The sequence below is a fragment of the Bacillus sp. SORGH_AS_0510 genome (assembly GCF_030818775.1).
In the GTDB taxonomy this organism is placed as follows: Bacteria; Bacillota; Bacilli; order Bacillales; family Cytobacillaceae; genus Neobacillus.
This window is the reverse complement of the sequence record NZ_JAUTAU010000001.1, coordinates 1,052,821-1,110,491: the sequence shown is the minus strand read 5'-3', so window position 1 is coordinate 1,110,491 and position 57,671 is coordinate 1,052,821. Positions and strand designations below refer to the sequence as shown.

Genomic DNA, 57,671 nt, shown 5'->3' with positions numbered 1-57,671 from the left:
GGTTGTCCAACATAGAAAGGGCGATAAATGGGGAGTTGCCCATGAAAACGGGGACAGTCCCCCAGTGCGTTAAAGCGCTGGGGGACTGTCCCCGTTATTTAAAGCCATCCTTTTTTTTCGGCGATGGCGGCTGCTTCGGTTCGGTTTTTGGCGTCTAGTTTGTGGATGATTTCGGAGATGTAGTTCCGGACGGTACCGGAGGATAGATATAATTCGGCCGTGATTTCTTTTGTGGTTTTTCCTAACGCTGCTAATCTTAGAATCTCTTGTTCTTTCGATGTAAGCGGGTTTTCCTCACGTATGACTGTAAAGGCTAGCTCTGGACTAAATACGCGTTTTCCCGTGATTACCTTCCTTATAGCATCTGCTAATTCATCTATCTCCCCGTCTTTCAGCAAATAACCGTGGACACCACTCTTCACCGCTCGCTCAAAATAACCAGGCCGGGCAAACGTCGTTAAGATAATTACCTTACTGGAAGCACCTCTTTGCATAAGCTCTTCCGCCACTTCCAAACCGTTCATGGCTGGCATTTCAATGTCCATCAAGCACACATCGGGTTTCAGCTCCAAAATCGCAGAAAGAGCGTCAACTCCATTCATCGCCTGCCCGACTACCTCCATATCAGCCTCCAAGTCCAAAAGGGAACCCAGCGCTCCCAGTAACATTCGTTGATCTTCTGCAATAAATAAGCGGATCATCCCGCTGCCCCCTCTGCTTTTTTAATAATTGGCACCGTCAGTTCCAAGACTGCACCATTATGGTTTGTTAACGTGACTCCGCCGTCAACGAGGGCTAGTCTCTCTTCCATCCCCCGCAAACCATTCCCAAACGCTCGACTTTTACTTACACCCATCCCGTCATCCCGGATGACTATGTTCATTTTTTCAGAAAAAAACTTAATAGAAACGGAGCAATGCGTGGCGCGGCTATGTTTCACGACATTCGTTGCAGCCTCCCGCACACACATGGAAATAATGTTTTGTGTGAACGGAGATATCGTTGAAAAATCTACCTCACCCTCGTACTGATAGGTAATCCCTGCCGCTCGTAAAATTTGCTGCACCTGGATGAGTTCCTCTGCAATAGTTGCAGCTCTCATATCTGACACCAGTTCACGGACCTGCTTGAGTGCAGCACGGGAGGTGACTTCCATTTCTTTTGCCTCGAGACGCGCTCGTTCAGGGTCAACCACTGTGAGCCGTTGCACAAGCTGGCTCTTTAGCGTCAGAAGTGATAATGTATGGCCGAGTGTATCATGGAGATCGCGGGCAATCCGTACCCGCTCCTCTCGTTTGACCAATTCTTCGATTTTTTGATTGGCTTGGTCGAGCGCTTTTTCGAGCTCCATCCGGCGGTTCATTGAGCGAATACCAAAGGGAGAGATTAGCATGATGATAAGGAATGGAACATAATAAATCAGTTCTTTAGGGGTTAAAAAAGTTCCCGTTTTCAATATCTCGATCGCAAACGGCAGTAGTTGTACACATACTAAACTAATGAATCCTCTTTTAAACAATCGCTTATCCTGATACCAGCCAAGAAAATTCGCCGGAAAAAATCCTAAAAACATGTAGTTTAAGTGATAAAGCACACTAAAGGAAAATACGATGGCAAGCTGAACTGCGAGCCAAACCGAAAAGCTTTTTTTCCCTATTGAGAAATAGAGTTGGCGGTACGTCACTAAGAAAAGCAGCACCATCAGATAGCCAATGAGCTGCTTCATTCCTACTTCTTTTGTTAGGTAAAAGATAGGAAAGCCTATATATATGAGAAAGATATAAGGAAAGAATCCGAATCGTCTTGGAAAAAGTGACCACTTCACACCACATCACACCGCTTCTTGTTTTCTTCTAATATATTTCGATAGTAGCATGAATACAGCTAAGTAGGCGACTAAAATAAGAATATTTTTCCAATGAGGCATATTGCCGCGGACGATTTCCCAGGCGCCATTTCCGAAGTTGTAGGAAGGCAGCCATTGAGCGATTGATCGCACCAGTTTCGGCATCACTTCCAACGGCATCCATAAACCGCCGGCTACCGCAAGGACCATGTAGATGACATTGCTGATACCAGCCGCGGTTTCTACTTTTTTCATCATGCCAATAAGAGTACCGATGGCAAGGAATGGCAGAGAGCCTAGTAAAATCCAGATGCCGCTCATCACCCATTCGGCAGCTGTTAATGACACATGATTAATCAGAGCACCTGCGATAAAAATAATCGTAATGGAAAGAAGGTGAATCACGCTTTGCCCGATCATTTGGGCGGCAAAGTAGACCGTGTCAGACAGAGGTGTGATGCGAATGAATGTGGACCAGCCCTGCGAGCGTTCCTGCACCAAGCGAATACCAAGCGTCATCATGGATGATCCCATTACGCTGAATACGGTCATCGACATTAAATAGTGAGCCTGCCATTCGGCTTTGTTCGGCACATCTGAATTCACTAGATTGGTAAAAATATAGTAGAAGGCTATCGGCATGACGAGCGACCAGAAAACAAAATACCGATTCCTTAAAACCCTGATGATTTCTATTTTGCATTGCATTTGAAGTGTTTTCATTTAAATAGCCTCCTTCTTTGCTTCGCTAGTGAGTTGCTCAAATGCTTCCTCTAGCTTTCCACGTTCTATTTGAATGTCGTGCGCGCCTAATTTCTCTTGAAAAATCAACTCTAACACTTGATCCGTGTTTGATGTTTGTACGTATACGCGGTTATTTTTCCGATAGATATTATTAATTTCTTGATGCTGATATAACGTCTCCAAGGACTGTTCCGGATCGACGATAAAGGAAACGGATTGCTTGGAGATTCTCGCTTTGATTTGATCCGGCGTTCCGTCAGCGACGATGCTACCGTCTTTAAATAGGAGAATCCGACCTGCTGCGTCATCGGCTTCCTGAAGGTAATGGGTGGAAAAAATAATTGTTTTTCCTTGTGACGCCAGCATGCGGACCGTCTGCCAAAAGCGGTTTCTCGCTGATATATCCATGCCGACAGTAGGTTCATCAAATATGATTAGTTCGGGGTTTCCTGCAAGTGCGAGCGCAAAGCTTAAGCGGCGCTTTTGTCCTCCTGACAATTTTTCGGCACGGGTTTTTAAATCCTGCTCGGTTAGACCCGTTAGTTGGATAAGTTCACTCATCAGTAGTGGATGCGGGTAATAGCTCTGGATCAGTTCGAGGATTTCACGCACCTTCAGTCCCGGCATAACACTGACTTCTTGAAGCATGGTCCCGATTTTTTCTCGGACCTGCTTTTCATGTGGCTGGTGATTAAATAGGGTTACATCTCCAGAGGTCGGCTTGAGCAAGCCTAAGATCATGGAGATGGTAGTTGTTTTCCCTGCGCCATTTGGACCAAGGATCGCCACCACTTCTCCTTTTCCAATCGTAAAACTCACATCATTGACTGCCTTTTTATGTTGAAATGACTTTGTCACGTTCGTTAAGCGTAAAATTTCATCCATTTTCGAACACCTCCTGCTTTCTTGATTTCATTTTACGATTTGAAGTCGAGGGTTTTTAGTAAGCAATGTCACCAAAATGAGATGACAAATGTCATTTAAGAACAAAAAGAGGGACAGTCCCCCGCTGCGCTAAAGCGCCGGGGGACTGTCCCTCTTTTTAATGTTTTTAATAATTCAGTCCATGGCCGTAGCCGTATAATACGCTTCCGTCTTGGTTGTAGATGGTTACTGGCAGCTTGCCTGTTGGCTGGTTTTCACCGAAGATGGTGTTTGCTGCTGCTTCGAAGCTGGCTGGTTTGAAGCCATACTGGACAAGATAGGCTCCAACTGTTGGATAGGACATTATGTCGTATGGATTTCTTGCACTTACTGCCACAACAGGAATGCCTGTTGCAATCAGCTGGTTGGTCATTACCATTTGATCAGCTGTAGGTGCCCTGCCACCTACTGATGAAGTATACGTTCCGGCAATGATATATTTAGCATCATTCACTTGATTGAGCTGCGCTGCTGTGAGTTGCTTCGAAGTATTGATATAGATTACATTTCCATGATGCTTTTTCACTTCGTCAGCGAGTAAATTCATATAGAAGTTAGAACCTCCGACAACTGCAATCTTATCTCCATTTGTTGTCTTAAGCGGAAGCACGCCATCATTTTTCACCAGGGTGATTGATTGGGCGGCTGCTTCCTTTTCTATTGCCTTATGTTCAGCAGAACCGACTATTTTCATCGCGTTTTCTACCTTCTCATCCAGGCTCGTTTCTTCCTCGGCCTTCACAATTCCTCGATTTAGTTTCAATGTTAAAATGCGCTCGACTGATTGATCCAGTCTGTCCGTTGAAATATCGCCCTTCTCCACTGCTTTATATATTCCATTCGCGACTTCAGACACTCCAACTGGCATCAGAAGAATGTCCGCACCCGCTTGAACCGCACGGATTGCAGCGTCTACAGGACCGAAGTGCTTTGAAATGGCTCCCATGTTCATGGCGTCGGTCACAATAACTCCTTTATAGCCCATATCCTCCCGCATTAACCCAGTTAACACTTTTTTAGATAATGTGGCGGGAATCGCAATTTCCGTGCCATCAGCTTTAGAAATGGCTTTTGAATCATCAATTTTCGGAAACGTTACGTGAGCCGTCATGATGGCATCAATTCCGGCATCCATTGCCTGCTGGAACGGATACAGCTCTACTTTTTTCAAACGGTCGATGTCATGCGGCACCTCTGGAAGCCCGACATGTGAATCCACAGCCGTATCACCATGACCTGGGAAGTGCTTAGCTGTGGAAGCCGTTCCCGTTTCTTGCAGTCCTTTTATATAAGCCTTGCCCAATTGAGCGACGAGCTCTGGGTTTTCTCCAAATGATCGAACGCCAATCACTGGATTATCAGGATTTAAGTTGACATCCATGACAGGTCCAAAGTTCATATTGATACCTAGCGCGTTCAGTTCTTCCCCAATCGCTTTGCCGACCTTTTCAGCTAGCTCGTCTGAACGTGCAGCGCCGAGCGCCATGTTCCCAGGAAAATCCGTTCCTGTTTGCAGACGTGTGACGATCCCGCCTTCTTGGTCAATGGAAATCAGCATTCCGTATTTTTCTGATGCCTCCTGATAAGCATGAACCAGCTTGGTGGTTTGGTCGGCCGCTACTGTATTTTCTCGGAATAAAATGACGCCGCCGAGATGATAATCTTTTACAAGTTGAGCAATTTCCGGCTGCATTTCAGTAACATTCTTGCCATTCCATGTCCGGAAATCCGGCATTAGCATTTGCCCCACTTTTTCTTCCATCGTCATCTGCTTTAATGCCTGACCGATGAGATCATAGCGGGAATCTTCTTGTTTTTTCACAAGGACCTGATCTTCCTTAAATTGAATAGAAATTCGATCACTGTACTGTCCATCGCTCACCGAAATAAAGGTTTTTCCCTTATGTCCTTTTAACGTAACCAGTCCATCTTTTGTAACTGATGCTACATTTTTATTAGATGACTTCCAGGCGAGGTTGGAGGCTATCATAAAATGGCCATCCTTATACACGTGTAAGGGATTCAATTGGATTTGATTATTTCTGACCTCTCTTGTTACCTGAGGAACATTGAGATCGATGACTAAATTTTTCACATTTGTCTCTTGTGCCTCTGCGTTTCTAGCTCCCATCAGAGGAATACTTGATAAAAAGACTACGATGAGGATCAATGCAAAAAGATACTTTTTTCTAAAAAACACACTCATGAAACCTCTCCCTTTTTATTTTTATAGTATAGAAAGTGTGTCTGCTCTTTGATGTGGGTAAATAAAGGTATTATGGTTGAAGATCTAGGATGTGGTGAAAAAATAGAGGTGAAAACGTTATAAGAAAAGCATATAAAAAATGTTTTTAGCCGTCCATGCCGCTTTTGACCTAATAAGAAAGCCGCTTCCTGAAATTGTAATCCACAGCGTTATGCACAGTTTTTCACATGTTATCCACAAGTGTGTTTAGGTTATTCACATTTACCAACAATTTTATCCACATACGTCTAATAACTTTAGTGAATATTTAAACTTATTAGACTTATATCCACAGAACTATTGGAGGATATCCACAAAAATTCTGAATTATTCACAAATTATTCTTACTTACCCACAATTTCATAAAATATAGCCAAAGGACCTAGTTTTCAATCACTAGATCCTTTTCTTGTTATTCTTCTAGTTCCTTTTTATCATTAATGGTTGAATCTGAGTTTTCAAGGATTTCCTTAATCTCACCTTCATCCCCTTTAGCATTGATAATTTCAAAAATTTGATTTAGTCCTTCACTTGTTTTGTCGCCTTTGTTTTTCATTAAATATTCCTCCTTTTATGAATAGAGTATCCACATTTTCGTGGCATTATTTAGCATTAACACCATGTAAATATAGGTTTGCTCACTAATTCACAAATCGTTCACTATCATGAGGCTATTGAGTGAAAAATATCACTAGTGGTTTTTTTCCAATGGGTAAAATGAAAGCGTAAACAAAACAATTAGGGGATAAATGGAGGAGATTTCATTGGGTAAAATCGCAAAAGTTGCTGCCATTCTCGTTTCTTCTGTTCTATTAGTAAGTGCTTGTGGAAAAACCACTTCTACAAGTGAAAAAGTGGTGAAAGCCGAAGCCAACAAAAAAGCCGCTACACAAGTTTTCGGACCCCATGAGAATTTGAATCAGAAACCTACTCCTATGAAAATAACTCGCATCGGTGAACATGAGGTTAATATTGAAATGACCGCCCAGATTACAGACATAGAAATTTCTAAAGGTGATATGTATAAGGCATGGACATTTAATGGTGAAGCACCTGGCCCTGTCATTGTTGTTAACCAAGGGGATAACATTAATTTCACGCTAAAAAACATGGATCCGTCCATTCCACATAGCATGGATATGCATGCTGTCCATGCAGCACCATCCTCGGATTTTGCGAATGTTATGCCAAATCATACGGGGACATTTAGTTACCCAGCTGATAACCCTGGTGTGTTCATGTATCATTGTGGAACCAAACCTGTTCTCTCTCATATCGCCAATGGAATGCATGGTACGATCATTGTCAAACCGAAAACAGGCTATCCGACAGATGCAGATGTCGATCGTGAATTCGTTATTGTTCAAAATGAATGGTACAAATACAATGATCTAAACGATTTTACAAATGGAACTCCTAAATATGTTGTTTTCTCAACGAAGGCTTTAAAAGAGGGTGATTTGAATACAAATGGTACGGTTGGCTCTCTTGTTGACAAGCCGCTCCTTGCAAAAGTCGGGGATAAGGTTCGGTTCTATGTAATGAATGTGGGGCCAAATGAAGTGAGCAGTTTCCATGTTGTCGGTACCCTTTTTGACGATGTGTATATGGATGGGAATCCATTTAACCGATTGAAAGGTATGCAAACTGTCCTGCTGGCAGCAAGCGGCGGCGCGGTCGTCGAGTTTACCGTTACAAAGGAAGGTAGCTATCCCTTTGTTACCCATCAGTTCAATCATGCAACCAAAGGTGCCGTAGGGGTGTTGAAGGTAACTAAAGACGGTCATGACGACGGCAGTGAAACAATGTCCCATTAAAAATAATTAAAGCCTAGGCTATAGAAGCCTAGGCTTTGTTGTTTAATCACAGTGGCAGTGCTTGCATCTTTGAAACAAGCTCCAATGCCTTACTATAATGATACGTTGCTTTTACCTTAAGTTTCATTTTTAACTCTGCACATAGACAATCTTGTTGCAGAAGTTCGTTGTGACGGTGTTGGAATAAATGATAATAGTACTTACCCTTCATCAACAATTTTAACACATGCAAACCTCCTCAATTGTAATTTACATAAATCGACGGAGTATGTCGTGTTCGGTAACTGGCTGGCATTGTCAAAAAAAACAGTAGCCCCTTTAGTTTTGCGTCCCCATTTTTCAATGAGTTTGCCGTTTCGTACGATTTATGTGTTTATAAAAAGCATAAGCAAGAAAATTACATTAAAAAAGAGTCTTTCGACCTATATATTGGTACAAGTTTCTAATTATAACCTTTTTAACTCGTAATAGGACAAAGCGAAAGTGATTCATCCATTGGTTCAAAATTGAAAGGACCGGGTACAGATGTTTTAAAGTCTTTAATCGTGTCCATGCTGATGAATAAGATGAATCATTAAAGAAAAGTGGAAGCGCCTTGGTCAGCCCCGACAGGCAAATGTTCTTCGGCAAAAAAAGTCCGCATTTTGACTTTTATTGCCGAAGGTTATTTGACCCGAGCTGTAACAATCATCGCTTTAGCAAGCCATGATTGTTGCAAGATACTCAAGGAAGATTAATCAGGATGAAAACTGGCTAGGCGCTGGAGCTGGGCAATTCTCGAAGTCGAATTTTATTCTCTCTAATAATGTAAAGGGTGGGTGTCATGTTTAAACTACGTGTTGCTGTTTTATTTCTGATCCTATCAGTTGTCACTATTACGGGTTGTTCATTGAAAAAACATTTTATGCAAAATGAAGAAGAAAATTCAAGCAAAACGTCTACAATTAGCGGAGAAAAGAATACCATCGCTAATAAGAGCGGAAATGATATTGTTGACTATTCTATACAAGTCGTTTCTGCTCCTGAAGCAATTCCTGTTCTCGTCAATAAGGTGAATAAACTGCCGGATAGTTATACACCGACAGATTTGGTGAATCCCAACATTCCTTTTACATTTACACAGAAATCAGAGAAACGAAAAATGCGTGCCAAAGCGGCGGCAGCAATTGAAAAGTTATTCGCTGGTGCAAAGCAGGATGGAATCGATCTTCTTGGTGTTTCTGCCTATAGATCACATGCTGCTCAAACGGTTTTGTTCAATTATTATGTGAGTCTGGATGGATATGACACAGCAAGAACCTATAGTGCGATTCCTGGTACAAGCGAACATGAAACCGGCCTTGCCATTGATGTAACCGGCGGGGATGGAAAATGTGCAGCAGAAGATTGCTTTGCAGGGACTCCAGAAGCAAGTTGGCTGGAGGAGCATGCGTCCGACTACGGTTTCATTATTCGCTATCCACAAGGAAAAGACTCGGTTACAGGCTACAAATATGAGCCCTGGCACCTTCGCTACGTCGGAAAATCCATCGCCAAAAAAATCATGAACCGCGGCATCACCCTTGAAGAATACCTAGAAACCACTCCTGTTAATAACTAGGGGGTCAGGCACCAAGAAAAGCGCAAGCGCCTTGGTCAGCCCCGACAGGCAAATGTTCTTCGGCAAGAAAAGTCGCTCTTTGACTTTACTTGCCGAAGGTTATTTGACCCGAGGGGCTAGGCGCTGGAGCTGGACATTTGTCTTTATTCAGTGGAAAGCACTCAAATAAAGGAACCCCGCTGGCCTGCAACGGGGTTCCTTTTATTTGCCTTTGATTTCAAGTAGTTTGAGGCGAAGGTCATTCTCCATATTGGCGAGATCTTGTTCCGCTAAGCGGCGCTTTTGCCGTCCTTCTTCCTGTATTCTCATCGTTTCTTCAAGTGTCGAGATTAGGTTTTCTTGTGTTTTCTTTAATGTTTCGATGTCCACAAGGCCGCGCTCATTTTCCTTTGCCGTCTCAATAGTGTTAGTTTTAAGCATTTCTGCATTTTTTAACAGTAACTCATTAGTCGTTTTCGAGACCTGCTTCTGAGCCTCGACTGCATGGCGTTGACGGATTAATGTCAAGGCAATCGCCACTTGGTTCTTCCATAATGGGATCGCCGTCATAATGGACGATTGAATTTTCTCCACAAGGGCTTGGTTGGTATTTTGAATCAACCGGATTTGAGGTGCACTTTGAATCGTGATTTCCCGGCTTAATTTCAGATCATACAGACGCTTATCCAAACGGTCTGCGAACTGAATCATATCGTTCACTTCTTGAAACTTCATTTGGTCATTGGTGGCTTCTGCTGCTCTCTTCAACTGCGGGATGGTCTTTGTCTGCATCTCCTCAAGCTTAATCTCTCCTGCAGCAATATACACATTTAGTGCATGAAAATATTCTTTATTTGTCTCGTACAGCTGTTCAAGCAGCTTAATATCCGATAAAAGAACGTTTTTACTGCGGTCCAACTTCACACTAATCCGATCAATTTGCGCCCCTGTTTTCTGGTACTTGGATAGTACCTCCTGCAAGGAACCGGAAATTCTACCAAACATCCGAGCAAACAAGGATGGCTTCCCATCCTTTAGTTCATCCGGATTTACTTCATTCAATCGTTTCATTAAATCATTGATGATGTCCCCAATCTCACCCACATCCTTTTTCTGAACATGCTCAAGCATGGTATGGGAGAAAGACAACAGCTTTCCTTGGGCCTGGGTTCCGTATTGAATCATGGCCTGGTGATTGGTCGGATCGATTTGCTCCGCAATTTGATAGGCCTTGGCCCGGTGCTCCTCTGGGATCACATCTATTAGCTTAACTGGCTTGGCCTCGCTTGAACTTGACTGTTGGACTGATTGTTTAGCAGGCTCAAGTTGATCACCAAACGGGTCTGCTAGAATATCATCTAGTAGATTGCCACTTTTATTTAATTCAATTGGATTATTTTCACTCATTTAGTCCACCTATTTTCTTCAGGGAATTTGGAATCCTTTTGCTTATTGATCGAATGCTTTGCGACGTCAATTTCAAAGTTTAATGTATCAATATCATCGGAAATCACATGGTATAAGTCCTCTTCCAACACCTTTGTCAGCTCGTTTAAGGTTCTGCGCGTTTCGTTTAAAGACTGTCCCATTTCCATGTTCTGTTTTGGTTGGGAGGAAAGGAAGCTATATTTTTCCGTAAGTTCGACGACGGAATCTAAGTGTGAGAAGTAGAATTGTTCGGCTTGGTAAAAACGCTTTGGTTCTTTCATCGTCATTTTTTGTATCTTTTTAGTAATACGTAAAATATCGATTCTTTGTTTGACAGAGGATAGGTCTCGAATGGAAAAAAGGTTTTTATTCAAACGGTTAATTTTCCGTTTCGCCTCTGATAAATTTTTCTGAATGTAGCGATATTCTTTTCTCGACAATTGATGCTTCTTTAAAAAGTGAACGTTCTGAATATACGCTAGGATCACATGGGTAAGGATTCCTCCTAGAATGGCAAAGAACGTGGAGGCCCAGAATCCCTGACCAAAAGGGAAAAATAATAGCAGCCATGTAAGAACAGTAACAGGGACAGCTACAAACGATCGTACAATCAACGATAAAATTGGATTCATCAAACATCGACTCCTGACTAATATCCTTTTTATACATACGATTAAAGGCAGTGAATGATTCACTTCCTTTATAAAAAACATTTTCAAAAGAAAGATATTTCCATTTACTACTTCCACAATACACGAAAAAAATCCTGCCTGCCATGGACCCCGAACGGAAAGCGTTCTAAGACTTAAGACGTATTTTTCGTTGATTGGGAGAGGCTGATAGAGGATTGGGTTCTAAAATCCATCTGACGGGATAAGCCCATTTCTGACGGATTCGCCATTATTGGGCTTTTACCCAAGAAAGATAGAAAAAGAAACATAGGCTATTGGATAAAGAAAAAGAGGAGAGAGAGAAATGATGTATCATCCTTATCAACTGCCCACTCTACAACACCCCCCTTTGCTAAGACAACACAGTAACCACCACCATTCTGGCACTCCGTCACATCAAAGCAATAAGCAGCATTATCATAGCGGTGGTGGACAATCCTATCACGACAATCCATCACCTAGCCATGGAGGACAATCTCATCACGGAAATCCGTCGCAACATTGGTTCCCTTCCCAACATGGAAGTCAGGCTCATTCCGGAGGCTCATCCTATCATGGGAACAATCCTCAACATGGCTACTCATCTCATCACGGAGACCACCACAATCATGGAAATCCATCAGATTCCGGATTTGGACTGGGACAATTAGGTGCAGGGCTCTTAGGTCTCGGGCTAGGCTATTTAGGATCAGGACTTCTTGGTGGTGGTGCTCCAGGTTTTGGTGGATATGGGCCTAATCCGGGTTACTATGGATATAATCCGGGAACTGGAGCGTTGGGTGGTATAGGTATTCCACCTCTAGGAGGATTGGGCTCTACGGCACCCATTGGAGGATATCCTGGGTTAGGTACCCCAGGTTATCCAGGAGCAGGAACCGGACCATTAAATCCCTATGGCGCTTATCCCCCAAACCCAAATATCGGCGGATACGGTTCTTGGTCACCACATGAATATGGGATTCCAGGTATAAGGCACCCACTGAGTTAATGGTGTCAGGCACCCTTTGTGGACAGTTGTCCACCCCTAACGGTCACTCATTTAAAAAGGCTCATTTCTAAGACATTGTTACTTTTGTTTATCTTTTTTAAGGTTCGTTCTAATAAATAGAGGGAAAAATTCCGCTTAATTGGGACTGGATGTAAATTAGATCAAATCGACGGAGATATTCCGCTTATTTGACTTTAAAACGCAAAAATGAGGCTTCAGTCTTTGAATAACCGGAAAATCTCCGCTTATCTATTCCTAAATGAGCTCGATTTCGCAAATAACCGGAAAAACTCCGTATATTGATTACTCTTCTAAGAGGGCAATCTAATTAGCCAACTTTTCCTTAGTGTAGCTCTGATTCTAAATGAATAAAGCAGCGCTTTTCTTCCATATCAACAATGTTTACGTAAATAGCCTTTAAAAACAAAGCAGGAGATCCACTAAGATCCCCTGCTTCGTTTTTCGTTATTTATTTTTATCGCTCGTATAGTTCAATGGGCAGGCCGTCTGGGTCTGCGAAGAAGGTGAATTTCTTGTTGGTTAAAGGGTCCACGCGAATGGGCTCCACTGTGATTTGATGACTCTCCAAATAGGATAATTCCGCTTCGATATCCTCCACTTCAAACGCGAGATGCCGTAATCCAGCCGCTTCTGGATAACTTGGTCTCGGTGGTGGATCGGGAAAAGAAAACAGCTCGATTTGATACTCTCCGTTAACAGCCAAATCAAGCTTATAGGAATCTCGTTCCTCACGATACACTTCGCTTACAGGAGTCAGCCCCAAAATCCGAACATAGAAATCCTTTGACCGTTCATAATTTGAACAAATCACTGCGATATGATGGATTTTCATTAATTTCATCAATTACACAACCTCTTACTTGGTTGGATCAAAATCAGCTGGCTTCTCTTCGTTTTTGCCAAAATGATACAGAATAGCTTCTACAATTCGCCTAGAAGCAAGACCGTCTCCATACGGATTAGATGCTTTCGCCATTTTATCATGCGCAGTATTGTCCGATAATAGCTCATCTGCTAAACCAAAGATGGTCTCTTCATCCGTACCGGCTAACTTTAATGTACCTGCTTCGATTCCCTCCGGACGCTCTGTTGTATCACGCAACACAAGCACAGGAACACCTAGCGATGGAGCCTCTTCCTGAACACCGCCCGAATCCGTCAAAATCAGATACGCTCTGGATGCAAAGTTGTGGAAATCAATCACATCTAACGGCTCGATCAAATGAATACGGTCATTCTGCCCTAGCACCCGGTTCGCAATTTCACGTACCACAGGGTTCATGTGAACAGGATATACCACTTGCACGTCCTCGTGTTTTTCCACGACACGGCGGATGGCACGGAACATGTTTTCCATTGGTTCCCCGGTATTTTCACGGCGATGTGCAGTCATGAGGACCAAACGGTCATTGCCAAGCTTCTCAAGAACCGGATGAGAATATGACTCCTTGACTGTCGTCTTTAATGCATCAATTGCTGTGTTTCCAGTAATAAAGATGCTCTCTTCCTTTTTATTTTCCACAACCAGGTTTTGCTTCGATTGAACCGTTGGAGAAAAATGAAGGTCCGCCAACACCCCAGTTAATTGACGGTTCATCTCCTCTGGGTATGGCGAATATTTATTATGCGTCCGTAAGCCTGCTTCCACATGTCCAATTGGAATCTGGTGATAAAAAGCAGCCAGGCTTGCCACAAACGTAGTCGTTGTGTCTCCATGCACCAAAACGATATCTGGCTTTACTTCCGCTAATACTTGATTAAGTCCTTCTAAGCTTCGAGTAGTTACATCGATCAAGGATTGTCTTGCCTTCATGATATTTAAGTCATAGTCAGGTGTTATGTCAAAAATATTCAACACCTGGTCAAGCATTTCACGGTGCTGTGCAGTAACTGTGACAATCGATTTGATTTGATCAGGATATTTTTCAAGCTCCTTTACTAGTGGAGCCATTTTAATAGCTTCGGGTCTTGTTCCGAACACTGTCATTACCTTTAATTGATTCTCCATACTGACCTCCAAGTTGATATCTATAGCCATTATACATCTCTCTAGTCTTTTTGAAAAATTCTTGTCGAAAAATGAGGATTTCTTAATACCCTATCTAATTAATTTCAATTTACTTTCTTCCTAGTGAATCTTCATAAAGAATTCTTATTTTCCTTTGTCATCCCCGAATTTTCATAAAATTTTAATGTACAAAATTACCTTTCTTCCAAACCGGAATATATTGCAGAGTGCATAGTAAATATTCCATTTAAGAGGTGAATTGTATTTTGAAAAGAGCCCTTTTTACCATACCTTTAAGCTTACTCCTTATCGCAGTAATTGTTACCTCCTTTGTTCTCATAAACATCAAACCAGCGACGGGCAACATTGCTCAAGCTCAAAAGCTAGCAGAATATACAAAGCCGGCGGTTGTTCGGATACTCGACTACGCGGTTGTAGAATGGCAATTTAATAACCCAAATGACCCTGAAGTAATGGCCATTATGGAGCAACTAAACTATCAATCAGTTCTAGGCGGTTCTGGTTCTGGGGGAATTATTAGCTCGGATGGCTATATCGTGACGAATGCTCATGTGGTTGAAACGACGCAAATGAAAGATGAAGACATTGCCAATGCTGCCTTTGAACAATTAGTTAACATTATGGCAGACTACTTTAAAGTAGATTACGATACTGCTTATAATTACATGCTGAACTATACACAATACACAGGTATTAAAAAAGTCATTAAGGTTATTTTACCGGGTGGAGACGTCCTTGATGGCGAAGTGAAAAGCTACGGCGCTCCGATTAACGAAGGAAAAGATGTAGCTGTCTTAAAAATTGAAGGGAAGAACCTTCCTACCCTACCACTTGGAAACTCAGACAATATCCAGAACCAAGATAATATCTGGGTCATTGGTTACCCGGCAGCAGCTGACTCTGACTTACTATCACCAGACTCCTCTTTAGTCTCCTCGATGAATGCAGGACAAATTTCTGCTACTTCGAAAAAGACGGAACAAGGCAGTCCGGTTATCCAAATTAATGCCGCAGCCACTCATGGAAATAGCGGCGGTCCTGTAATCAATGAGAAAGGCGAGATTATTGGGCTCCTCACTTTTAGAGGTGATACCGTAAACGGACAGGAGGTTCAGGGCTTTAACTTTGCCGTACCTGTCAACACAGTGAAGGAATTTGTAAACCAGGCCGGTGTGAGGAATACAAAGAGTGAAACAGATAAGCTCTACCAAGAGGGCCTAGAATTATATTGGGGCGGCTATTACAAGCATGCCTTAGAAAAATTTGAGGCAGTCCAGCGAATTTATCCAAATCACTCTGAAATCAAGCAATATATTGCTAATTCCGAGAAGAAGATGGATAGCAGTAAGACGTTATGGTCCGATTATGCGACTATTTTCTATATTATTGATGGTGTGTCAGGGTTGCTTATTCTTGTATTACTGGTGTTCACCTTTGCATTTAAACCGAAAAAGCCTGTTGTAGCGGCAGCGGTACCTGGTCCAACACCACCAATGAATGGAAATGGCGGCTTAACTGATCTCAATGGTGATGGAAAAATTGATGTGCAAGACATTCTTCAAGCGTTGCAGGAACAACAAAGAAAACAGAATAATAATGATAATAACAATAACTAACAATAAAGTAATAGAAAAGTAGATATAGGGGGCAGTTTATACTGCTCCCTTTTTATCGTGCACTAAAACGAACAATTAACGATAGGATTTTTCCATGTTAGATGTTACAATAAAGATTAGCTACAACTAGAATCTCTCCTAAATAAAATAGCAATACTATTTTACATACATGGGGGTTTTTTAATGCAGAATGTTCGTTATAAAGAAAACAAAAGCAGGAAATGGTTAAAAATAACCGGGGTAATTCTTTTGCTCCTATTCATTGCTGGAGGGGCATATGCTTATACAGTGTATAAGTCACTAAAGACGGCAGTTGTTACAATGCACCAGCCCGTGGTTCAACGGGAAGTCCCTGTAAAAAGGGAGCAGCCGGTTGTCTTCGAAGAAAAGGATCCTTTTTCGGTATTAATGCTCGGAGTGGATCAGCGAGAGGGAGATAAAGGACGGTCAGATACAATTATTGTTCTGACGGTCAACCCGAATACCAATTCTGTAAAGATGCTGAGTATCCCTCGTGATACACGTACAGAAATAGTCGGTAAAGGTACAGAGGATAAGATTAATCACGCCTATGCTTTTGGTGGTGTTCCTATGTCTATGGATACAGTAGAGAAATTCCTCAATATTCCTATCGACTATTACCTTCAAATTAATATGGAAGGATTTAAGGATATAGTCGATGCAGTGGGCGGCGTGAAGGTTCAGAATGATTTGGATTTTATCCAAGACAATTTTCATTTTGCTAAAGGAGAAATAACCTTAAACGGGGAACAGGCATTGAGTTTTTCCCGTATGCGACATAAGGATCCAAGAGGTGATTTTGGCCGGCAATCCAGACAACGCAAAATCATCCAGGCGGTCATTAATGAAGGAATGAGCGTATCAAGCCTCACCAACTTTTCCAGTATTTTCACTGCGCTAGGAAAAAACATCCGAACCAATCTAACCTTCGATCAAATGGTAGACATTCAGAAAAACTATAAAGAGGCTGGAAAAAACATAGAGCAAATGGAAATCAATGAAACTGGTACAATGATTAATAAGATTTATTATGGCTTGGTTTCACCAGAAGAAAAGCAAAGAATCCAAACGGAATTAAGACATCAACTGGAGCTACAATAGAATGAATGCCATACCAAAGAAACTGACTCATGATGGGTCAGTTTTTTTAGTTATTTTAAAGAACACTATTGATTTTTACACACAGTTGATTGGAGCGGAAATCAACAGTCAAGTTTAGCAGTCTGTACCTTTCTCCCTCAAAGCCCATTGATTTGTTTCTTTCAGGAAACATTTCTGTGTTGGTGCATATAAAAATATAATTGAAAATGAAATTTTCATTAGGATTTAATAATAAATTCCTAAGAGGGAGAGAATCGAAGGTGACTGAAAATCTTTTGTTGGCATTTGGATTGACCTTGTTTGCCGGCCTTGCAACAGGGATTGGGAGCATTTTGGCATTCTTCACATCCCATACCAATACAAAATTCTTATCGGTGACCCTGGGTTTCTCTGCAGGTGTCATGATTTATGTGTCCATGATTGAAATTTTTGTTAAAGCAAAGGTTGCCCTTGTGGATGCCCTTGGATTAGGCCCGGGAAGCTGGGTAACCATGGGCGCCTTCTTTGCCGGTATGTTGCTAATTGCTAGCATCGACAAGTTTATTCCTAAACAAAGTAACCCGCATGAACTAAAGACAGTTGAAGATATGAATAGTCCTGCAAGCATGGGAAATAAACCAGACTTATTAAAAATGGGGACATTTACTGCGCTTGCGATTGGCATTCACAACTTTCCTGAAGGAATCGCTACCTTCACCTCTGCCCTACAAGACCCGGCGCTCGGAATTGCCATTGCTGTGGCCATTGCGATTCACAATATTCCGGAGGGCATTGCTGTTTCTGTCCCTGTGTATTTTGCGACAGGTGATAAAAAAAGAGCATTTAAGCTCTCCTTCCTGTCTGGCTTATCGGAACCGATTGGCGCTTTAGCCGCTTATCTTTTCTTGATGCCTTTTCTAAACGAGATTATGTTTGGAATAATTTTCGCTGCCGTTGCAGGCATAATGGTATTTATCTCTCTCGATGAACTTCTACCTGCAGCGAAAAGATATGACGAAGCGCATTTATCCATCTATGGCCTCATCGGCGGCATGGTCGTCGTCATGGCACTTAGTTTATTGCTATTTATCTAAGACACGGTGGGAGCGGAAACACTTGCTATGGGTATTAGAAATTTCCCCCATTTACCAGTCGGGCCATTTTCTCTTTGCTCGGGCATTAAAAGCTACTTCTATTTACCAGTCGGGCTTCTTTCAATTGGATCGGGATATAAAAAACCACACTATCAAGGATTGTGGCTGTGACAATTTTTCTTACCTTTTAATAAAAAAATAACAGCGAGCAAATCTGCTCACTGTCTTTTCCACATGGAAAGTGTCCACGGATGGTGCCTGAAACCAAAAATAACATATTTTTAAGCTTTTTTAACCATAAGTTCTTCTACTTCATGCTGGTATGGCATCGCTGGTGCGGTGCCTATTTTGGTAACCGAAAGGGCTGCTACAGCGTTGGCGTAGGTCATTGCTTCTCGAACCGACTGGCCGTTGCTTAGTGCGTGAGCAAAGCCCCCGTTAAAGGCATCTCCCGCGCCTGTTGTATCAACGGCATGAACCTTAAAGCTCGATATGAGTTCCCCTTTTTCTCCTCCTTCATAAAGGTAGGCACCTTTCGCACCAAGGGTAATAATGACCGTACCTACACCCATATCATGAATTTTTTTCGCAGCAAATAGTGCAGATGCTTCGTCCGTTACCTCTACACCACTTAACTCGAATGCTTCCGTTTCATTCGGTGTAATATAGGCAATATCTGCTAGGATTTCTCTAGGAAATTCCTGATAGGGAGCAGGATTTAAAATCACCGGTACATCCCATTCCTTGGCTAGACGTACTGTTGTCACCACTGCCTCAATACTAGTCTCTAATTGAACTAACACAACGTCAGCTTGTTTGAATGTATCTTCCGCAGCAACTACTTCTTCTTCCGTAATCGTTCCGCATGCCCCTAATGCAACCACAATACTGTTTTCGCTCTGCTCATCCACAGCAATCAACGCAGCTCCAGTCGCTTGATTAGGATCTACTTTCATAAACTGGGTGTTTACTTTTTCTGCAGTAAAATGTGCCAAGGCCTCTCTGCCAAAAAGATCATCCCCCAATTTAGTTATAAACGTAACTTCTGAACCAGAACGTGCCGCTGCTGTTGCCTGGTTCCCTCCCTTTCCACCAGGTCCCATCTTAAATGGTCCCCCTAGAACGGTCTCACCCGGTTTGGGAAGATGCGGTGTACGACTCATCAAATCGACCACATAGCTACCTACTACAACAACTTTTGACATATGAAGAAACCTCCCTTTAAAGTAGTAAAAACGCAAGGTTAGATGCGTTTTTACTACTCTAACTATTATTCTATTACTTTGTTTTAACCTCATTTACGTTCTTAGGAGTCACAAGTGTTGAATCAAGAATCACTTCTTTATCAACAGATTCCTTTTTAGAAATTTTTAAAGCTGTCTTAACCGCTTCTTTTCCTAAGAATACAGGTGGTTCAGCAATTGTTGCCTCTAATTTCCCACCCTTAATCGCTTCGATAGCAGGATCAACCGCATCACAGCCAATTAAAGTGATTTCATCAAGGCGGCCTGCTGCTTCAATTGCAGCTAGCGCACCAAGAGCCATTTCATCATTCGCAGCATATACACCATCAATTTTAGGATTCGCTTGTAAAATATCTTCCATAACTTTCATTGCTTCACCACGGTCAAAGTTTGCAGCCTGTCTTGCAACCACTTTGAATCCAGGAGTTTCGTCCATTACTGAATTGAAGCCTTTACTTCTGAATTGTCCTACGTTTGTTCCTAAAATCCCTTGAATCTCTACAATATTTCCTTTACCACCAAGAGCTTCTTTCAAGAAGTTACCTGCAATCTTACCAGACTTAAGTGCGTCAAAACCAATATGAGTAACTACTTCTCCGCCATTTGATTGACGGTCAATTGTAAATACAGGGATTTTTGCATCGTTTGCCTTTTTTACACCTTCAGCAATAGCATCGCTATCGGCTGGGTCAATAATTAAAACATCAATATTTTGCTCTAAAAGGTTTTCAACATCTGCTAATTGTTTACCAGGATCGTTTTGTGCATCTGTTACAACAAGATCAATCTTATCTTCCTTCGCTTGCGCCTCCGCTCCTTCTTTAACGGCTACGAAGAATGGATTGTTTAGGGTATTCATGGATAAACCGACTTTTAGCTTGCCATCTTTTGATTTCGAACCGGATGTTTTTGTACTTGAACCTTCGTCCATACTGCAACCAACAAGACCAATAATAATCGCAAATAGTGCCAACAAAGAAATAATCTTTTTCATCTTAATACCCCCAACGTTTATTTTTTTATTTTTGAAAACTTACTATCTACTAATACAGCAATTAGAATGACCAGACCTTTAGCAATACTTTGATAGAATGGAGAAACATTCATTAAGTTAAGAACATTATCAAGGACCCCCATAATTAAGGCCCCGATAAGTGTACCTGTAACTCCACCTTTTCCTCCTGCTAAACTGGTCCCACCAATAATAACGGCCGCGATAGCATCCAACTCAATTCCTGTACCCGCAGTTGGCTGAGCTGACATTAATCGTGAGGTATAAATAATAGCGGATAAAGCGGAAAGCAAACCAGAGATTCCAAAAACAGCTATTTTAATGGCTCTCACATTAATACCTGCAAGAATAGCCGTTTCTTCATTTCCACCGATGGCAAAGATATATCGGCCAAAACTAGTGTATTTTAACATCCAATACATGAATCCAAATACAACAAACATAATGATAATCGGAATAGGAACTCCGAAGAATCGACCGCTTCCAATATATCGGTATGTATTGTTACTTACTACTAATGGATAACCTTTTGTATAAACGAGCGTCATTCCTCGTGCAATAACCATGATTGCCAAGGTGGCAATAAAGGATGGGACACCAAATCTTGCAGTAATAAAACCATTAAAAAGACCGAATAGTAATCCTACGCCAAGTGCAGCAAGCAGTGCTAGTGCCAGCGGCCAACCAGCGGTCAACGCACCTGCTAAAATAGCTCCTGAAAACGCCATAACAGCTCCAACCGAAAGGTCAATGCCTGCAATTAAAATGACGAGCGTCATCCCGCTTGCAATTATGGCAATAATGGATACTTGACGAAGCACATTCATCACGTTACTCATTGTAAAGAAAACATCTGACAATGCCCCTGCAATCCCACACAATACAATAAAAATCAATAATACACGGTATTTTTCAATGAGGGAAAGCCAATTAAAGGCTTCCTTTTGCACCTCTTGCTTAACAGGTGTCGTACTAGGCATTCGTCACACCCCCTGATGCGTAATAAAAGATTTTTTCTTGAGTCGCTTCCTGCTGACTGAGTTCAGCTGTTATTCTTCCTTCATTCATAACTAGAATCCGATTGCTGAGGCCGAGTAATTCCGGCATTTCGGAAGAGATCATAATAATGGAAATCCCATCTTCTGTAAGCCTTTTCATAATTTGATAAATTTCAGCTTTTGCCCCCACATCAATACCCCTTGTGGGTTCATTTAGAATTAACACTTTAGGATTCATCTGAAGCCATTTTCCAAGGACAACCTTCTGTTGATTTCCTCCGCTCAGCGTTCTGACTTCTACACTTGGATCGTGGACCTTTATTTTCAGATCCTTGACCCATCGGTTAACAATCTCATCTTTCATTTTCTTCTTCGAAACACCAAACCGTGATATTCTCCGGTAAGTTGGTAGAAGAAGATTTTCATAGACTGATAATCCAAGGACTAAGCCTTCCTGCTTACGGTCATCTGTTACAAGTGCAATACCTGCATCAATCGCTCCCCTTGGGTTCTTTACTAACTTCGAATCTACTTTTACAGAACCGCTCATATTGTTGTATAAGCCAAATATCGCTTTTGATAGCTCCGTCCTTCCAGAGCCCATTAATCCAGCAATCCCAAGGATTTCCCCTTTTTTAACCGAAAAATTAATGTTATGCAGCATGTCCGGGACTGAAACATCTTTGACCTCAAGTAAAATATCATTAGCAGGGGTACCCTTCTCTGGATACAAATCAGTCAACTCACGACCGACCATCATCGTAACCATATCATCTTTTGTAACGTCCTTTACCAGAGCGCTCCCGATGTATTTTCCATCTCTTAATACAGCGATTGAATCAGCAACCGCTTGGACTTCTTCCAAGCGATGGGTAATAAAAATGACTCCCATTCCCTGTTGCTTTAAGTCCTTCATAATGGCTAACAGCTTACTAGTTTCTTCATCATTTAAAGCAGCAGTCGGTTCATCCATGATAATGATTTTAGAATTAAAGGAAAGGGCCTTGGCAATTTCGACTAATTGTTGTTCTGCCACAGAAAGGTCGATGATTAAATCATCCGGTGAAACTCGTGTTAACCCTACCCGGTCTAGCCAAGTTCTTGTTTCGTCCCTAACCTGTTTGCGGTGAATGATCCCTTTTGTTTTGCGAGGCTCTCGTCCAATGAAGATATTTTCGGCTACACTCATATGCGGGATCAAATTAAATTCTTGATAGATAATACTGATTCCCAGACTTTGAGAGTGTTTTGGCCCCTCAATCGTTACGGGGTCTCCATTTATATAGATTTGCCCATTACTCGGCTGATGAACGCCTGCAAGCACCTTCATTAAAGTGGACTTGCCAGCCCCATTTTCACCAAGTAAAGCAAGGATCTCTGACTGATTTACATGAATAGATACACGATCAAGAGCTTTCACTCCAGGAAACTCCTTCGAGATTTCCCTCATTTCAAGTAACGTTGTACTCATTCATCTGTCCCCCTTTGAACGAGCTTTCATTTTTAGTAAACAACTCCTGCTACTAAAATAACATTGGCATACCCAGTAAACTCACCAGTTCGAATTAATCCTCTTGCTTGTTTGGTTTGTTGTTTGAATTCTACATGTGGAACGTATTCAATTGGTTTATTTTCAAAGCGGCTTACGATTTGGTCATGCATTTCTGGACTGACTGTTTTTAGTTCCTCTGCTAGAATGACTTTTTCCACCTCTAGTTCTGTCAACACTGTATCTAGCGTTTCAAGAAAACCTGGTACTCCTTCCTTGAGTGCCAAATCGATTCTGTGTGTCACATTTTCAGGAATAGGTAAACCGGCATCTGTAACGACAACATAATCTGTATGACCAGTTTCAGAGATTAATTGATTAATTCTTGGATTTAAAATTCCACCTTTTTTCATCTTGTTTCTCTCTCCCTTTGCAAGAATGTAAACGTTTAGATTTTTATTTTTACTTGGCAGGATTCTCGAATTTTTAGTTCAGGTGATAAAAGATACTCTCTCTTTGGAAGCTCACCCTTCATATTCATTCGTTCGTAAAGTAATTGAACGGCTATTTCACCAATTGTCATCATCGGTCTAGATACTACAGATAATCGTGGTTTGATAAAAGTTGCAATTTCCACATCATCAAACCCTATAAAGGATACTTCTTCTCCCAATTTCCAATCTAAGTCTATTAAACCTTTTATACAACCTATTGTCATGAGATTGTTTGATGAAAAAATAGCAGTTGGTCTATTGTCTGAATCGTACAGTTCATGTGCTGCTGAATAACCGCTGCCTTCCATAAAATCACCTTGAATAACCAAGCTTTCATCAAAAGAAATATTATATTCCTCTAGTGCTTTTTTATAGCCTAAAAACCTCTCCAGTCCAGGAGTGGTTTGTTGTGGCCCGCAAATAATAGCAATTCTTTTATGCCCTTGTAAAATGAGGTGCTGAACTGCCTGATAGGAACCATTTACATTGTCAACCAACACGGTATCCACATCAAATTTCTTGATAGCCCTGTCAACAGCCACGATGGGAATACCTTGGTCCTGTAAAAGTTTAATATGGTCTCCCGTCTCATTTGCTGTTGTAATAATGACGCCATCTACACCTCGTTCAATGAAAATCTTCACGATTTCTTCTTCTACGATAGGTGACTCATTTGTACTACTTAGAATTGTGTAGTATCCTAGCTCCCGCGCCTTTTGCTCAATGCCGGAAACAACAAGTGGAAAAAATGGATTTTTAATATCTGGCACAATAATGCCGATAGTATGTGTTTCTTTTCTTTTCATACTTCTTGCTACTGCGCTGCGGATATAACCAAGTTCATTGATAGCGTTTACAATTCGTTCTTCAGTTACTTTTCTAACGCCACCCTGGTTATTGATTACCCTCGAAACCGTAGCAATTGAAACCTTCGCAAGCTTTGCAACATCTTCAATTGTTGGTTTGTACTCCATATTATGTAACCCCTAAAATGTAAACGTTTAGATTTATGTTTTTAAAAATAATAGACCTAAAACTTCTAGTCTATTGGATATGTTTTCTTCAAATGTAAACGTTTAGATTTATTATAATTTGATAATATCACCGCCTACTATTGAAATGCAAGAGTGTTTTTTAAATGTTTTAAAAATTTTTAAAACTGTTATTAACTTTTCTATCTTTTATATAATAGAAACCCTAAAACCACTCCACTCTATCTATTCAAAGCTTTTTAAAGTAGCTTAAAGGTTTAAATGTATCGTTGTACAGGTCACTAGTAAATGTAACGATGAGTTGGTATTCAGGAACGACACAAATATATTGGCCTCCGTATCCCATGGCAAAGAAGGCTGGGGGTTGCGCAGGTTGATGATTCTCATCGGTTAGGATCCACCAATGATAGCCATAGGTGCCAATTTTGTTGTAGGTATGGAAGCGTGGCATAGTGGATTCCTTTACCCAATCCTTCGACACGATCATCTGCCCTTTCCAAATTCCCTCATTTAACATCAACTGCCCTATTTTCAGCATATCGTTTGCTTTTAATGACAACCCAAATCCGCCGATTACGATCCCTTTCGCATCCGAATACCATTTATAATCCTTTATCCCCAATGGCTTAAACAAATAAGAATCCGCATATTTTGTTAAAGTCTTACCTGCCGCCTTTTGGAGAATCGCACTTAACAGATGGGAGCAACCTGAATTATAGTGCATACTTTCTCCTGGAGATTCAACCATGGGCCTTTCTAGGATAAAACGAACCCAATCCTGCGAATTAATCATGGGCATCGGCCTCCCACCCCAGCGCGTAAATTCTGGCCAATCAAATCCGGGAGTCATGGTAAGCAGATGTTCAAGTGTCAATTGCTTTTTCCCGTCAGTAAGGTCCGGGAAAAAATCAACTATAGGCTGATGGACTCCCTCTAACTCACCACGATCAATCGCAATCCCAATTAAAATAGCGAGCACACTCTTTGTAACAGAGTTGACCTTATGCTGTTTATCTTTCATTTTATTATTTTTATAGTATTGAAAAACTAAAGAATCCTTATGCTGGATGAGACATGACGTAATTTTATCCTTTTTTATCTTTTTTTCTAATTCAGTAAAAATATCATTTGAAATCACTTGATTTTCACCTCAAAATAATATCATCGGGCTTTTGCAAATGTCCTCTCATAAACAATTTCTACCAATGCCCTCAAAGACCTTTATTTTAAGGCTATTTTCACAAATATAGTTGTTTTCGTGATAGAATCCCACTTCAGAACGTTCGGGTCTTTGTACAATTACATCAAATTGTATGTTTTAGGCATTTTTCAGCGAATTTCGGAACTTTATCAGCGAATTTTTAATTTTATCAGCGAATATAACAAAATATCAGCGATTTTCAATTTTTATCAGCGAATCAAATAACAACACTCTTCTAAAAGTTTACAAACGAAAAGGTACCTGGTGCCTGACACCATGTACAATCAAAGATTTGGGAAGTGAGCAAATGATTTATCTATATCTAGTAATTTGCTATTTTATCGGCTGTATTATGTTCGGATATTTGGTTACAAAGATGATTTATCATAAGGATATCAGGCTTCATGGGAGTGGAAATGTGGGGGCAAGAAATGCCGGACGGCTCCATGGAAAAAAAGCATTTGCCCTCATCTTTTTAGGAGATGCCTTAAAAGGTGTTCTCGTCATATCGCTTGCTCGCTATTTAGAATTTTCCGGGCCTGTCCAGCTGCTAGGATTAGGAATGGCCATTATCGGCCATCTCAAGCCGATCACATTGAAGTTTAAGGGAGGAAAAGGAATTTCCACCTTTATTGGCGGGATGGTTATGTTTGAACCACTGCTTATTCCTGTCATTATCATCGGATTCATAATCCTGTATCCATTAACCAAAAGCTTTACTTTTGCAGGCTTAGGGGTATTTCTGCTCATTCCGGTGTTTCTAGTAATCAACCATTCTGACTGGATTAGCTGTGTCATTTCTGGGAGCTTACTTGTGATTATTTTATTGGCGCATGCTGGGAACATAAAAGAAAGGTTAAAAAAATAAGAGCATGTTACTGAGGGTATGCGCTTAGACTCGTTCTACGTGACCCTTTTCTCTTTTCCACTACTCCTTCGGGCATGTAGAATCTTCCTATGTTACCCACTACTATTTCCTCCTACCTCTTCTGGCACTTACACCGACTCCATGTGGCCGAAGGCATTACCTCTTACCTTTTAGCAAGATTAGTAACAAATGATGATTACTTCTCCAACAAAACTGACAACTTCACTTCCACCACTATGTTGCAATCAAGTTACGATTGCCTAAATTATGTATAAAAAGTCCTAGGCGGTAATATTTATTTTTATATGGTGGATTGTTTTTTGGGAATTACTTCTTGGGGGGGATGCTTCTGAAGGCGATACGATTAATACAATGGCTGATTGGGATTTTCCTTTTTGTGTATGGTGTGTATCTTATTTTTGGTGTGCAGGAATTCTTTGGTACCTTAGCAATCATTGCCGCGTTTTTAATCTTCCCTAGCCTTGAAAATAAAGGCCAAACCGCTGCAGCTACCTCTAAAAGTTATAGCAACGACCCGTATCATGCCTCTGCCTTCAATACCATTGATTCAGACGAATCCGATGATGATGATGATGACAATGACTCAGATGATAACGACTCGAACGACGATGGGGACTACGGTGGAGACTCCAATGACGACTAAACTATACAATCAAAAAACAGGGCTGACCTCGCGAGAGTACCCTCCTAGGTCAGCCCTGTTTTTTCTATTATTTATTTTTCGTAAAATAATACAGGAACCACACCGCATGATTTTGCTCATCAGCTGCTGCTCTACGGAAAACTTCCTTAATATATGGATCTGTTGTTTCATCCGCTATATTCAAATAAAAATCCACTGTCTCTTGTTCATCCACCAATGCAAACTCTAATCCCTTATTATACGTATTCGGACACTCCTCCGAAGCCTTTGGTTGAGGCTGCCTGCCAGTAAGGCTTGTGTAAATCCTTACAAATTGATGATAATGTCTCTTTTCGTCTTCGCGAATTTCAAGGATTTGCTTACGCTGCTTTTCCTTCGTGGCCAGTTTGGCGATTTTTTCATAACATTGGATCGCACTATATTCCCCGTTAATCGCTTTTTCAATATCTTGAATTAACTTATTTTGTTGTCTGCTTAAAGCATCAGAGTAATTTGAATAAGGATACATAGCTTTTCCCCTCCTCTTTCTACCTATCCCTATGTTACGAATGACTTGGTTATTAGGTGCCTGCCCATGTTCAAAAAGGTCACACTTCGCCTGGTTTCAACAAAATCCCTTCCAATTAGCGTTTTCAATAGAAAGATTGTCGATTTTTGCTTCACAATCTAGAAAATACAGTTTAATATAAAATTAACAAATTAAGGATAGAATCGTAGTTTTTGGCAACTCACTACACAAGACCTCTAGAGCAAAAGGAGTGTGAGAAATCTAATAGAGGCATAATACAGCTCGGTACCCATGCTGTAATAACTCTTTAGAGTTACACTTAGTAAAGAAAGGGAATTTTAGCGTTGAAAAAGAAAATAATGATTTTATCGATTTTTGCTTTATTACTCTTGAATTTTGGGATAGGCTTTTCACCGACCTATGCAGCGACGACAGGTTGGAAGCTAGAAAACGGAAAATGGTATTATTACCAAAATGATAGTCCTGTAAAAGGATGGATTCTCATAAAAGATAAATGGTATTACCTTGACACAAAAGGGGCCATGGAGACCGGTTGGCTTCTAGACAAAGGTAAATGGTATTACCTTCAGGCGGATGGTTCTATGAAGACAGGCTGGTTGAACGTCAACAATAAATGGTACTTCCTTCAAGCAAGTGGTGCGATGAAGACCGGTTGGCTTTTATTAGGAACGGATTGGTATTACTTAAATTCAAGCGGCGAGCGAACAAGCGGACTTCTTTCCGATAATTCCAATGTATACTTTTTAAACAAGGATGGAATCATGCTGGCTAACCAATGGCAGGAAGTGAATGAAAAGAAGTTCTACTTTAAGAACGATGGATCTGCTGCTACTACTCTTACTGAAATTGCCGGAAAAAAATATCTGTTTAACACAGACGGATCTCTTGCCTTCGGGTGGAGACTGGTAAATGGCAAATGGTATTTTTCAAACACGGAAGGATTGGTTCAAACAGGCTGGCTGACCGATAAGGGCAAGAAATATTTCTTAAATCCGAGTGGGGTTATGCAAACAGGTTGGGTTGAAGAACAAGGGAAGAAATATTATTTTAATAGTAATGGAGCATTAACCACAGGTATGACTACTTTGAATAGTAGGACTTACTATTTTAATAACGATGGAGTTATGACCGCTGGCGGATGGTTTATGGTAGACTCAAAAAAATATTATGCAGATTCTACTGGTGTACTTAAAAGAGGCTGGATCTTGTCAAATAACACCTGGTACTATTTAGGGACTGATTTTTCTCTAAGCAAAGGCTGGTTGCTTGAAGGTGGCAAATGGTACTATCTTAATGACCAAGGCGAAATGCAGACAGGCTGGTTGCAAGATAATAATAAAAAGTATTATCTTAATGGCAGTGGGGCGATGCAAACAGGCTGGATCAAAATGGACGGTAAGTGGTTCTACCTAAATCAATCAGGAGCCTTGTCAACTGGGTGGTTCCAAGATAAAGGGCTATGGTACTACTCCGACGCTAACGGAATCATGCAAACAGGCTGGATTACAGTTAATGGTGAAGAATTCTTTTTAGATGCGAACGGTGTCTGGATTCCTATCACCAATGAACTAAAGGGAAAAACGATTGTCATTGATCCAGGTCATGGTGGATATGATGGCGGATCCAGCGCTGCAGGTGTTCTTGAAAAAAACATTAACCTGCAAGTAAGCTTGAAATTCGCCGATGCTTTAAAAAACCACGGCGCAACGGTTTATTTGACTAGAAATAAGGATGAATTTATTTCATTAGATAATAGAGTAATATATTCTAACTCTATTAAACCAGATGCTTTTATTAGTATTCATTGCAATTCTTCAACTAGCACAAGTGCATCGGGAATTGAATCTTACTATAACTCTGAAGACGGTGTCATGCCTGTGGAAAGTAAACAGCTGGCAACTTTGCTCCAAAATGAGCTTGTTAAGATTACCAGTGCGGTGACTAGGGGAGTGAAGGACGAAAGCTTCCGAGTGATTAGAGGAAATGAAGCCCCAGCTGTCTTGGTGGAAATAGGCTTCGTCTCCAATTCAACGGAACGCGCTAACCTGACAAACGCTACGTATCAAAATAAATTGGTCACTGGATTGATCAATGGCGTATTAAGGTTCTTCAATTAAGTTTATTCCAAAGCACTGACTATTTGGAGACCATCCAATAGCCAGTGCTTTTTCTATCAAACATTATTTAAACATATTCTGAACACTGCTCCTCCCCTCTCTCGATTCAACGCCGTAATCGTTCCGCCGTGTCCCTCGATGATGGCTTTGGTGATTGCGAGGCCAATTCCTGATCCGCCATCCTCACCGCTATAAAAACGTTGGAACACCTTCCTCTCTTGTTCTGGTGCAAATCCCTTTCCATCGTCTGACACTTTCACCACGACAGAAGTTCCATCCTCGGATACTTCGGATAGGACGGAAACAGTCGATCTCGCATAGCGGATCGCATTCCCTAATAAATTGATGAACGCCCTCTTCATTTTTTCCCCGTCTACCAAAACCGCTTCCATTACTCCACCATCAATAACTATCTTTACTCCTCGCTGCTCAGCCAATGCTCTGATAGTCTCCACAGCCTCTTCGATAATCAGATTAAGTGATTCCCGGCGAAACACAAAGCTCTCCTCGACACTTTCCAGCTTTGCTAAATACGTGATTCCTTCAACAATTCGCTTCAAGCGCTGACTTTCAGAAATGATCACATTGAGACTTGCATTCACGTCATCACCAGTCACTACTCCGTCTAAAATTCCTTCAGCATTTCCTTGGATCGCCATTAACGGTGTCTTTAACTCATGGGAAGCATTTTGAAAAAATACCTTTTGATCATCGTCATATTGCTTCAATCTCCTAGACAACTCATTGAAGCTATCGGCTAATTCCCCCACCTCATCCTTTGCATTCAGCTCCAGCTCCCGATCCGCCGCTTTCAGTGAAAAATGCTTCATATGCTCCGTCAGTTTCCGAATCGGCCGTGTTAGACTTTTTTCAAAAAACATGCCTAATCCAACGGCAATCAACGCTGAAATCACCAAACTAATGAGCTGGGATCTTCGCATGAGACGATTGATTTCTTTAATCTCATCCAGTTTTTGGACCAGGGTGACATATCCTTTCGTTTTCCCCGTCTTTGAGATAATGGTCACCGTTTCGGAAATATATCTTCTCTCTGGGTCCTGCTTAAATTCAGCAAGATTCCTATCCTTTAAGTCTGTATAGATAATTTCTTGATTCTTATTCCAAACAATCATTTCTGACGACAACAACCGTTCAGACAATACCAAAGCCTTGCGATTCACCAGCTGTTCTTTTACCGTTATGCTTGAAAGGGCGGTTCTCCCAAGCAATTGACTAACCACCACCGCTTCTTTATGCAGCTGCTGTTTGGTTTCATGAATTAAGTAGCGCTGGGCTATGAAATGAAAGGAAAGGCTCGTAACCAAGAAAATACTGATGATTAATAAAAAATAGGTGAATAAGAGCTTCGCGCCAATTTTCATTTCATTCATCCACCCTATAGCCATAACCCCAAATCGTCGAAAGCTCAACGGATGACGCATGCTGCTCAAGCTTTTTACGGACACGCTTGACGAGGTCATCGATCAGGCGGCCATCTCCGGTATACTCATACCCCCAAATAAACTCGAGCAGTTCTTCCCTTGTATATGGCTTGCCTTTATTTCGGGCTAGAAAAATAAACAAATCGTATTCTTTAGCCGTTAATTTGATTTCAATCCCATCTTTTTCTATGTATCTCCGCTCAAAATCGATCGTTACATCACGAATCGTCAACATTTGCGGCTTACTTACTGCTGTCTTTTCCATCCGTTTAAAAATATTCTTCATCCGAACCATCAATTCTCTTGGACTGAAGGGCTTCGTTAAATAGTCGTCTCCACCTAGTTCCAGTCCCAAAATTCGGTCAAACTCTCCATCTCTTGCCGATACAAAAATTATCGGAATATCACTCGATTTTCGAATCTCTTTACAAAGCTCAAGGCCATCCACATGTGGAAGCATGATATCTATCACCAGCAAATCCGGTTTTAACCGAAGCATCTCCTGACACACATTTTCCCCATCTGAAAAAAGAGTGACTTTGTAGCCTTCGTTTTCCATATATTTTTGCAAAATATCACGGATATTTTTCTCATCATCAACCACAAAAATATGCTTCATCTTCGAATCACCTCGCCTCCATTATAAAAGAGATAGCATGAATACACACTATCTCTTTCGTAAAACCCTATTTAAAACTAGCAATCATTTGATCAAGCAGGGCCACCTGCTCTTTCATTTTATTATTGATTTGTTGCTGGGCAGCAATTACCTTGGTAAACTGTTCGCTGGCGTCTCCCGCTTTCACTCCCTCTTTCAAGGCCTTCCTTTCATCCCTACTCTTAGTTACCAAAGACTTGAGTTCGCTATTTGTCGTTTTCAACTGCTTCTTCAGTTCCTTGGCCTGCTTTAAGTCCTCTTTATTGCCGTTCTTTTTTGCTGCTAAAAACAAATCGATTAACTGATCCTTTTTGTCGACCATCTGTTTTTTCAAATCCAACCGCTCTTTACGTAACTGATTTACTTGATGAATTTGCGCTTGGTATTTACTTAACATCTCGAACTTTTTACCAGTATGCGCTTTTGCTTCCACTGTTTGTGGATTCTCAGCAGCATGTGCCGTCTGAAACTGGTATGTCCCACCCAGCAGTATAAGGGCGCCAACGCCTATCATTAATCCCTTTTTCAGATTCATCTTCATCACTCCTTTGCTTGTCTTACTTACCTTCTCAGTATAGCCAAAGGGTTTGGCAGAACTTTGGAATAAATGTGTGAAATCTGTGTGAAAAACCTAAACAAAAAAAGGTGTCCACCACTAGCGGACAAACGTCCACAAGCGGTGCCTGACACCCGACTAGCATTATTCAAAAGTTCCTTTTACAAGGGGTTGACCTTGGTGGACCATGGTTTGTCCTTTGGCAATGACGGTTTGGATTTCGAGTGTGTCTTTTTCTAGTATGACGAGATCGGCGTCTTTTCCTTTTTGAATGGCTCCTTTTTGATGAAGCTTAAGGACTTGTGCCGGGTTAGAGGTAATAACCTGAATCGCTTGTTCCAACGGAATTCCCTCTTCCAATATTGCATCACGGACCTCTTTGAATAAGGAGGAGACTCTACCGACCTGTAGTCCTTTATACTCACCACTGTTGTCAAAATACGGCAAACTTGCTTGTCCATCAGACGAGAAGGTGATATGCCCAATGTTTACTCCTTGCTCAAGCATCACCCTTAATCCCTTTGCACATTTGACTTCCCCTTCTTCAAGGAATTGAGGGATGGTGCTTGTCGTAAAATCCACATATCCTCCCTTGTTTGCAAAAACAATTCCTGCCTGGAATAACTCTTCATTACGATTAATATGAGTCGGATGGAAATGGCGGACGGGGATTTCCGTTCTCTCAATAATTTCCTCAAGAAGGGATAATCTTTCGTCACCATCGCCCACATGGATTTCTAATACTCCTGCTTTCCCTGACAAAATCCCCCCGTTGCGAGCTGCGGCAGCAATCTTAACAAGTTCTTCAAACGTTGGTTCCGATGATCGATGATCAGAGATGGCAATTTCACCTACTCCGATGATTTTATCAATTAAAATTAAATCATCTTCAATACGCTGTGTTAATGTCTTTACAGGAACTTGGTAGGACCCCGTGTGAATATAACAAGTTACACCTTCCTCTTCGAGGGCCCGTGCTTTTGCAAGCAGACTTTCCATTCGGCGAGTGGTCCCATCCGTCCCAAGAACACCAACTAATGTTGTGATACCGGAAGTCGTAATGTCAGACAACATAATTTCAGGGGTGCGGGTTTTAAACCCGCCTTCCCCTCCACCACCAATAATATGAACATGGGAATCAATGAATCCAGGAACCACGATCTTGCCTTTGGCATCAATGACTTCTATCGGGACAAACCCATCTGGTATCCGAATCTCATCCTGTATAAAGGCAATTCTATCACCCGTTATTAAAATATCTTTTACACCCAAATATTGAGGGGCGTATACTTCACCATTTTTAATTAAGATTAACAAAGTGATTCTCTCCTAACTTCATAGCTGTCTTAAATATAGGCTGTGTTAAAGAACTTGTTGATTATTATTACCTGTTGATTGGAGCGAAAGGCACGAAGACCCCTGTGGGAGTATGGTTCAGGTGAGACCCCGCAGGCGCGTTTCTCCGAGGAGGCTCACCGAAACACCCACGAACCGCTCGTGCCTGGAGCGGAAATCAACAGGAAAATTTAACAGAGCCATTTAAAAAGGTCCATAGTTCATTAAGTAGGCAATCACTACTGCGATTAAACCAATGATGTATTGAATAAACACTAATGGCAACACCCACTTAGCCCACTTTGTCCATGGAATACCAGCAATCGCTAGTCCTGCCATTAGTGTACCAGCTGTTGGGAAAATAATATTCCCGATTCCATCAGCAAAAGAAAAAGATAATACAGCAGTTTGACGTGTAATATCCAGTAAATCAGCAAGTGGAGTCATAATCGGCATGGTTAACATCGCATGTCCGCTGCCAGATGCTAATATAAAATGAATAAGCGCTTGGAAATTATACATGCCAATGACACTTAAATACGCCGGGACATGCTTAATCGATTCAGATACACTATGCAGCATGGAGTCAACAATATGCCCATCATTTAACACGACAAGGGTAGCTCGTGATAAACCAATAATCAATGCTCCGCCGATTAAAGCAGCAGAACCATTCGTAAATGACTGAACCATTTTTTCAACAGAAAGTCTGCCAATCAGTCCGATAACGATGGTTAAGATGACAAATAATGCAGCGATTTCTGTAATATACCACTGATATTTTATTACACCAAATGCTAATACAATATAATTAAGAAGAAATGCTCCAAGAATAAATTTATGCTTACTTGTCAGCTCAGCTGTTGAGTCTAGTAATTCTGAGGCCGTGTCCCGTGAATACTTCCCATAATAACCTAAGGATGGATCTTTTTTAACTTTCATGGCATATCGATACACAAATAGAACAGATACCAAATACACAATTACAAAGAGAACGAGGCGCAATCCCATCCCAGAAAACATAGGGAGTTCCGCAACTCCTTGAGCAATCCCTACTGTAAACGGATTCATTACAGCAGTTGTAAAACCTGCTGATGCACCTAACAGAACAATTGCCGTTCCTGTTAAAGCATCAAATCCTAGAGCTAAAGCAAGTGGGATTAATAATGGAATATAGGCAAGTGTTTCTTCCGCCATTCCCATCAATGAACCCCCAGCAGCAAAGAACAGCATCATAATAGGAATTAATAATTTCTCCCGTGTGGAAAGCTTCTTTGCCATAGTCGTAATTAACACATCTACAGTACCCGTTGCACTTAATACGCCAAAAAATCCTCCGATAATTAACACGAAGAAAATAATATTTGACGCTTCTACCATCCCTGTATGAATAGCCTTCACCATATCAAACAAACCGACTGGACTGGATTCCAGCCATTTAAAGGAACCTGGGTCAACCGACGTTCGTCCGTCCACCTCTACACGTGTATACTCACCAGCGGGCAAAATATAGGTTAATAGGGTTGCAATCAATAGAATCCCGAGTAATAAGGCAAACACATTCATTTTTCTCTGCTTCTTTACTTTTCCTTCTTTTTGAATCGGTGTAATTTTTTCAGCGTTTTGGCTCATCGTCTCTCTCCCTTAATTTGAATTTTTAGAAAATATTACCTATAAAACTTCTTCCACCCAACCTTTTAACCTGAAATCTTCTAGAACGTTCTATCTACTCTTTTGCAATTTTTGTGCCAACAATAACCTCTTACTTATTATAAGGATACGGGATTGCTAATCTCTTTTTTGGTTGTTTTTGGTTCTTTCGCGTGATACCATTTAACCAATTCAAACCATTTCGGGGTGATTCCATGAAAAAACTATCTATTACCCTACTTACCGGAGGGCCGAAAACCAAGCAAGTACTCCAAGAACAACTACAACATCTGCTAGGAGAATATATAGAAATAAATGGTTTTTCCGTAGACGAAGGACTTCCACCATTAATTAATGACCATGTCATTTTATTTTCATCTGAAGTCATTAAACAGGAAGCTCTGGCCCTTTCTAGCATAACGGGTAAAAGCTTCATTGTAGGCAAAAGAACAATAAACCATGAACATATAGATAAACTCTTGCAAATCCCAGATGGCTCAAACGTTTTAATGGTGAATGATGATCTTTCAGAAACTATTGACTTTATTGAAAAGCTTTACCAGCTAGGGATTAACCATGTACAATTCGTTCCATTCCGGAAGGAGCAGTTTTTTTATGAAAAAATTGACCTAGCTGTTTCACCAGGAGAACCGCACCTTTGTCCCCCATCTATCAAAAAAATTATTAATATTGATGTGCGCCTTTTTGACATGACAACCATCCTTAAGTTAGTGGATTGCTGCCAAATGTCAGAAACTATGTCGTCAAAAATATCAGAACGCTATATTCGTAGTATTGTAGACCTACAACGGAAGTTGCTCCAAGCCGAACAATCAACCACCAAAATTAATAAGCATTTACATAATGTAGTCAATACAATTGATGATGGAATTATAGCTATTAACCATAACCATGAAATTTCCGTTTTTAATCATAGGCTCGAAGCCCTCTTTCATCGCTCTGCACAGGAAGTGATAGGCATCCCAATCCAAATGATTCTCCACCAGGAGATCGCAGATTTTATTATTAACAGCATGGAACAAAGTAAGTTTTTTACTATTAATGGGGTTGAAGTTGTGATTTTCCGCTTCCACATGAAAGAGGAAAATACTATTGTTGCTACGTTTAAAAGCGTCAATCAAGCTTTTGAAATTGAAAAAGAAGCACAAAGAGAATTAAAAGGGAAAGGGTTTTATGCCAAATATGATTTACATGACATTATTGGCGAACATTCTCTTATGAAAAACAGGAAGGACATAGCAAAGAAGCTGGCATTATCGGACCATCCGGTTCTCATACAGGGAGAAACTGGAACAGGTAAGGAATTGTTTGCAAATGCTATGCACAAAAATTCCATGAGGAAAAATGGCCCTTTTCTCGCCATAAATTGCAGCGCATTAACAGAAACGCTCTTAGAAAGTGAACTATTTGGTTACGATGAAGGCGCTTTTACCGGGGCACAAAGAGGAGGCAAAAAAGGGCTGTTTGAATTAGCAGATAATGGGACCATTTTTTTAGATGAAATTGGCGATATCAGCATGTCCCTCCAAGCCCATTTATTACGCGTTCTCCAGGAAAATGAGATTCGTAGAATAGGCGGTAGAAAAATCATTCCGATTAACGTTCGAATTATTGCTGCGACGAACAAAAATATTCAAGAAAAAATGCTTGAAGGTACATTTCGGCCTGATTTATTCTATCGACTAAATGTTCTTCACTTTTCTATCCCAGCCTTACGTGAAAGAAGAAGCGATATTCCATTATTAGTGAGTCATTTTATCGCCAAAAGCGGCAAATGGGTAAAATTGGACCCTGCTGTTCTTGAACACCTACTGACAGATGATTGGTTTGGGAATGTCCGTGAATTAAAAAGTATCGTTGATTATATGTTAACAGTTTGCGATAACAACACTATCACACTCCAAGATATCCCTAATTACAAACTACATCTCAAAAATACGAATGGAATAGAAGCCACTGCTCTTTCAAAGAGTGTACTAGAAACAGAAGAGTATTTATTTATTTTAGAGACGATAAAATCTTGCAATGATTTAGGGAAACCAGCCAGTAGGGAATGGATTGCTAAAAAAAGTTTAGAAAGTCATAATTCATTAACACCTCAGCAGGTTCGTTCTCGGCTAAATGGGTTAGAATCCGAAGGACTAATCACCAAAGGCAGAGGTCGTGCCGGGACAAAGATTACGCCTAGAGGAGTCGAGTATTTGTACTCACAGAGAACGAAAGCTAAATAACGAATCATGGAAATTTTATGGAACCTGTGTCCTCGTGCTTCGTCTAAGTTTGTAGGAAAGGGGGACATCGAATTGTATGTAATAAAAAGAAAAGAGCATTCGACTCCTAATGAAGTGAGCTATGCAACCAAGGAAGACCAGCTAACATGGTTAATGGATGAATATGGCGATATGGTGGTTCGACTGGCGTTTACATATGTCAAAAATAAAGAACTGGCAGAGGATATTTCGCAGGAGGTATTTATCAGTTGCTATAACCACCTGGATGAATTTCAAAACCGTTCCACCTATAAAACATGGCTGTACCGCATCACCGTGAATAAATGCAAGGATGTCTTGAAAAGCTGGTCGTATAGAAATCTTCAATACAAAGATTTTTTCCAGATGATATTAAAAAGCAGCGCACCGGATACAGATATAAAGGTAATTGAAAACGAAGAGAAAGAGATGATTTTTCAGCAGGTTCTCACTCTCCCGTTAAAATTGAGAGAAGTCATTACCCTTTACTATTATGAGGAATGCAGTGTCGATGAGATTGCTATGCTATTAAATCTTAATGCCAATACAGTAAAAACCAGGCTTCATCGAGGGCGAAATTCACTAAAAACATCATTAAAGGGGAGCAATATTTATGAAGAATAATGTGAAATACCCTAAATCTGTATTCGATGAGCTTCAATTTAAGGACGAACATAAACGAAATGTTTTAAATAGAATTAAGAGTCAAACGGGCCAGATTTCGGGGGTAACCAAAAAGAGAACATCGAGGAAAGTAATCTTTTCCACTGTTACCGCTGCCGCTGTATTAGTGATTTTAATCGGCTCGGCTAACCTTTCACTGGGGGCGGCCAAAGTAGCAGCAAAGATTCCCTACTTCCATTATTTCATTCAGCAGGAAGAATATAAAAATGCTGTCGCAGAGCTAATTGGGGATGTGGCCAATAATAAAGGGTACCAGCTAGGGTCTTTTGACTTATCGATTCCTGACAAAGAAGTGAAATTAGGGTTGCGATATTCTAAAAAGGATTACGACAGCATAAAGGGTCATGTGGAGAATAATATAAATAAAGCGTTAATTGCTAATAATTTCGGCAGTTTTGATATTATCACCAAGCGCGAAAGGGTCATCGTTCCGGAAAAAGAAGATCCTAAAGTGGAAAAGTATACAAAAGACAGCCAGGCACTGGAGCAACAGATAATTGCTTATCTGAAGGATAATCACTATGAGATGCCGTTTCCCGTCCAGGCTAGAATCAACCAGTTTGAACGGTTTGTGTATGTTGCTATTCCAAAGACGGAAACTAGAACGGATGAACTGAAGGCGTTTCTCGACAACACCACCGCGTTGTACGGCGGCAAATTTAAGTATCGGATCAGCAAAATCGATATGAAAGCACGTGAGCAAGAACTGCGCTGGGAAAAGAATAATATCATTAGTATCCTTGTTGGCGGGCTGATGACGAATAAGGAATTTAAAGTGAGCGGCTTCTCGTATTCGTTCCATCCACTGCCACTGCAAATAACCATTAAAACTTCCGTCAATTCCTCCGACGAAGACGCCAGAAGTCTCGCGAAACGAATTGAGGGAGAAATTAACAGCTTTATCCAAACCGACGACCTAACCAAAGAAGTCCGAAACGACCCGTACGAGATTACCATCTTGAGTAAAGATAAAAAGAAAATCAATTAAGAAAAGCGCAAGCGCCTTGATCAGCCCCGACAGGCAAATGTTCTTCTGCAAGAAAAGTCGTTCTTTGACTTTACTTGCAGAAGGTTATTTGACCCGAGGGGTTAGGCGCTGGAGCTGGACAATTCTCGAAGTCGACTTTTAAACATTCTTATATATCAAACTAGGGGGGCATGACTTTGAGTCAGCCTCCTTTTTGAATGGGGTCTGACCCCCTCTGACACATTTTCTGTTAAAATAGTAATTATCTGAAAATGGTTTTAAGGAGGTTACGGCCGATGGAGCAAAATGGCGTGTTTCGCTCTGTTTGTTCGCTTGATTGTCCAGATCAATGCGGATTGCTTGTTCACAAGAAGGATGGAAAGATTGTGAAGGTCGAAGGAGATCCGGACCATCCGGTAACGCAAGGGCATATTTGCAACAAAGTTCGTCATATGACGGAACGCATTTATGATGAGAAGCGGTTAAAGTATCCACTCAAGCGCGTAGGTGCCAAAGGCGAAGGAAAGTTTGACCGTATTAGTTGGGATGAAGCCATCCAGACGATTACCTCCCGCTGGAAGGAATTAATAGGCTCACACGGCCCGGAGAGTATTCTTCCTTACAGCTTTTATGGCAATATGGGCCGTCTAACCGCTGAAGGCATGGACCGCCGCTTTTTTCATCAATTAGGAGCTTCCCAGCTCGACCGGACGATTTGTTCCTCAGCAGGTTCCGTTGGCTACAGCTATACGATGGGCAACAGTTCAGGGATTGATCCTGAGGACACTATCCATTCCAAATTGATCATCTTTTGGGGCATTAACGCCGTCAGCACCAACATGCATCAGGTGGCCCTAGCTCAAAAAGCGCGGAAACAAAACGGTGCCAAGATTATCGTCATTGATGTCCATAAGAATCAAACTGGCAGATTAGCAGATTGGTTTATTCCAATATTACCAGGAACCGACAGTGCTCTTGCCCTTGGTGTGATGCATATTTTGTTTGCTGAAAATATGACAGACGATGACTTTTTACAATCCTATACCGTGGGACACGAGGAGCTGCGAGAGCATGTGAAGCAATACGATCCAGGTACGGTTTCCACTATTACAGGTGTACCGGTAGAGGATATCTACAAGCTTGCCCGAATTTATGGAACAACGTTTCCTTCCTTTATCAGGATTGGGAACGGACCACAGCATCACGATAACGGCGGCATGTTCGTCCGGACAATCTCCTGCCTTCCTGCCCTTACCGGTCAATGGCTCGTCAAAGGCGGCGGGGCGATTAAAGGGAACTCAGCCTACCTTGCATTTAACACGAGTGCGCTCCAGAGGCCCGATCTTTTGAAAATAAAATCCACTCGAACGATTAACATGAACCAGATTGGCGAGGCGTTAATGACACTCGATCCGCCCATTCAATCCATGTACGTGTACGGATCCAATCCTGCGGTTGTGGCGCCTTCCAGCAGAAGAGTTCGAGAAGGGCTTGGGCGTGAGGACCTATTCCTTGTCGTTCATGATTTATTCTTAACAGAAACAGCCCTGTATGCGGATATCGTATTACCGGCGACCTCTTCTTATGAAAATACGGATTTTTATACATCTTATTGGCATCATTACATTCAGCTCCAGCGGCCTGTAATGGAGCCATATGGGGAGTCTAAGTCAAATGTGGAAGTTTTTCAATTGCTGGCAAGAGGAATGGGTTTTAAGGAACCAGCTCTAGGGGAGACAGAAGCCGAGATGATTGCTGCTGCTCTTAATTTTCCAAGGAACCCAGGGCTAGAGGGAAATTACCCATGATGCTTTGGTTGAAAAAACATATATGAAAGCCGCTGTAAAACCTTTGTTCCCTGGTAATTTAGCAACACCTAGCGGGAAAATAGAATTATATTCCGAGAGAATGATGGCGGCTGGATATCCCCCATTGCCAACTTATATACCATCAAAAGAGGACGGGGATCACCCCTTTCAATTTGTTCCCGGACCGAATCACAATTTTTTAAACTCTACTTTTTCCAACAATAAAAAACACGTCTCGCTGGAAAAAGAACCGCGGGTGCATCTTCATCAAAAGGATGCCGATCTTTTAGGTATCGAAGACGGTGACCAAGTTCGCGTGTGGAATAATCGCGGAGAATGTGTGTTACGGGCATCTGTTGGAGAAAATGTTCTTCAGGGGGTTGTTGTCACCCAAGGGCTATGGGCGGACCGGGACGGAGCAAAACAACTAGTCAACGAACTAACCCCAGACCGCCTTGCCGACATGGGCGGTGGGGCTACGTTCTTTTCGGGAAGAGTTAGTGTGGAGAGAGTGAAGTACTGAAATGAAAAAGGAGGGTAGCTTTCTCATAAAGCCGCCCTCCTGTTTTTAAGTCTGCGACAAGTTCGCAACTCCGTATTATTGTAACTACTGTTCCAACGTATTAATTTCAACTAAGTCCCAAGACGTAATGATTCCTAGCAGTTTTTCCGTTGCCTTTCCGTTTTCCGTAATAATGACAGCTTCCAGCTTCTTTTGGGCTAAGAAGGTATCTTCAAAGATTTCCTCTACCTCAAATATGTCCGCTTCTTTTTTTACAAAAACCACTTCATGCGGCTTTTCATGAACCATGAGGTCACGTACACGAACCTTTTCAATGGATATTGTCGACGAAGGCTGTTTGGATAACCAGCGAATGATTCCTTCTGAAGTAAGGAGCCCTTTAAACGCGCCCGATGCGTCGTAGATCGGAAAAATAGAAATAGACAATTTATCTACAACTTTCATAATATCCATTAGCGGGGTCTCTTCTTTGTAATAGAGTACCGGTGAGCTCGCAATCGATAAAACGGTAACAGGCTGTTCGAATCGATCAGCAATCATTTCGATATGCGTCACCACATCGACATTTGGCTCGGCAATATAATACCGTTCTTTTATTTTTTCATGAACAAGGGCATTGCGAAGCTTTGCATATTGATAGAGGTCATGCCGATGGGTACGAATAATAGCATGGGAGTTTCCACTGTCCAATAATACTTTAAAACTATCACTTCTTGCATTTCGAACTAGTTTCATAAGACATTTATGTATCCGATTAAATGCCGCCTCAAATCTTTCAGCTAGAGGGGTCTCAGTATGAATATCTTGCAAATCAAATCTCTCCCTATAATAATTTATCTATCCAGAGCAAACAAATGTCCTCGAATGGTGCTTGACACCAACATCTAGCTCGCTTTGTACCCTTTGCCCATCATTTCGTGGACGTTGTGGATGGTGACGTAGGCATCTGGGTCTATGTCGCGGATGATGCTTTTTAGTTGGACGATTTCCTGCTTGTTAATGACAATGTAAAGGACTTCTTTGTTTTGACCCGTGTAGCCTCCACGACCGTCTAATACGGTTAAGCCTCGTGACATTTTACTCGTGATATATTCCAACACCAACTCCGGTGAATTGGAGATAATTAAGACAGCCACTCGCTCATCCAAACCCTCAACAATGAAATCAATCGCTTTTGCCCCGATATACACGATGAGTAAGGTGTACATAGCTTTTTCCAGTCCAATAATAAACACCGAACCTGCCACTACGATGATATCAATAATGAGCATCGCCTTCCCGATACTCCATCCTAGAAGTTGGTTAGCGAGCCTTGCTAGAATAGTAGATCCGCCAGAGGTTCCTCCTGCCCGAAAGATTAACCCAAGGCCTACGCCGACCAATAAGCCCGCAAATACAGAAGCCAAGAATGTATCTTTCGTCAGCTGCCTGCCGAGATCCTCGGTCAAATACAACAAGCCGGAGCAGGCCCCAATCGTAAATAACGTATAGAGCATGGTTCTTTTATCAAAAAATTTATAACCGATTGCTAACAGGACCACATTTAACACAAAGTTCACCACACCCGGCGACCAATCAAATAAATAATGGGCAATAATTGTGATCCCTAGGATTCCGCCCTCAGACAACCGGTTTGGGATCGTGAAAAAATTGACCCCTACGGCAAAAATAAGTGCCCCCACTAGAATAAGTAAAATATCTTTCCACGTTTTTTTCATAAAAATGCCACCTTTATTCAGTAACTTGCATTGACCCTTTTCTCTATCTCAACAATCGTATCGGTAAGCTCCATATCAGATAGAGGTTTACTAATAAAATAGCCTTGGATGATATCACATTCCAAATTCGCCCACACCGAAAATTGGATAGGGTCTTCAATCCCCTCAATAATCACCTGTAAGCCCAAGTTATGGGTCATCTGGATAATAGGCGAAACGACACCTTCATGCTGCTTATTTTTCAAAAGGCTTGAAACAAAGTTTCGATCAAGCTTAATAAAATCAATCGGCAGCTTGATAAAGTCTGCAAACGAGAAATATCCGTTCCCGAAATCATCTAAAGCTAGAGAAAAGCCCAATTCTTTCAGAGAGCGCAGTGTATCATTCACCTTTTTTACAGTGTAAACTTCAATGTTTTCAGTAATTTCCAATGTGATTCGGCTTGCAGGGACGGAGTACCTCTGGATTAGCTTCGTAATCTCCGGTAAAAAATAGGGTAATAAAAGCTGGTTCACTGAAAGATTAATCGAATACTTTAAATTTCGCTCCGTTTCGCTGTGAATTTGATTACAAACCTCTTCAAACATCCAGAAAAAGAGATTATGACTCACGCCAGCTTCATCTGCATATTGAATAAATTCTCCTGGAGAAATGGGGCCTAAGCTTGGGTGATTCCAACGAATTAATGCTTCTACGCCCTCAATTGTTCTCTTCTTCAAGTAATATTGTGGCTGGTAGTGAACATATAATTGCTCCTTCTTTAACGCGTAGGGAAGATCATTTTCAATAAGCACTTTTCGGTACGCCGCTTGACTTAATTCTCCCCTGTAGAAAACATACTGATTGTCTCCTAACTCTTCGGCATCATACATAGCTGTCTTCGCAATGGATTGCAACTCATCAGGCCCCTCTGCACCATAGGGATACATGCAAATCCCCATATTTCCATTAATAGAAAAATGATGGTAATCCACTGTGTATGTATCCGAAATCGAGCGGAGAATTCTTGTGCAAATAATCTCGCAATCGTGTTCCGTAATGTCTGCTATCAAAATAACAAAATCGGATTGATTGATTTTAACCACCGTGTCTATATCCCGTATCGTCCGCTTTAATCTTGCCAGAATTTTACCAGCAAGAGCTTGTTCGATTTCATCGTCTTTTTGCTGTGTAAGCTCTAATGGAAGATGGAACCGCAGATAACAAACCGCTGCTGACATCTGATATCGTTTGCTGAAAGCGAGTGTTAGGCTGAGGCGTTCCTGTAATAATTCAAAATTTGTTCGCTCAGCATGTTTCTGTGTATGATTTTCAGGTTTATGTTCCATAATGAACACCTCATTTAATTGTCAACAAATTGGCTGTAACAGTTAAATCTTAACTCAAATCACAAAAAAGGAACAGAGCTATTCACTCTGTCCCCTTATATGAAAAATAGTGTCCACCACAGGAGGACAAATATCTTTCTTTGGTGCCTGACACCATTATTGACACCATCAGGCGAAGGCTTGTTTAATCCAGTTCTTTCCTTCGACAAGTCGTGTGACAAGCATTGCACAGACGGTGTTTCCTGTTGAGTTTAATAGGGTTGCTGGTGCATCGATGATGGTGCTGATGACCGCAATGATCGGCAGTGTTTCAGGCGGGAAGCCATATACGCTGATGATAAGCATTTCGCCGATCATTCCGCCGCCTGGAATTGCCCCCATGACTGCGCCAACTAAAAAGGCAACCGCCAAGATGCTTAAGATATTTGAGATACTCGTTAAGTCCTTACCAAACAATGCGAAAAGAAAGACGATTTTCAACACGCCGCCAAAAACAGAACCGTCTTTATGTGTATTGGCTCCTAAAGGGATAATCGTTTCGGCAATATCCTTTGGAACGCCCATCTTTCTAACCGTTGCCAGGTTGACAGGGATACAAGCTGCACTTGAACAAGTGGCTAAAGCAGTAACCGAAGGCGTAATTGCATTTTTCCAAAAAATCTTTACTCCCTCCTTGCCGCCAGCAATAAAAGCGTACAGGGTGAAGAATCCAAAATAATAAATCACAGTAAGAATCAAATATAAAACAAAAGAACGTGCATAGCCTTCTAAAATTTGTGGCCCTAGTTCACCGATTACGGCCGCAAAATAGCAACCCAGTCCAATCGGTGCGTAGTACATCACAATGCTGACCATTTTCATAATGACAGCCGTTGCCGCAGATAAAAAGTTGGTCACTGGTTTTGCTTTTTCCCCGACCATTGCCGTTGATATTCCGAATAGGACAGCAAACACAATCAGCTGAAGCATATTACTTCTTGATAACAGCAAATTGAAATCAGAGACAGTAAAAGTAGCGACTAAATGTCCAAGAAATGATACCTTTTCAGCATCCGTCTCGTCTGTTGCTTGCTTCATTACCTCTTTAATCGAAGCAATGTCCCCATGTTGGATCGGTTGAATAATAGAGGCACCGGCTAGTCCAAGGATGGCAGCAATAGATGCCGTTACTAAGAATACAACCACAATGCTCCCCATGATTTTTCCTAGACGTTTCATGCCGTTCATGTTCGCAATCGCTGAAGCTATGCTAAAAAATACTAGTGGCACGATCATCATGAACATTAAATTAAGGAATAGATCTCCTAACGGTTTCACAACCGCCGTCTTCGTTCCAAAAACCATTCCTGCTACTCCGCCAATAATGATGGACAACAGGAGAATAAGGGTAAAACGATAATTTTTCAAAAATAATTTCAAAATCCCACAGCCTTTCTATGTAACTATTGAAATAATACCCAAGTTTGACGGTGAGGTAAATACTATTATTATTTATCTATAGCCTAAATAATCATAAAAAATCCCACTTGCTAGACGTGCAAGTGGGATGGGACCTCTATTAATATTGTTGGTTTTGATGCCAATTCCATGCATCAGCAATAATTTGCTCAAGGTTTCGTTCCGCTTTCCAGCCAAGTTCGGTGAAAATCTTTTGTGAGGAAGCCACCAATCTAGCAGGGTCACCTGCTCTACGGTCTGCCATCTCTACGTTCGCCTCCACACCGGTTACTTTTTCACATGTTTCAATGACTTCCTTAACAGAATAGCCAAGACCATTTCCAAGGTTGTACACCTCAGCCGATTTCTTCCCAGCTAAGAGAGCCTCAAGGGAAAGTATGTGTGCCTCCGCTAAATCAGTAACATGAATATAGTCACGGATACATGTACCATCTGGCGTGTCATAGTCCGTTCCGAATACAGATACCTTTTCGCGCTGTCCTAATAATTGCTGAAGAACGATCGGAATTAGGTGCGTTTCAGGGTCATGACTTTCGCCGATCACCGCGGACTTATGGGCACCAGCTGCATTAAAGTAGCGCAACACCACATAATTTAACCCGTAGGATTTTGAAAAATCAGCTAGAATCTGTTCTACCATCAGCTTAGAATGACCATATGGATTGATCGGTGCAGTTGTACTTGTTTCATCAATAAGCTCAACCTCTGGAATCCCATAGGTAGCAGCGGTAGAAGAGAAGATAAAGTTTTTCACGTTAAATTTCATCATAACCTTTAACAAAGTTAACGTCGAAGCCACGTTGTTTTCATAATATTTTAAGGGGTCCACGACAGATTCCCCTACTAAACTATAAGCAGCGAAATGCATAACCGCTTTAATCGGATAACTTCTGAAAACCATTTGCAGGTCTTCTTCGTTCCCAAGGTCACCTTTTACAAAAATAGCGCGGCTATCTACCGCCTCGCGATGCCCGGTCGACAGGTTATCGAGTACAACGACCTCTTCCTTTTCTACTAATTCCTTTACTAGATGGCTACCAATGTAACCAGCTCCGCCAACAACGAGAATCATTTATTCATTTCCCCTTAGCTAGAATTTCATTTACCTTCCCCATTATAGCATTTTTGAAAAAGTACGGCTTGTTATTAGTATCTGCTAAAATTTTCCCATATATCCATGTACAAAAGATTGAAATGTCGTTCGAAGGGTATAGAAAGTTATATCTTCTTAATGATCGTGACGTTTTATAATTAATTGATGAGGTGATAAATGTGGTTCAGCAATTAACCATTCAATGGCACAAATGGCGTTATCATTACCTTCACCGTATTTCACAAGACTGTCTGGATTTTGACTTAAAACAACAAATTATTGAAAAAGCAAAATATCATCAAGAAAGACTTTTAAGGTGCTATGAATCATAGCACCTTTTTGTTAAACTTGCCTGCTGATTTCCGCTCCAGGCACGAGCGGTTCGTGGGTGTTTCGGCGAGTCTCCTCGACGCAAGCGTCTGCGGGGTCTCCCCTAAACCATACTCCCACAGGACATTGAATTGCATCTTGAATTCGCCCACGCACGAAGGAAATGCGATAGCATTTTCGAGGAGTCTTCGTGCCTTCCGCTCCAATCAACAGGTTGTATAAATCAACACTGTTCTTTAACACAGCTTTTTATTTTGAAGTCTTAATTGTATATGGTTGTTTGTTCTCTACTTCTGGACACTCCGATCTATAATGGGCTATAAATTGCATATTAGAGGTTTTGGGAATTATAATGGAGGATGGAGTATGAAGGTTTAGAATATTTCAACACGGAGGTACATATGAGGAAATTGGGATTAATCATGTTGTTAGTTTGCTTAACAGTTTTGGGAGCAGGCTGTAACAACAATAATTCGGACAATGCAAAGAATGCGGATACAACGAAAAAGGAAACAACCGAAAAGAATGATACGAAAAATACGGATAGTAAAGAAACGGTGACTGAACAAGTTTCAGTCGAACCAGGACTTGGCGATACAGTAGATGCCTTCTCGAAGCAATATGGAGAGAATAAAGGAAATACCCAAATGGGAAGGTTCAAAAACGATTATTTACTGCCGATGTTTATTAACAATCGTGCGGTCGACCTGACTGTACAGTTTGAATCAACTGACCAAAAAAACCGTTCTATGGATGAGGCCAAACAAGTCGCTGCCAAATTAATACCAAAGGATGCAAAGCTGGAAAAGGAATACACTGACACAAAAGACTTACCGCAAAAAGTGATGCTCTATCATAGTGACACATTGGCCAAGCTCTTCCCTGAAATGCAGCCAGTTGGAAGTTTTATCGTCATCTTCAATTATCACGAAGGCAAAGAAAATGAAGTATTCTCTATAAGCATTGGATTAGGTAATACCCCTTAATCCATAAAAATGACCTCGCTGTTCTAAAAGCGAAGGTCTTTTTTTATGAAGCTTGCCCTTAATTTAAAATATTTAAATAGGGCACAATATAAAATACCTATTGAAAAATACCCACAAAACGAATAATATAGATAAAGTCTTAATAAATTGTTCGTGTTTTGGAGGAAACTCATGTTTAAGCTAAAAGAAAATCAAACAAATACAAAAACAGAACTACTCGCAGGCATCACGACCTTCTTTACAATGGTGTATATCGTCATTGTCAATCCAGTCATTCTAGCGGATGCGGGTGTACCTTTCGAGCAAGTCTTTACCGCTACCATCATTTCTGCGGTGCTCGGTACCCTTTGGATGGGACTTTTCGCCAACTATCCGATTGCCATCGCACCAGGAATGGGGCTTAACGCTTACTTCGCCTATTCGGTCGTTGGCGCACACCATAATATTACCTATCAAACTGCCTTTGCTGCCGTATTTATTGCGGGTGTTATCTTTATCATCCTATCACTTACACCGTTACGTGAAAAATTAATCGAAGCCATTCCAGAAAACCTGAAATACGGGATAACAGCTGGAATTGGATTGTTCATTGCATTTATCGGACTGCGTTTATCAAAAATTATTACAGCACATCCGACTAATCTTGTAGGACTTGGTGACCTGCATGCTGCTTCTGCCTGGCTGACACTTGTCGGCTTAGCTGTCACCTTAATCTTAATGATGTTCCGAATCAATGGAGCCTTATTTTTCGGAATGGTCATTACAGGAATCATCGCTTTCTTAACTGGTCACCTTTCCTTCGATAAAGGATTTATGTCGCTTCCATCCCTTCCTGAAGGACTGATTGTTGCAAATCCAGTGACAGCATTAACTGATGTCATTCAACACAGCCTATATGCAGTTGTGTTCTCATTTATCCTTGTGACGATTTTTGACACAACCGGCACAATGATCGGTGTTGCCAATCAAGCTGGATTAATGAAAGGTGATAAATTGCCGCGTGCACGCCAGGCCTTACTTTCCGATTCCATTGCCACAACGATTGGTGCGATGTTCGGGACAAGCCCGACAACAGCCTATATTGAATCTACTTCTGGAGTGGCAGCTGGTGGCCGTACGGGTCTAACCTCTGTGACCGTTGCCGCATTATTTATCCTGTCAGCCTTCTTCGGACCACTTGTTGGTGCCGTTTCTGGACTGTCTTCCATCACAGCCCCTGCCTTAATTATTGTTGGCAGTCTGATGATGGGAAGTATTGCGAAAATCCGTTGGAACGAACTTGATGAAGCCTTTCCTGCTTTCTTAACGATTTTGAGCATGCCGCTTACCTCAAGTATTGCAACAGGAATTGCCCTTGGCTTTATTAGCTATCCGCTGTTAAAAGTAGTCAAAGGAAATGGACGCGAAGTGCATCCTCTCCTTTACGTATTCGCAGTTTTATTCTTCTATCAACTTGCATTCTTGCCGCATTAAATGAATAAAAGCGCAAGCGCCTTGGTCAGCCCCGACAGGCAAATGTTCTTCAGAAGAAAAGTTGCTCTTTGACTTTACTTGCCGAAGAACATTTGACCCGAGCTGTAACAATCATCGCTTTATCAAGCCATGATTGTTACAAGATACTCAAGGGTGATTATTCAGGAGGAAAACTGGCTAGGCGCTGGAGCTGGACAATTCTCGAAGTCGAATTTTATACTTTCTTATTAACTAAAAGAGGCTGACATTTCAATGTCAGCCTCTTTGGTATTCTTCATCCACTTGTAAAGCACCCGTTAGATCTTTGGCCACCCCTATTATATGAATAACCTTGCCATGGTCGTCGGTGACCGGGGTCAATTTTACCTCAAAAAGCTTCCAGCTCCTGTTATGAGTCGATATCCGATATCGGATGATGCACGGTTGCTTACTGTTGATCGTGTTCACAAAGGTTCGTTTGTAAAACGTTTGGTCTTCCGGGTGAAGATTTGAAGTGGAATTATAATTTTCATAGTAACTGGCTGGATATCCAAGTACTGATTTATGAGACGGAGAGGCATACTTAATTTTTCCATCTAAATCGAAAACTGTGATCAGGTCTGTCATATTATCAGCGACGAGCCGGTACATTTCTTGACTTTCCCTTAATGCTTTCTCGGTCTCTTTAAGAGTCGTAATGTCACTGCACGAAACAATGACCTCTACCACGTTCCCACGTTTTTTCAACGGACTTAATGCAGCCAAATAATAAATTCCGTTGACTTTCGCTTCGTACGTAACATTCTCTGCTCCATCCCAAGCCTTTTCATAAAAAGCAAGTTTTTCTTGAGCCAGCTTTTCCGGAAGGAATTCATGCAATTCTTTCCCGATGACTTGCTCTGGTACTAATCCAAAGCGTCGAAGTAACGTACCTTCACACAAGGTATGAACAAATTTCCCATCTATCTTGGTATACTTAATGGTCAATCCCTGCTGTCTCTGTAGGGTATCTTGTAATTCCTGACGTGCAATCCGTACCGTTTCTTCCATCCACATTCGTTTGGTTGTATCTTGCGAGATGCCGAACTTACTCACGGTTTCTTCTATTTTACTAAAGAACGCCTGATTCCAATCATTTGCCGGGAGTGGCTCACTAAAGAAATAGCCTTGTGCCGTATCGCAAAGATGCTGTTGTAAAAAGACAAGCTGCTCCCTTGTTTCAATACCCTCGGCCACAACATTTAATTGTAAGGTATGGGCCATAGTAATAATGGTTTTGACAATGGTTTCGTCATTTGTTTGATTGTATAGCTCCCGAACGAAGGACTGATCGATCTTTAATGTATCGACCGGGAACTGTTTTAAGTAGTTTAATGAGCTAAATCCTGTTCCAAAATCATCAATACTAATTAAGAGTCCAAGCTTTTTTAATTCGTGTAACGTAATGATGGTTCGTTCAATATCCATCGTCATACTCTCTGTTATTTCAAGTTCTAAGTGCTGAGGTTCTAAACCGGTCTTTTCCAGAACCTTTTTTACCGTCTGGACAATTTGGCATTGCGAGAATTGACGGGCGGATAAATTCACGCACATCCTTGTATTGGGGAATCCCTGCTCTATCCATTTCTTTTGCTGCGAACATGCCTCTTGAAGAACCCATTCGCCGATAGGGATAATTAACCCTGTTTCTTCCGCTACCGGAATAAATTGCGAAGGAGGAATCATTCCTTTATCAGGATGATTCCAGCGGATTAGAGCCTCAGCCCCAATGACTTTCCCGGTCTTTAAATTAACTTTAGGCTGATAATGAAGAATAAACTCTTCCCTTTCAATCGCCTTATGCAAATCCATTTCCATAAGAAGGGGATTCACATTCTCTATAATTTCTTTATTTGAATAAAAGCGATACGTATTTTTCCCTGCCTTTTTCGCTTGGTACATGGCAAAATCGGCATGCTTGATCAGTGTTTCCATTGATTGTCCATCCTCTTGAAACAAACTGATACCAATACTCGGAGAAATAAATAAATCACTTTTGTTAATAGTAAATGGTGAGGCCAGAACAGATAAAATCCGAAGAGCTACCTTTTCGGCAATCATCCGGTCTGCATCATTTAGAATAACGATAAATTCATCTCCACCCTGCCTAAAAACCTGATCTTTTCCGAGAATGGCAGTTTGTAACCGTTTGGCTACTTCTACTAACAGCAAATCGCCCACTGAGTGGCCAAACGTATCATTGATGGCCTTAAAGCGATCAAGGTCAATAAAAAGAATAGCCATTTTCCGATTCTTATCTTCTTCTAAATTAAGCTCTAATAACAGGTGATTTTCCAGGAGATTTCTGTTCGGCAGGCCTGTCAGATAATCGTGGTAAGCTAAGTGCCGGATGGTTTCTTGGTTTTGAATTTGCTCGGTGATATCTTTTGCAATCCCATAAACACCCACTACTTGTTCATTCACAATGATTGGTACACTGGTGACATTCAGGTGGAGAACCTCTCCACTTTTATGATTTAAGCGAATGTGATGACTTTGAGGGTTCCCACCGTTTGTTGAAGTGGAGTCAAAAATATCGATGGTTTTCTGTAAATCATCCGTGTAGATGAAATCGGTAAAATGTTTATGCAGAAGTTCATCAGGACGATACCCTGAAATGGATTCACTGGCTTTATTTACACTAGTAAATTTCCCCTCTAAGTCCAAGCTATACACAGCATCAGAATGGTATTCGAATAAGGATTTGTAGCGCTGTTCGTTAATAGTCAATTGCTGTTGTAAATTCTTTTTTTCGGTAATGTCACTTCCAATTGCCATCAATGCCGGCTTTCCGTTAAATATGACGGTAGAGCCAACTGCCTCTACGCAAATGGTCTCACCTGTCATGGTAGTAAACTTATATTCATGGAGTGCCACAAATTCACCGTTCATGACTTTTTGTAGGTTGTTGATCATCTCTTCCTTACTATCATGGTGAACAAAATCAAGCAGTGATTTTCCAAGTAGTTCTTTTTCATCGGGAGATTTTAACAGTCTCAGCGCAGCAGAATTAGCATAAACAATCTTATGGTCCTGATAGACTAGTATGCCTTTAGGTGACAGTTCAACCAAGCTCCGATAACGGTCTTCACTCTCTAGAAGCTTTGCTTCCGTTTGCTTACGTTCTTTCTGATGTGTCAGCATTCTCCAACAAATAAAGATGCCGCAAGTAATCATTAAACAAATGATTAAAAGAAGTGCCACAGTTCCCAAATAGACCCACCCCAGGATTCCGAATAATATATGGTTAAATATAGCACTAAATTCCTAGTCGCTCACTGTAAAATTTCTTCCAATTAAAAAGACTGACCCGTTTGGGGCCTGTCTTTTTACTTTTCATTATGCTTCTTTTAGCTTAGAACAATAGGCTCTGAATAACTTACCAGTTCTAACATTTCAACGGGCAGGTGTCACGGCGTCTAGTTACCATTCTTCTCCTTTTTTCTCGTCAACGGGCAGTAGTCACGGCGACTAGTTACCGGTCTTCTCCTTTTTTCTCCTCAACGGGCAGTAATCTTTATCAAATACCCGTCGTCCCTCCTTCTTCACGAGGATTAGTCCCTGCCTTGCTCTAGGAAAAATTACATAAAAAAATCCAACCCCTAAAAGTTAGGAATTGGATCGTAATAGCCGCTCTTATTCAAATAAAGGACTTACTGGTCTTTCGTTGTGAATTCGGTCAATCGCTTCCGCAAGCAACGGAGCAACCGATAAAGAGGTAACCTTGCTGATCATCTTCTCTTCTGGAAGCTCAATCGTATTCGTTACAACCAACTCTTTGATCGGTGAAGCTTCGATTCGGCTGACAGCTGGTCCTGAAAGAACAGGATGTGTACAGCATGCATACACAGCTTTCGCTCCTTTTTCCATTAGACCTTGTGCTGCAAGAGTAATCGTTCCAGCCGTATCAATTAAGTCGTCAATAAGGATGCAATTTTTTCCGTCAATATTACCGACAATGTTCATGATTTCAGCTACATTAGGTTTCGGACGACGCTTATCAACAAAAGCAATCGGAACATGTAAGCGGCTTGCCAATTTTCTCGCTCTCGTTACTCCGCCATTATCTGGAGCAACAACCACCACATCCTCTAATCCCTTCCCTTCAAAGTACTCCGCTAAAATGGGAACACCGATTAACTGATCAACAGGGATATCAAAGAAACCTTGGATCTGTGGTGCATGCAGGTCCATTGTTAAAACCCTAGTGGCTCCCGCTCTTTCTAAAAGGTTCGCAATCAGCTTAGCCGTAATTGGTTCCCGTGAACGTGCCTTTCTGTCTTGACGAGCATACCCATAATATGGAACAACTACATTGATTGCTTTTGCCGAAGCTCTTTTCAATGCATCAATCATAATAAGGAGCTCCATAATATATTCATTCCCTGGCTGTGAAGTCGATTGAACTAAGTACACTTCACTTCCACGAACACTCTCTTCTATGTTAATATGAATTTCACCATCACTAAAACGAGATACAGAGCTTCTTCCTAACTCACAACCTAGAATCTGCGCCATCTCTTCTGCTAGCTTACGATTGGAATTTAACGTAAACATTTTAAAACATTCTTTTGTTTGATAAGCCACGGTAAGTCCTCCAGCTATTTTCATGATTTGAACCTTAGTCCTATCCTATCTTACCATAATCATTTAAAGGGTTAAAATGTTTATCCTATTATTATGATGACAATATGTTCCACATGTGAGGCGCCTATTGGTTATAATCCCAAAGGATCGTCCATTTCCCTTTTTCCTCGACCACAAATACCTCTTGTTTCAAGTCAAAATTCCCGTATTTCCCTTTGTAGGTTTGAGTAATTGGGACTTTATACACATTTTTCAGGGAAGGGCCTGTTTTAGACATTTTCCAATCCTTTAACTCCTCTAGTTCGCCCATCGTATAGGAAAAAGTCTCTACTCCAAAATGATTCATAAATACATGGGCCCGGTCTTGAATATAGTTACCCTTGCTGAATTTTTTCTTCATCGAGGAATGAAACAACGCCCAGGAGTTGGCAAAATCCCCTTCTTGTTCATAGCTATAAAATTCTTCGACCACTGACTTTACATCATCACTAGACGAAGAAAAGGCTGACCGTAGTAATAAAAAACTAAAAAAATTCCGGCAAGTACCAGAATGCCGCTTAGCAATTTTTTGGTGGAAGCAGATCTTCTCCGCATGGTGGATACTCTCCTTTAGTTTCTCCCTTTTTTAAAAAGAATATGTCCCACCATGTTCAAATAGTAGTTGAACTTATTATGCAAACCCCGACTCGATAAGAAAGGATAGTAAACTCCGCTTAACCTTCGACTTTTTTCTGAAATAAATGTAAAGTAACATTTCTGATTTGAAAGTTGTCAACCCCCTACCCTCACACAATAAATGGCATTTTTTATAATAACTAGTAGAATGAAAGAGTGCTATTTTTATATAGAAAAATAGTGCTTAAACCTATGAATGGGGCATTTTTTATACAACAGGAATCCCTAAAGAAAATCTAGCTGTAAAATCCTACCTTAAATATGACAAAAATCGTATGATATGCTGTTGCTGTTAAGTCACAGCAGTTTTCATCTTAAGGAGGATGGTTTCATGTTAAAGAAAAAAGCAATGTTAACTGTAGCTGCGGCGGCGGCTGTAGTAATGGCAAACCCTATATTAAATAAAGCACATGCTGCAACGTTTACACCTACATCACAAGAAAAGGTGTATGTCTATAAAGCATCAAATATGGATGAGATTAATAGCATCATTGAAAAATATTTAGCAAGTCTTGGTATGACCGTTTCTCAAAACACGGTGAAGCAACCTGCGCCAACTCCGGCACCGGCACCTACACCAGCTCCTGCACCAACAACTACTGAGCAGACAACTCAAGCCTCAACCACACCGGTACAGCAAGAGCCTGCACAGTCTACTACTACATCGGAATCTACTTATAGCTTAAGTGCGTACGAGCAGAAGGTGGTTGATTTAACGAATCAAGAACGTGCGAAGAATGGGTTACCTGCGCTAAAAGTAGATTTAACGCTAAGCAAAATGGCTCGCGATAAATCACAAGACATGTCTACCAATCATTACTTTAGCCATACAAGCCCAACCTACGGCTCACCGTTTGACATGATGAAGAAATATGGCATTACTTACCGTTATGCGGGTGAGAATATTGCGATGGGTCAGAGAACGCCAGAAGAAGTAGTGACAGCTTGGATGAACAGTGATGGCCACCGTAAAAATATCTTAAGCCCGAACTTTACTTCTATCGGGGTCGGGTATGTAGCGAACGGAAATTATTGGACACAGGAGTTTATCGGGAAGTAAAAAGCGATGAGATCGTTGTTGTAAGAGACAAATCGCAGTTGTTTGTAATCCAATTGGTCGCGTAGAAGCTATCTACGCGACCTTTTTATGTTACTCGCTTCCTCTTCGGTAACGTAGACTCCTTTTACGTTACCCGTTGCTTCTTTTTCTACCCTTTTCGGGCACGTAGACTTCTTCTACGTTACCGCTTGCTTCTTTTTCCACCTTCTTCGGGCACGTAGACCCCTTCTACGTTACCCATTGCTTCTTTTTCCACCCTCTTCGGGCACGTAGACCCCTTCTCAAACGCCGCAATATTACGTTTGTCGAAATAAATTTACTCTCCAGCGATCTATTTCAATTTTACTACTATAAAAATAGTGTTATATTTTTATAGGAACTTTATTTCCAGTAAAAAAAACAGGAGGATACATATATGAAAAAATGGCTATTTTCTTTGACCATGTTAGCAGCGGTGCTCTTCTGGGTGGACCAGCCCAAGGCTTTCGCCTTCACTGACATGGACTGCAAAGATTTTTCCAGCAAACAAGCCGTCATGGAATTTTGGTATAAAAATGGATACAGCGCCAGCTACGATCCGCATCGCCTTGACGGAGACAACGACGGCCTTCCATGCGAAGTGTCAAGTGGAGAATACAGCAGCTTTATATCAGGTAAAAGTACAAGCAGCAAAACAACCACCGGTACATATACAGGCTGGAAATCCGTAAATGGACAATGGTACTACTATTCATCTGGGAAGATCTACAAAGGATGGCTAGCAAACAGCGGTCATTGGTATTACCTTGATAGTAAGGGTGTCATGAAAACTGGCTGGTTTTTTGATGGGGCTTGGTACTATCTAAATGGCAGTGGTCAAATGATGACCGACTGGGTGAAAGTCGGCGGCTCTTGGTACTTTTTTAATACAAACGGGACAATGAGCACAGGCTGGCATAAAGAAGGCAACCTATGGTATTATTTACAATCCAGTGGAGCGATGAAAACCGGTTGGGCAAAGATCTCAGGCACTTGGTACTTCTTTACTAACTCCGGTGTGATGGAAACTGGGTGGGTAAAAGACGGAAGCAGCTGGTATTACCTGCTAGATAGCGGGGCAATGAAAACTGGATGGCTACACCTAGGGACAAAGTGGTATTTCTTACAATCAAGTGGTGTGATGGCAGCTAATACGACAGTTAATGGGTATATCCTTGGTAAAGATGGCGCCTGGGTTCAGGTCCAATATGTTGCATTGGGCGATTCCTTAGCAGCAGGTCAGACTCCATACAGAGAAGATGGTCTAGGTTACCCAGACTATATCGCTGAAAGATTTGGAAAAACCTATCAATTACTAGATTT

Annotated in this window: 49 protein-coding genes, 1 pseudogene and 1 riboswitch (1 of these 51 running past the window's edge); of the genes and pseudogenes, 18 read left to right on the top strand and 32 right to left on the bottom strand. The window is 41.3% G+C overall.

What is annotated here, in order from left to right:
- Window positions 1-98 precede the first annotated feature (98 nt).
- The 6 genes from QE429_RS05785 to QE429_RS05760 form a co-directional block, all read right to left on the bottom strand.
- A complete protein-coding gene (locus QE429_RS05785; protein ID WP_307285067.1) occupies window positions 99-701 on the bottom strand; it encodes a response regulator transcription factor in 603 nt (200 codons plus the stop codon).
- On the bottom strand, window positions 698-1,825 hold the full coding sequence (locus QE429_RS05780) for a sensor histidine kinase (protein WP_483862225.1): 1,128 nt from the start codon (window positions 1,823-1,825) through the stop codon (window positions 698-700). The genes QE429_RS05785 and QE429_RS05780 overlap by 4 nt, the downstream gene beginning before the upstream one ends.
- 6 nt (window positions 1,826-1,831) lie before the next feature.
- Complete coding sequence (locus tag QE429_RS05775) at window positions 1,832-2,569, bottom strand: ABC transporter permease (protein ID WP_307285062.1); 738 nt, start codon at window positions 2,567-2,569, stop codon at window positions 1,832-1,834.
- Window positions 2,570-3,475, bottom strand: a complete 906-nt coding sequence (locus QE429_RS05770; protein ID WP_307285060.1) for an ABC transporter ATP-binding protein — start codon at window positions 3,473-3,475, stop codon at window positions 2,570-2,572.
- Window positions 3,476-3,641: 166 nt separating this feature from the next.
- Window positions 3,642-5,720, bottom strand: coding sequence for a glycoside hydrolase family 3 protein (locus tag QE429_RS05765; RefSeq protein WP_373463178.1), 2,079 nt, complete (start codon window positions 5,718-5,720; stop codon window positions 3,642-3,644).
- A gap of 451 nt (window positions 5,721-6,171) precedes the next feature.
- Window positions 6,172-6,315, bottom strand: coding sequence for a hypothetical protein (locus QE429_RS05760; RefSeq protein WP_307285058.1), 144 nt, complete (start codon window positions 6,313-6,315; stop codon window positions 6,172-6,174).
- 235 nt (window positions 6,316-6,550) lie between these two features.
- On the opposite strand from QE429_RS05760, the gene QE429_RS05755 reads away from it, so the two are divergent.
- On the top strand, window positions 6,551-7,576 hold the full coding sequence (locus tag QE429_RS05755; protein WP_373463231.1) for a multicopper oxidase domain-containing protein: 1,026 nt from the start codon (window positions 6,551-6,553) through the stop codon (window positions 7,574-7,576).
- A gap of 46 nt (window positions 7,577-7,622) precedes the next feature.
- On the opposite strand, the gene QE429_RS05750 is transcribed toward QE429_RS05755, so the two are convergent.
- On the bottom strand, window positions 7,623-7,802 hold the full coding sequence (locus QE429_RS05750; protein ID WP_307285054.1) for a hypothetical protein: 180 nt from the start codon (window positions 7,800-7,802) through the stop codon (window positions 7,623-7,625).
- Window positions 7,803-7,852: 50 nt separating this feature from the next.
- Window positions 7,853-7,939, bottom strand: a riboswitch (cyclic di-GMP riboswitch).
- A gap of 460 nt (window positions 7,940-8,399) precedes the next feature.
- Between QE429_RS05750 and QE429_RS05745 the strand changes: the two genes are divergently transcribed.
- Window positions 8,400-9,176: a M15 family metallopeptidase gene (locus tag QE429_RS05745; protein ID WP_307285051.1), complete on the top strand. Its 777-nt coding sequence runs from the start codon at window positions 8,400-8,402 to the stop codon at window positions 9,174-9,176.
- 201 nt (window positions 9,177-9,377) lie between these two features.
- On the opposite strand, the gene QE429_RS05740 is transcribed toward QE429_RS05745, so the two are convergent.
- Together QE429_RS05740 and QE429_RS05735 are read right to left on the bottom strand one after the other, a co-directional pair.
- Complete coding sequence (locus QE429_RS05740) at window positions 9,378-10,562, bottom strand: toxic anion resistance protein (protein WP_307285048.1); 1,185 nt, start codon at window positions 10,560-10,562, stop codon at window positions 9,378-9,380.
- Window positions 10,559-11,215 (bottom strand): 5-bromo-4-chloroindolyl phosphate hydrolysis family protein, encoded by a 657-nt coding sequence (locus QE429_RS05735; protein WP_307285045.1) that lies wholly within the window; start codon window positions 11,213-11,215, stop codon window positions 10,559-10,561. The genes QE429_RS05740 and QE429_RS05735 overlap by 4 nt, the downstream gene beginning before the upstream one ends.
- Before the next feature lie 343 nt (window positions 11,216-11,558).
- On the opposite strand from QE429_RS05735, the gene QE429_RS05730 reads away from it, so the two are divergent.
- Window positions 11,559-12,242 carry a hypothetical protein gene (locus tag QE429_RS05730; RefSeq protein ID WP_307285042.1) on the top strand — a complete coding sequence of 228 codons (684 nt, stop codon included), beginning with the start codon at window positions 11,559-11,561 and terminating at the stop codon, window positions 12,240-12,242.
- 475 nt (window positions 12,243-12,717) lie between these two features.
- Here the strand turns inward: QE429_RS05730 and gloA2 are convergent, their stop codons facing one another.
- Window positions 12,718-13,104, bottom strand: coding sequence for an SMU1112c/YaeR family gloxylase I-like metalloprotein (gloA2, locus tag QE429_RS05725; RefSeq protein ID WP_307290731.1), 387 nt, complete (start codon window positions 13,102-13,104; stop codon window positions 12,718-12,720).
- Between the two features lie 15 nt (window positions 13,105-13,119).
- Entirely contained in the window at window positions 13,120-14,271 is a 1,152-nt protein-coding gene (gene wecB / locus QE429_RS05720) for a non-hydrolyzing UDP-N-acetylglucosamine 2-epimerase (RefSeq protein ID WP_307285041.1), read from the bottom strand.
- Window positions 14,272-14,537: 266 nt separating this feature from the next.
- On the opposite strand from wecB, the gene QE429_RS05715 reads away from it, so the two are divergent.
- From QE429_RS05715 to zupT, 3 genes are all read left to right on the top strand, one after another.
- Window positions 14,538-15,908: a S1C family serine protease gene (locus QE429_RS05715; RefSeq protein WP_307285038.1), complete on the top strand. Its 1,371-nt coding sequence runs from the start codon at window positions 14,538-14,540 to the stop codon at window positions 15,906-15,908.
- A 183-nt stretch (window positions 15,909-16,091) separates the two neighbouring features.
- Window positions 16,092-17,030, top strand: a complete 939-nt coding sequence (tagU, locus tag QE429_RS05710) for a polyisoprenyl-teichoic acid--peptidoglycan teichoic acid transferase TagU (RefSeq protein ID WP_307285035.1) — start codon at window positions 16,092-16,094, stop codon at window positions 17,028-17,030.
- 260 nt (window positions 17,031-17,290) lie between these two features.
- Window positions 17,291-18,103, top strand: a complete 813-nt coding sequence (gene zupT / locus QE429_RS05705) for a zinc transporter ZupT (RefSeq protein ID WP_307285032.1) — start codon at window positions 17,291-17,293, stop codon at window positions 18,101-18,103.
- Window positions 18,104-18,384: 281 nt separating this feature from the next.
- Here the strand turns inward: zupT and rbsK are convergent, their stop codons facing one another.
- From rbsK to QE429_RS05670, 7 genes are all read right to left on the bottom strand, one after another.
- Window positions 18,385-19,308 carry a ribokinase gene (gene rbsK, locus QE429_RS05700; RefSeq protein WP_307285030.1) on the bottom strand — a complete coding sequence of 308 codons (924 nt, stop codon included), beginning with the start codon at window positions 19,306-19,308 and terminating at the stop codon, window positions 18,385-18,387.
- A 73-nt stretch (window positions 19,309-19,381) separates the two neighbouring features.
- Window positions 19,382-20,341, bottom strand: a complete 960-nt coding sequence (locus QE429_RS05695; RefSeq protein ID WP_307285028.1) for a substrate-binding domain-containing protein — start codon at window positions 20,339-20,341, stop codon at window positions 19,382-19,384.
- A 17-nt stretch (window positions 20,342-20,358) separates the two neighbouring features.
- Window positions 20,359-21,339: an ABC transporter permease gene (locus QE429_RS05690; RefSeq protein ID WP_307285025.1), complete on the bottom strand. Its 981-nt coding sequence runs from the start codon at window positions 21,337-21,339 to the stop codon at window positions 20,359-20,361.
- Window positions 21,332-22,828 (bottom strand): sugar ABC transporter ATP-binding protein, encoded by a 1,497-nt coding sequence (locus QE429_RS05685; protein ID WP_307285022.1) that lies wholly within the window; start codon window positions 22,826-22,828, stop codon window positions 21,332-21,334. Before QE429_RS05685 ends, QE429_RS05690 begins: the two co-directional genes overlap by 8 nt.
- 32 nt (window positions 22,829-22,860) lie before the next feature.
- Entirely contained in the window at window positions 22,861-23,259 is a 399-nt protein-coding gene (gene rbsD / locus QE429_RS05680; RefSeq protein ID WP_307285019.1) for a D-ribose pyranase, read from the bottom strand.
- 35 nt (window positions 23,260-23,294) lie between these two features.
- Entirely contained in the window at window positions 23,295-24,314 is a 1,020-nt protein-coding gene (locus QE429_RS05675; protein ID WP_307285016.1) for a LacI family DNA-binding transcriptional regulator, read from the bottom strand.
- Window positions 24,315-24,561: 247 nt separating this feature from the next.
- Window positions 24,562-25,470, bottom strand: coding sequence for a serine hydrolase domain-containing protein (locus QE429_RS05670; RefSeq protein ID WP_307285013.1), 909 nt, complete (start codon window positions 25,468-25,470; stop codon window positions 24,562-24,564).
- Between the two features lie 370 nt (window positions 25,471-25,840).
- On the opposite strand from QE429_RS05670, the gene QE429_RS05665 reads away from it, so the two are divergent.
- Together QE429_RS05665 and QE429_RS05660 are read left to right on the top strand one after the other, a co-directional pair.
- On the top strand, window positions 25,841-26,401 hold the full coding sequence (locus QE429_RS05665; protein WP_307285011.1) for a glycerol-3-phosphate acyltransferase: 561 nt from the start codon (window positions 25,841-25,843) through the stop codon (window positions 26,399-26,401).
- Between the two features lie 343 nt (window positions 26,402-26,744).
- Window positions 26,745-27,065: a hypothetical protein gene (locus QE429_RS05660; protein ID WP_307285008.1), complete on the top strand. Its 321-nt coding sequence runs from the start codon at window positions 26,745-26,747 to the stop codon at window positions 27,063-27,065.
- Window positions 27,066-27,132: 67 nt separating this feature from the next.
- Here the strand turns inward: QE429_RS05660 and QE429_RS05655 are convergent, their stop codons facing one another.
- On the bottom strand, window positions 27,133-27,573 hold the full coding sequence (locus QE429_RS05655; RefSeq protein ID WP_307285006.1) for a ferritin-like domain-containing protein: 441 nt from the start codon (window positions 27,571-27,573) through the stop codon (window positions 27,133-27,135).
- Between the two features lie 344 nt (window positions 27,574-27,917).
- Between QE429_RS05655 and QE429_RS05650 the strand changes: the two genes are divergently transcribed.
- Window positions 27,918-29,711, top strand: coding sequence for an N-acetylmuramoyl-L-alanine amidase (locus tag QE429_RS05650; protein WP_307285002.1), 1,794 nt, complete (start codon window positions 27,918-27,920; stop codon window positions 29,709-29,711).
- A gap of 56 nt (window positions 29,712-29,767) precedes the next feature.
- Here QE429_RS05650 and QE429_RS05645 read toward each other — a convergent pair whose 3' ends face one another.
- From QE429_RS05645 to QE429_RS05625, 5 genes are all read right to left on the bottom strand, one after another.
- Window positions 29,768-31,093, bottom strand: a complete 1,326-nt coding sequence (locus tag QE429_RS05645; RefSeq protein WP_307285000.1) for a sensor histidine kinase — start codon at window positions 31,091-31,093, stop codon at window positions 29,768-29,770.
- Between the two features lies 1 nt (window position 31,094).
- A complete protein-coding gene (locus tag QE429_RS05640; RefSeq protein WP_307284997.1) occupies window positions 31,095-31,772 on the bottom strand; it encodes a response regulator transcription factor in 678 nt (225 codons plus the stop codon).
- A 67-nt stretch (window positions 31,773-31,839) separates the two neighbouring features.
- Complete coding sequence (locus QE429_RS05635) at window positions 31,840-32,346, bottom strand: hypothetical protein (RefSeq protein WP_307284994.1); 507 nt, start codon at window positions 32,344-32,346, stop codon at window positions 31,840-31,842.
- A 165-nt stretch (window positions 32,347-32,511) separates the two neighbouring features.
- The gene (iadA, locus tag QE429_RS05630; protein ID WP_307284991.1) at window positions 32,512-33,684 is read right to left on the bottom strand and encodes a beta-aspartyl-peptidase; all 1,173 of its coding nucleotides are present in this window, start codon (window positions 33,682-33,684) and stop codon (window positions 32,512-32,514) included.
- Between the two features lie 222 nt (window positions 33,685-33,906).
- Entirely contained in the window at window positions 33,907-35,334 is a 1,428-nt protein-coding gene (locus QE429_RS05625; RefSeq protein WP_307284989.1) for a YfcC family protein, read from the bottom strand.
- 233 nt (window positions 35,335-35,567) lie between these two features.
- On the opposite strand from QE429_RS05625, the gene QE429_RS05620 reads away from it, so the two are divergent.
- From QE429_RS05620 to QE429_RS05605, 4 genes and pseudogenes are all read left to right on the top strand, one after another.
- On the top strand, window positions 35,568-37,604 hold the full coding sequence (locus QE429_RS05620) for a sigma-54 interaction domain-containing protein (protein ID WP_307284986.1): 2,037 nt from the start codon (window positions 35,568-35,570) through the stop codon (window positions 37,602-37,604).
- Between the two features lie 72 nt (window positions 37,605-37,676).
- The gene (locus tag QE429_RS05615) at window positions 37,677-38,246 is read left to right on the top strand and encodes a sigma-70 family RNA polymerase sigma factor (protein WP_307284983.1); all 570 of its coding nucleotides are present in this window, start codon (window positions 37,677-37,679) and stop codon (window positions 38,244-38,246) included.
- Window positions 38,236-39,294 carry a DUF4030 domain-containing protein gene (locus QE429_RS05610; RefSeq protein ID WP_307284981.1) on the top strand — a complete coding sequence of 353 codons (1,059 nt, stop codon included), beginning with the start codon at window positions 38,236-38,238 and terminating at the stop codon, window positions 39,292-39,294. Before QE429_RS05615 ends, QE429_RS05610 begins: the two co-directional genes overlap by 11 nt.
- Before the next feature lie 275 nt (window positions 39,295-39,569).
- Window positions 39,570-41,604: pseudogene (locus QE429_RS05605) on the top strand (molybdopterin-containing oxidoreductase family protein).
- An 84-nt stretch (window positions 41,605-41,688) separates the two neighbouring features.
- Here QE429_RS05605 and QE429_RS05600 read toward each other — a convergent pair.
- From QE429_RS05600 to galE, 5 genes are all read right to left on the bottom strand, one after another.
- A complete protein-coding gene (locus tag QE429_RS05600; protein ID WP_307284978.1) occupies window positions 41,689-42,414 on the bottom strand; it encodes a CBS domain-containing protein in 726 nt (241 codons plus the stop codon).
- A gap of 74 nt (window positions 42,415-42,488) precedes the next feature.
- Window positions 42,489-43,322 carry a YitT family protein gene (locus tag QE429_RS05595; protein ID WP_307284976.1) on the bottom strand — a complete coding sequence of 278 codons (834 nt, stop codon included), beginning with the start codon at window positions 43,320-43,322 and terminating at the stop codon, window positions 42,489-42,491.
- A 17-nt stretch (window positions 43,323-43,339) separates the two neighbouring features.
- Complete coding sequence (locus QE429_RS05590) at window positions 43,340-44,650, bottom strand: putative bifunctional diguanylate cyclase/phosphodiesterase (protein ID WP_307284974.1); 1,311 nt, start codon at window positions 44,648-44,650, stop codon at window positions 43,340-43,342.
- Between the two features lie 168 nt (window positions 44,651-44,818).
- The gene (locus QE429_RS05585) at window positions 44,819-46,069 is read right to left on the bottom strand and encodes a dicarboxylate/amino acid:cation symporter (RefSeq protein ID WP_307284972.1); all 1,251 of its coding nucleotides are present in this window, start codon (window positions 46,067-46,069) and stop codon (window positions 44,819-44,821) included.
- A gap of 139 nt (window positions 46,070-46,208) precedes the next feature.
- Entirely contained in the window at window positions 46,209-47,180 is a 972-nt protein-coding gene (gene galE / locus QE429_RS05580; protein ID WP_307284970.1) for a UDP-glucose 4-epimerase GalE, read from the bottom strand.
- Window positions 47,181-47,380: 200 nt separating this feature from the next.
- Here galE and QE429_RS05575 point away from each other — a divergent pair, with 200 nt between their 5' ends.
- The 3 genes from QE429_RS05575 to QE429_RS05565 all read left to right on the top strand — a co-directional run bounded on the left by QE429_RS05575 (window position 47,381) and on the right by QE429_RS05565 (window position 49,990).
- Window positions 47,381-47,533 (top strand): hypothetical protein, encoded by a 153-nt coding sequence (locus QE429_RS05575; RefSeq protein WP_307284968.1) that lies wholly within the window; start codon window positions 47,381-47,383, stop codon window positions 47,531-47,533.
- A 399-nt stretch (window positions 47,534-47,932) separates the two neighbouring features.
- Window positions 47,933-48,517, top strand: coding sequence for a hypothetical protein (locus tag QE429_RS05570; protein ID WP_307284965.1), 585 nt, complete (start codon window positions 47,933-47,935; stop codon window positions 48,515-48,517).
- Between the two features lie 171 nt (window positions 48,518-48,688).
- On the top strand, window positions 48,689-49,990 hold the full coding sequence (locus tag QE429_RS05565) for an NCS2 family permease (protein WP_307284962.1): 1,302 nt from the start codon (window positions 48,689-48,691) through the stop codon (window positions 49,988-49,990).
- Window positions 49,991-50,245: 255 nt separating this feature from the next.
- On the opposite strand, the gene QE429_RS05560 is transcribed toward QE429_RS05565, so the two are convergent.
- The 3 genes from QE429_RS05560 to QE429_RS05550 all read right to left on the bottom strand — a co-directional run bounded on the left by QE429_RS05560 (window position 50,246) and on the right by QE429_RS05550 (window position 55,067).
- A complete protein-coding gene (locus tag QE429_RS05560) occupies window positions 50,246-53,212 on the bottom strand; it encodes an EAL domain-containing protein (protein ID WP_307290730.1) in 2,967 nt (988 codons plus the stop codon).
- Between the two features lie 432 nt (window positions 53,213-53,644).
- Window positions 53,645-54,619 carry a ribose-phosphate diphosphokinase gene (locus QE429_RS05555; RefSeq protein WP_373463177.1) on the bottom strand — a complete coding sequence of 325 codons (975 nt, stop codon included), beginning with the start codon at window positions 54,617-54,619 and terminating at the stop codon, window positions 53,645-53,647.
- 100 nt (window positions 54,620-54,719) lie between these two features.
- A complete protein-coding gene (locus tag QE429_RS05550) occupies window positions 54,720-55,067 on the bottom strand; it encodes a hypothetical protein (RefSeq protein ID WP_307284958.1) in 348 nt (115 codons plus the stop codon).
- A gap of 534 nt (window positions 55,068-55,601) precedes the next feature.
- Between QE429_RS05550 and QE429_RS05545 the strand changes: the two genes are divergently transcribed.
- Both QE429_RS05545 and QE429_RS05540 read left to right on the top strand, forming a co-directional pair.
- The gene (locus tag QE429_RS05545) at window positions 55,602-56,330 is read left to right on the top strand and encodes a CAP domain-containing protein (RefSeq protein WP_307284956.1); all 729 of its coding nucleotides are present in this window, start codon (window positions 55,602-55,604) and stop codon (window positions 56,328-56,330) included.
- 415 nt (window positions 56,331-56,745) lie between these two features.
- Window positions 56,746-57,671, top strand: the 5' portion of a protein-coding gene (locus QE429_RS05540) for a GDSL-type esterase/lipase family protein (RefSeq protein WP_307284954.1). Its footprint extends 490 nt past the window's final position; the window shows 926 of its 1,416 coding nt (coding positions 1-926); its start codon is at window positions 56,746-56,748; the stop codon falls past the right edge of the window.

What these genes read in the sequence shown, in the direction of transcription:
- QE429_RS05640 (WP_307284997.1), bottom strand. Translation starts at nt 31,772, where the DNA reads ATGAAGCATATTTTTGTGGTTGATGATGAGAAAAATATCCGTGATATT.
- QE429_RS05675 (WP_307285016.1), bottom strand. Translation starts at nt 24,314, where the DNA reads ATGGAGTACAAACCAACAATTGAAGATGTTGCAAAGCTTGCGAAGGTT.
- QE429_RS05685 (WP_307285022.1), bottom strand. Translation starts at nt 22,828, where the DNA reads ATGAGTACAACGTTACTTGAAATGAGGGAAATCTCGAAGGAGTTTCCT.
- QE429_RS05545 (WP_307284956.1), top strand. Translation starts at nt 55,602, where the DNA reads ATGTTAAAGAAAAAAGCAATGTTAACTGTAGCTGCGGCGGCGGCTGTA.
- galE (WP_307284970.1), bottom strand. Translation starts at nt 47,180, where the DNA reads ATGATTCTCGTTGTTGGCGGAGCTGGTTACATTGGTAGCCATCTAGTA.
- QE429_RS05745 (WP_307285051.1), top strand. Translation starts at nt 8,400, where the DNA reads ATGTTTAAACTACGTGTTGCTGTTTTATTTCTGATCCTATCAGTTGTC.
- gloA2 (WP_307290731.1), bottom strand. Translation starts at nt 13,104, where the DNA reads ATGAAATTAATGAAAATCCATCATATCGCAGTGATTTGTTCAAATTAT.
- QE429_RS05625 (WP_307284989.1), bottom strand. Translation starts at nt 35,334, where the DNA reads ATGAGCCAAAACGCTGAAAAAATTACACCGATTCAAAAAGAAGGAAAA.
- QE429_RS05620 (WP_307284986.1), top strand. Translation starts at nt 35,568, where the DNA reads ATGAAAAAACTATCTATTACCCTACTTACCGGAGGGCCGAAAACCAAG.
- QE429_RS05740 (WP_307285048.1), bottom strand. Translation starts at nt 10,562, where the DNA reads ATGAGTGAAAATAATCCAATTGAATTAAATAAAAGTGGCAATCTACTA.
- QE429_RS05660 (WP_307285008.1), top strand. Translation starts at nt 26,745, where the DNA reads ATGCTTCTGAAGGCGATACGATTAATACAATGGCTGATTGGGATTTTC.
- QE429_RS05655 (WP_307285006.1), bottom strand. Translation starts at nt 27,573, where the DNA reads ATGTATCCTTATTCAAATTACTCTGATGCTTTAAGCAGACAACAAAAT.
- QE429_RS05735 (WP_307285045.1), bottom strand. Translation starts at nt 11,215, where the DNA reads ATGAATCCAATTTTATCGTTGATTGTACGATCGTTTGTAGCTGTCCCT.
- QE429_RS05665 (WP_307285011.1), top strand. Translation starts at nt 25,841, where the DNA reads ATGATTTATCTATATCTAGTAATTTGCTATTTTATCGGCTGTATTATG.
- QE429_RS05765 (WP_373463178.1), bottom strand. Translation starts at nt 5,720, where the DNA reads ATGAGTGTGTTTTTTAGAAAAAAGTATCTTTTTGCATTGATCCTCATC.
- QE429_RS05690 (WP_307285025.1), bottom strand. Translation starts at nt 21,339, where the DNA reads ATGCCTAGTACGACACCTGTTAAGCAAGAGGTGCAAAAGGAAGCCTTT.
- rbsK (WP_307285030.1), bottom strand. Translation starts at nt 19,308, where the DNA reads ATGTCAAAAGTTGTTGTAGTAGGTAGCTATGTGGTCGATTTGATGAGT.
- QE429_RS05770 (WP_307285060.1), bottom strand. Translation starts at nt 3,475, where the DNA reads ATGGATGAAATTTTACGCTTAACGAACGTGACAAAGTCATTTCAACAT.
- rbsD (WP_307285019.1), bottom strand. Translation starts at nt 23,259, where the DNA reads ATGAAAAAAGGTGGAATTTTAAATCCAAGAATTAATCAATTAATCTCT.
- QE429_RS05635 (WP_307284994.1), bottom strand. Translation starts at nt 32,346, where the DNA reads ATGAATCTGAAAAAGGGATTAATGATAGGCGTTGGCGCCCTTATACTG.
- QE429_RS05775 (WP_307285062.1), bottom strand. Translation starts at nt 2,569, where the DNA reads ATGAAAACACTTCAAATGCAATGCAAAATAGAAATCATCAGGGTTTTA.
- QE429_RS05785 (WP_307285067.1), bottom strand. Translation starts at nt 701, where the DNA reads ATGATCCGCTTATTTATTGCAGAAGATCAACGAATGTTACTGGGAGCG.
- QE429_RS05645 (WP_307285000.1), bottom strand. Translation starts at nt 31,093, where the DNA reads ATGAAAATTGGCGCGAAGCTCTTATTCACCTATTTTTTATTAATCATC.
- QE429_RS05570 (WP_307284965.1), top strand. Translation starts at nt 47,933, where the DNA reads ATGAGGAAATTGGGATTAATCATGTTGTTAGTTTGCTTAACAGTTTTG.
- wecB (WP_307285041.1), bottom strand. Translation starts at nt 14,271, where the DNA reads ATGGAGAATCAATTAAAGGTAATGACAGTGTTCGGAACAAGACCCGAA.
- QE429_RS05565 (WP_307284962.1), top strand. Translation starts at nt 48,689, where the DNA reads ATGTTTAAGCTAAAAGAAAATCAAACAAATACAAAAACAGAACTACTC.
- QE429_RS05590 (WP_307284974.1), bottom strand. Translation starts at nt 44,650, where the DNA reads ATGGAACATAAACCTGAAAATCATACACAGAAACATGCTGAGCGAACA.
- QE429_RS05760 (WP_307285058.1), bottom strand. Translation starts at nt 6,315, where the DNA reads ATGAAAAACAAAGGCGACAAAACAAGTGAAGGACTAAATCAAATTTTT.
- QE429_RS05730 (WP_307285042.1), top strand. Translation starts at nt 11,559, where the DNA reads ATGATGTATCATCCTTATCAACTGCCCACTCTACAACACCCCCCTTTG.
- QE429_RS05555 (WP_373463177.1), bottom strand. Translation starts at nt 54,619, where the DNA reads ATGAAAATAGCTGGAGGACTTACCGTGGCTTATCAAACAAAAGAATGT.
- QE429_RS05610 (WP_307284981.1), top strand. Translation starts at nt 38,236, where the DNA reads ATGAAGAATAATGTGAAATACCCTAAATCTGTATTCGATGAGCTTCAA.
- QE429_RS05695 (WP_307285028.1), bottom strand. Translation starts at nt 20,341, where the DNA reads ATGAAAAAGATTATTTCTTTGTTGGCACTATTTGCGATTATTATTGGT.
- QE429_RS05595 (WP_307284976.1), bottom strand. Translation starts at nt 43,322, where the DNA reads ATGAAAAAAACGTGGAAAGATATTTTACTTATTCTAGTGGGGGCACTT.
- tagU (WP_307285035.1), top strand. Translation starts at nt 16,092, where the DNA reads ATGCAGAATGTTCGTTATAAAGAAAACAAAAGCAGGAAATGGTTAAAA.